The sequence below is a fragment of the Clostridium tetani genome (genome assembly GCF_900167265.1).
Classification (GTDB): Bacteria; Bacillota; Clostridia; order Clostridiales; family Clostridiaceae; genus Clostridium_G; species Clostridium_G tetani.
This window is the reverse complement of record NZ_FUWT01000008.1, coordinates 57672-115342: the sequence shown is the minus strand read 5'-3', so window position 1 is coordinate 115342 and position 57671 is coordinate 57672. Positions and strand designations below refer to the sequence as shown.

The following is a 57671-nucleotide window of genomic DNA, read 5'->3' as shown; positions in this document are numbered from 1 at the left end:
AAAGGATACGGCGGATAAAGGTGTAAATGTACCTTGTATAGCAGTAATTAATTTTGTACCTTCTTCAACACCTGCATAAACCATTCCAAGAGTTGCTACAACTGCTTCCTTTGCAACTATTCCAGTAAACAATCCAACTGATGCTTGCCAAGTTCCAAAACCAGCGGGTTTAAATAAAGGAGCTATAAATGAACCAATTTGACCTAATATGCTAGCCTCACTATTAGGTTCTACTCCATAAGGAAGTACACCTAAAACCCATAGTATAGTTACTACTGAGAAAATAATAGTTCCTGCTCTTTTTAGGAAAGCTCCAACTTTATCCCACATATTTAAAAGTACTCCCTTTAAGGTTGGAAGTCTATAAGGTGGAAGTTCCATAATAAAGTAAGAGCTTTCTCCTTTAAATAATGTTTTACTAAAAATTTTACCTATTATTAATGCAGTTATAATTCCTAAAACATAAAGTAAGAAGATTACTAGTACCCCGTTGTTTGGAAAAAATGCAGCTATAAATACTAAGTATATAGGTATTCTAGCACCACAAGACATAAAAGGATTTATTAAAATTGCGATCATTCTATCTTTTTTATTTTCTAAAGTTCTTGCAGCCATGATACCAGGAACGTTACAACCGAATCCAACTATCATAGATACAAAAGTTTTACCATGAAGACCTAAAGATCTCATTACTCTATCCATAACGTAAGCAGCTCTTGCCATATATCCTGTGTCTTCAAGTATTCCCATTAATAAATATAAGACCATAATTAAAGGAAGGAATTCAACAACAGCTCCCACACCACCAAATATACCATCACCTACAAAGGAAACTAGCCATTCAGGAGAATTTAAGCCAACTAAAAAGTCTGTGGTAGATTCCCCAAGGAATTCTATTGCTCCAGCTGCTAACTCACCAAGCATATCTTGTCCAATGGTAAAAGTTAATTGAAAAATTAAATACATAATTGCTGCAAATATTGGTATTCCAAGCCACTTATTAGTTACCCATTTATCAATTTTATCGGATAAAGTAACATTATTTATATTAGGACGAGAAACTGCCTGGGAAACAATTTTAGATATAAGTTCATATCTTTTATCTACTATAGTTAATTCATAGTCATCCTTTTTTTCAGCTAAAAGGTTTAATTCTTTTTTTAATATTTCAGAAGGGTTATTTTTATTTATAATATTTAATACGTATTCATCACCCTCTAAAATTTTAAGGCTTATCCAATTATAAGGAAGAGGAAGTTTGAACTTTTCTTCTTTTAAAATATTTGTAAGCTTTTCTTTTTTATCATCAAGTTCTTTCCCATAACTAATGGAAATTGGTTTAAAAGAATCTTCTTCTATGAATTTCATAGATTCTTTTATTAAATCAGAAATGCCCGTTTTCCTTTTAGCAACTATTGGTATAACAGGCACTCCAAGTTCTTTAGATAATTTGTTTGTATCTATTTTAATATTTTGTGATGTAGCTTCATCCATCATATTTAAGGCAACAACAACTTTAGCGCCCATCTCCATTAATTGACTAGTTAAATAAAGATTTCTCTCAATATTTGTTGCATCTACCACATTGATTACAACATCAGGGGTATCTCCTAAGATATAATTTCTCGCAACCAATTCATCTTCTGAATAGGCAGCAAAGCTATAAGTTCCAGGTAGATCTATAACCTTAAAACTTTTATCTTTAAATTTAAAAGTCCCTTCTTTTTTTTCAACAGTTACACCTGGCCAATTACCAACATGTTGGTTAGTACCAGTAAGAGCATTAAAAAGAGTAGTTTTACCACTATTAGGGTTACCTACTAATGCAAATGTGCTCATTCATATTCCTCCCTATCTTTTATTAATAAGTATTTTCTGTGCTAAACCTTTACTAATAGCAATACGGCTACCAGTTAGGGAAACTATTAAAGGACCAAAATCATTTTTAACAATTTCTATATTAGAACCCTTATTTATTCCCATTTCATAAAGTCTTTTAGTTATAGTGTCACTTCCTTCTATTATTTCAACAATACCTTTTTCACCTATGTTTAAAAAGGTTAGTGGAATACCTCCCATAAAAAAACTCCTTCCTTTATTAGCCGACTAATATACTTTCAGCTTCTTTTTGCCTAAGAGTAAGCTTGTACCCTCTCACCAAAATTTCTATAGGATCTCCTAATGGAGCTTTACCTGTTACTTTAACAGTTACACCAGGAATTAAGCCCATGTCCATTAGTCTACGTTTTGAAACATCATTAGAAATAGATAAAACTTTAACTGAATCTCCTATGGTAATATCTTTTAAATTTTTCATTATTGTACCTCCATACGTCTGATATTGATAATCGTTATCATTATAACGTATTTATTATAACATAAGTGAAGATAAAACAAAATACCATTTTAATTTATATTTAGCCAAAAATTAGAATTTAAGATATAAATTTAACTTTTATGTTAAAATACTTAAAAATGCTCTTTAAAACTAGTTAATTTGAAAATGATATTAAACTATTTAATAAAATATTTTGTATTGCATTATGAAATGTCCTTGTATTGACTTGAAAATGGATATAATGTAATATTACTAATAAATATATGAATACTTTAGTGAATTCAAAGGATGTGTTTATATGAAATTAGCAGAAGCATTAATATTAAGATCGGATTATCAAAGAAAGATAGAACAGATAAAAAATAGACTTATAAATAATGCAAAAGTTCAAGAGGGAGAAGAACCATCTGAAGAACCAGAAATTTTATTAAAAGAATTAGACGAAGTTATTGAAAATTTGACTGATTTAATTAAAAGAATAAATAAAACAAATTCAAAAACTAAATTCAATGAGGAAATGACCTTAGCTGATGCATTAGCAGAGAGAGAAAAACTTTGGGACAAAAGACTTATATTAAGTAATCTAGCTGAAGTAGCTGCTGTAAAACATGATAGATTTAGTAGATCAGAGGTTAAATATTTTAGCACAATAGATATAAAAGAAACTCAAAAAGAAGTGGACAGACTATCAAAGGAGTTTAGAATTTTAGATACAAAAATACAAGGATTAAACTGGACTGTAGATTTAATTAGTTAGTAGATAACAGTAAATAACTAATAATTAAGGTAGGTAACTTAAATTTGTAAAGGTGAGTACAAAAATTAAAACTTATGATTACTTATAGTGGTGGTATTAGGGCAGTGCTAGTGGTTCGATTCCACACATAACAAATTAAGCCCATAAATGTAACATGAGTACAAATAGAATGTAAATGTAACTACCATGTACTAATTTACAAGTTTTAGCCAGGGTGGGTTAGGGGAATTCATATAAAATAAAGGATGAATAAAGATAGCATGTATTATTAGTTAATAGTACATGCTATCACTTGTTATAAGAAGACAATGGATAAGTTGTTAAATACTATTAAATAATTCTTTGAATAATGATATAATCAAATAGATATTAATTGCAATTTCTATTAAAAAATAAAGAAAAGGGGATAATCATGGATTACAAGAAATATGGTGACAAATATCTTATAAGATTAGACAGAGGAGATGAAATAATAGAAAGTATTAAAGTTTTATGCAAAAAAGAAGATATAAAAGGAGCAAAGGTATCGGGTATAGGAGCTACAAATCAGGTAGTTATAGGTATATATGAACTTGAAAATAAGAAGTACAATGAAAAGCAGTTTAAAGGGGATTTTGAAATTACATCCTTAGTTGGTAATGTATCTACATATAAGGACAATTTAATACCACATTTACATATTAATTTAGGGGATAAAGATTTTAATGTAAAGGGAGGACACTTACAATCCGCTATAATAAGTGTTACAGGAGAAATTTTTTTAGAACCTATTGGAGCTACTTTAGAAAAAGAAATTGATGAAGATACGGGAATTAAAATATTAAACTTTTAATATAAAATTATAATTTTATAACTTAGGAGGAGTATAATGACAGAATATACATTAAAAATAAAATTATTAAAAGAAGATGCAAAATTACCTCAATATGCCCATGATAATGATGCGGGAATGGATTTATTTTCTACAGAGGATAAAATTATAAATCCAGGAAAGCATGCACTCATTTTAACGGGAATAAGTATAGAATTACCTGAAAATACAGAAGCACAAATAAGACCAAGAAGTGGCTTAGCTCTAAAAAATGGCGTTACTGTATTGAATACTCCAGGAACTATAGATGCAGGATATAGGGGAGAAATAGGAATTATATTGATTAACCATGGTGAGAAAAATTTTCAAGTGGAAAAGGGTATGAAAATTGCTCAAATGGTTATAAAGCCAATTGTTAAAGTTAATATTGAAGAAGTAAAAATGTTATCTGAAAGTCAAAGAGGCAAAGGTGGATTTGGCTCTACAGGAAAATAAAGCATATAAATATGAGAAGGTTATTTTATTTAATTTATATTTAGTTTTAGAATGTTAAGGGGGAGACAGTGGTGAAGTTGCGTAAAAATCTAAAATTGGCACAAAAATTAATTTTAAGTTATATATTAATAGCTTTATTAATTGCTATTGTAGGGTTTATTGGCGTATTTAATATGCAAAAAGTAAATAATAGCGGAGAAAGACTATATCATGAAGGTTTGTTGGGAATAAATAGTGTAAGAAATATAAAAGAAAATTTTTTAACCATAGGAGCTAATACGCTTCTTATGGCGTCCCAGGAAAACTTAGGGCGAGTATCTTATTTAGAAAATGATGTAAAAAAATTATTTAACCATAATAATGAGCTTTTTAACATATATGAAAAAACAATAATCACCAGGGAGAATAAAGGTATATATAACAGGTTGAGGAAATCTTCGAGTGACTATAGAAGTATTCATAATGAAATTATGAATGCAGTTAAGAAAAATGATTATAAAAAAGCTAAATTTCATGTAAATCAAATTTCTGAAGTTAGGGATATTATGTTTAGTCAGTTAAATGAATTAATAGATTTAAATATTAAAATGTCTAGGGAAGCTAAAGCAGTAAGTACTTCAACTTATGATAAATCTTTTAAAATAATTATAATGTCTATAGTTTTAGGTTTTATTTTATCTATTACTATGGGATGGGTTACATCTTCTAAAATAATAAAAAATATAAAAAAGACAGAGGATTTTGCAAAGGCTATTGGAAAAGGAGATTTAACAAAGGATATAGATATAAAAGCAGATGATGAAATAGGAGAGATTGCTAAATCTTTAAATAATGCAAAGGAGAATATAAGGACAATTATAAATGAAATAGAAATCAGTGCAAGGGATATAGGAGTTGGGAGTGAAGAACTATCGGCTATTACAGAAGAAGTTTATTCAAAGGTGGAAGCTGCAAATGAATCACTAACTGAAATAACTAAAGGTTCCCAAGATTTAAGTGCTACTGCAGAGGAGGTAAGTGCTTCTACAGAAGATATAGGATCAACTATTAGGGAGTTAGCTCAAAGGTCTGATAATTTTCATGAAACTGTAGAGAATATAAAAAACAGAGCGGTAGATATAAAGAATAAAGCTACAGAAGCAATTGAAAATAGTGAAATGATATACAATAAGCATGAAAAAGATTTAATTAAATCTATTGAAGAAGGTGAGATAGTAGAAGATATTAAGATCATGGCAGAATCTATAGGAAATATTGCAGAACAAACCAATTTACTTGCTTTAAATGCTGCAATTGAAGCAGCTAGAGCAGGAGAGCATGGAAGAGGGTTTGCTGTGGTTGCAGAAGAAGTTCGAAAGCTTGCAGAGGAGTCTACTAACGCTGTAGCAGAGATTCAAACTATGGTAAATAAAATACAAGGTGCTTTTTATAGTTTATCTGAAAATGGTAAAAGTATACTTGAATTTATGGAAACTAATGTTAAACCAACTTATGAATTATTAAAAGATACAGGGGAAAATTATGAAATAGATGCTGAAATGATAGAAGAAATAATGGAGTACATATCACTGTCTTCAAATCAAATATCAGCATCTATTGAACAAGTAAATGTAGCTATACGAAATGTTTCAGACACAGCAGAGGAATCGGCAGCAGGATCTAAAGAAATAATGGCAGGAGCTAATGAGACAGCTATAGCAATGGAAGAGGTATCAACTTCTACAGAAACACAATCTGAATTAGCAAGTAAACTTAATAATGTAATTAGTAAATTTAAAATATAATATTTATGTATTGAATAAAGAAAAGGTAAAGTATATTATAAAATGTGTAGTATTAAAATAGTAAAGTTTAAAAACTTTACTATTTTAATTTTATGGTAAAAACTATAAGGAGTAAGACTAGAATGATTGATTTTAAATTAATAACTTTTTTAACTGTAGTTAAAGTAGGAAGTTTTACAAGAGCTGCTAATGTATTAAATTTAACCCAACCAGCTATATCACAACATATAAAGTATATAGAAAATTACTATGGAGTAGAACTTTTTAAAAATAAAAACAAAAATATGGAATTAACAGAAGAGGGAAAAGTTTTATATAAATATGGAAGACAAGTGGAGAATATTAGCAATATAGTTCATATGAAATTAAAAAACTCTATAAATAAAAGATATGTAGTTGGAGCAACTTTGACCATAGGAGGATATGTAATTCCTTCAATAATAGGAAAATATAAGAAAGAACACAATGATATAGATGTTATATTAAAAGTTGAAAACACTGATACTGTAATAAAAATGCTCTATAAAGGAGAAATAGAACTTGGAGTTATAGAAGGAGGATTTAGTAAAGAAAAAATAGAGTATACTAAGTTTAAGGAGGATGAATTAGTATTAGTAGTGTCTCCAAATCATAAATTTGCTGATAAAAATTTTGTTAATATAGAAGAGATTTTACAAGATAAATTAATCTTAAGAGAAGATGGATCTGGTACAAGGCAAATTTTCGAAGAACATTTAATTGAAATGGGAATAAGAAAAGATGATTATAACATCTATATGGAAATAGGAAATATTTCAGCCATAGTATCTTTAGTAAAATCAAATTTGGGATGTACCATAATTTCTAGAGAAGCTGTGAAAGAAAATATCGAAGAGGGTTCTTTAAAAGAAGTTCAAATAGAAAACTTTAATATGAGAAGGGAATTTAACTTTATATATTTAAAAGATGGAAACGAAAGATTTATAAAAAGTTTTACAATGTTTTGTAAGGAAAATGATATATAAATATTTCTTATCCTGGTATTACAAATAGTAATTGGACAATATATACGTCATCTATTAATATTAACATTGATAACAAAATAACAATATTAATATTATTTTTGTAATATGGGGGGAATAAAAATGGCTATAAAATTAAGTGAAGAGGAATTTAAAGGACTAAAAGGACAAGGTTTTATACCTCAGAGGGGAAAAGAATACTTTGTTTGTAGAGTTATAACAAAAGATGGAAGTCTAAACAACAAAGAAATGAGCAAAGTATCAGAGATAGCTGAGAAATATGGGAGAGGATATTCAAGTTTTACTACTAGATTAACCGTTGAAATACCCTGGATAAAATATGAGGATATAGAAAAGGTTAAAGATGAATTAAAAGAAGTTGAACTATACTCAGGAGGCACAGGCAACCGAGTAAGACCAATAGTTGCCTGTAAAGGAACAGTTTGTACCTATGGGTTAATGGATACACAAAAGCTAGCAAGGGAAGTACATAAAAGATTTTATGAAGAATTCTATGATGTAGTACTACCTCATAAGTTTAAAATAGGTATAGGAGGATGTCCTAATAACTGTATAAAACCAGAATTAAATGATTTAGGTATTGTAGCTCAGAGAAAACCAAAAGTAGTTGAAGAAAATTGTGTGGGATGTAAAATTTGTTCTGTAGAAGAAGTCTGTAAAATTAAAGCTTGCAAAGCTGAAGATGGTAAAATAAAAATAGATTTTGATAAATGTAATAATTGCGGATTGTGTATAGATAAATGCCATTTTAATGGAGTGGAATTACACAAAGAAGGCGTAAAAGTATTTGTAGGAGGGAAGTGGGGTAAAAAACCTAAAATAGGAGAAGTCTTCTCAGATATTACAAGTATTGAAGAAGCAATGGAAATAACAAAAAAACTTATAATCTATTATAAAGAAAAAGGAAACCCTAAGGAAAGATTTGGAAGTCTTATAGAAAGAGTGGGATTAGATAAAATTAAAAAAGAAATATAAATTAGCTAAAATAAAGCTTTGGATGAATTCCAAGGCTTTATTTTTATTCAAAAAATTTGTTTATAATATTGATTTAAACTTATCAAAGTCTATTAGATTTAATAGCTTGTCTACAGATATAGCTATTATTATACCTATAAATGTATCTAAAATTCTATTAATAACATATTTATCTGAAGGCATACCTTTAAGATTTGTCATTATAGCAATAAAAACAATGCAACTAATAATTACAGAATTTTGCTGCTCAAATAAATTGCAAAGATATATAACTATAACAATTCCAATAGCACAAAAAATAGCGGAATGACTAAAGTATAAATAAAATACAATTCCTGTAAAAGCACCTATACAAGTACCTATAAGCCTATATTTACCTGCATTTTTAGTAGAGGAAGGACATTCTTTCATACAGGATATGGCTGCAATACAGGCGTAAAAAGGATATTGTCTATTAAATAAATCAAATAGAATAATACATAAGAAAACAGATAACGCTGTTTTTATATTTCTCAAACCTATTTTAGACATTTTACCACTCCTACTAAATTTAGAACTAATAATATTTTATCATATTAAAAGTGACTAGTATAGAAACACTTTAGTTAAATAAGCTTAAATAAATAATTTAACATAAAAAATATTATGTATACTAAATAAAATGTAAACTAAAAATAAAAAAACAAATTTAAAACAATACGATCAAATATAGACTGTAGAGAAAAAAGGAGCATTCTTTAAGTTTTTGCAAAATATGCTTGAATTTTTCATAAAACTAAAGGTATAATGAGTATAGTTAAGCAATTGTTAATGGAAGGATGAAGTTTATGGTAAAAAGTATGACGGGCTTTGGAAGGGCAACATTTGAAAATGAAAAAAGAAGTTTTGTAGTTGAAATTAAAAGTGTAAATCACAGATATTGTGACATAAACATAAAAATGCCCAGAAGCTTAATCCAGCTAGAACAAAAGATAAGAGCAATAATACAAAAATATGTAGGTAGAGGAAAAATAGACGTATTTATAAATCTTAATACATATGATAAGAGTAATGTGGAAACAATTTTTAATAAGGATTTAGCAGATGGATATGTAAAAAATCTAGAAGAAATAAAAAATAGATATGGTATATCAGAAGAAATTTCTATAGATTTAATTGCTAGATTTCCCGAGGTCATCACCATAGAACATAAAGAGCAAAATATTGATGAACTTTGGATGGAACTTTGCACTCCTTTAGAGGAAGGGGTTGTTTCTCTTGTAAAAATGAGAGAAATAGAAGGTTCTAAACTTAAAGAAAATATTTTAGAAAAATGTGAAACCATTAAAGAAATATGTAAAGAAGTCGAAATTATAGCTCCTAAGGTAGTAAAAATACACAAAGAAAAATTAAATTTAAGATTAGAAGAACTTTTAAAAGATGTTGAAATAGATGAAGAAAGATTATCTATGGAGGTGGCATTATTTGCAGATAGAAGCTGTATAGATGAAGAAGTAGTTAGACTTAAAAGCCACTTAATTCAAGTGAAAGATACTTTGGAATTAGAGGAACCCATAGGTAGAAAATTAGATTTTATAGTACAAGAAATGAATAGGGAAGTAAATACAATTGCTTCAAAAGCTAACAATTTAGATATTTCAAACTTTGTATTAACAATGAAAAATGAAATTGAAAAAATAAGAGAACAAATTCAAAATATTGAATAATAGGAGGAATTATATGGCTATTAAATTAATAAACATAGGATTTGGAAACATTGTTTCAGCAAATAGACTTATTGCAATAGTAAGTCCCGAATCAGCACCAATAAAGAGAATTATACAAGAAGCGAGGGACAGAGGAATGTTAATAGATGCTACATATGGAAGAAGAACAAGGGCTGTTATAATAACTGATAGTGACCACGTAATACTATCTGCAGTCCAACCAGAAACAGTGGCTCATAGACTATCATATAAAGAAGATATATTAGAAGAGGATGAAGACTAATGGAAAAAGGCTTGCTAATTGTAATCTCAGGACCTTCAGGCACAGGAAAAGGAACAGTTTGCAAAGAACTTTTGAGAAACAATAATTTTTGGTTTTCAGTTTCCTCAACTACTAGAGATCCAAGAGAAGGAGAAATCCAGGGTAAGAGTTATTACTTCATGTCTAAAGAAGAATTTGAAGACAAGATTAAAGAAAATGATTTTTTAGAATATGCTAAAGTATATGGTAACTATTATGGAACTCCTAAATCAAAAGTAATAGAAATGCTAGATAAAGGGAAAGATGTAATACTAGAAATAGACATACAAGGGGCTTTACAAGTAAAAGAAAATTATAAAGAAGGAATATTTATATTTATATTGCCACCTTCTATGGAGGAATTAAAAAATAGAATAATAAAAAGAGGAACAGAAACAGAAGAATCTCTTATGACCAGATTTAAATCAGCATATAAAGAAATTAACTATGTATCAAAATATAATTATGCTGTTGTAAATGATAAAGTACATGATGCAGTCGAAAAAATACAAAGTATTATTTCGGCTGAAAAATGCAGAGTGGACAGAATAAAAGACTCAATATTACTTTCTAAGGAGGGAATAATACATGAACAACTCTATGATTAATCCTGCTATAACGGATTTACTAAAAAAAGTAGATAATAGATATTCACTAGTAGTAGTAACATCCAAAAGAGCAAGGCAACTAGTAGATGGAGATGAAGCTCTTTTAGAATCAGATATAGTAAAACCTGTATCTTTAGCTATTGAAGAAGTTAATGATGGGCTTATATCCTATGAGACTATTAGGGAAGGAATAAAATAGATATGAATAAAAAAAACATAGTTATAGGTGTTACAGGAGGAATAGCAGTATATAAGGCTTTAGAAGTAATAAGCAAGCTAAAGAAAAAGAATTTTAATATAGATGTTATTATGACAAAATCCGCCTGTGAATTTGTAACTCCTTTAAGCTTTCAAAGCTTAAGTCAAAATATGGTTGTTACAGATATGTTTGATGAACCAAAACATTGGGAAATTCAGCACATATCACTGGCAAAAAAAGCAGATCTTATACTTATAGTGCCAGCTACAGCGAATATAATAGGAAAAGTTGCCAATGGAATAGCAGATGATATGCTATCTACTACTATAATGGCAACTAGAGCACCAGTGGTTTTTGCTAGTGCCATGAATACAAATATGTATACCAATCCAATAGTGCAACAAAATATAGAAAAATTAAAATCCTTTGGATATAGTTTTATAGAACCAACATCAGGTATGTTAGCCTGTGGTGATAGTGGTAAAGGAAAATTGGCTGATACAGAACTTATAGCAAATATAGCAGAAAGTATGCTTTATCCAAAAAAAGATTTAATAGGAAAGAAGGTTCTAGTAACAGCAGGACCTACAAAAGCTCCAATTGATCCCGTTAGATATGTTACAAACAAATCAACTGGGAAAATGGGTTATGAAATAGCTAAAGAAGCCAGAGATAGGGGAGCAGATGTAACTTTAATATCTGGAACTTCAAATTTGCAAGATCCTTTTGGAATTAATACCATTCATATTAATACAAATGAAGAAATGCTAAAAGAAGTATTAGATAATTTTCAAAAACAAGATATTGTAATAAAGGCAGCAGCCGTTGCAGACTATAAACCTAAGACCTTTTCTGATAAGAAAATAAAAAAGAAAGATGGAGAAGGTTTAAACTTAGAAATGGAAAAGGATACAGATATATTAAGAGAACTTGGCAGTATAAAGAAAAATCAAGTACTAGTTGGATTTGCGGCAGAAAGTAATGATTTAATTGAAAACGCCACAGAAAAGCTTAAGAAGAAAAATTTAGATTATATAGTTGCAAATGATATAACAGGTCATGGAATTGGATTTGCGTCTGATGATAATAAAGTAAATATACTGTGTAGAAATGGAAACAATATTTCATTAGACAAAATGAGTAAAAAAGAAGTAGCAAGAGAAATTTTTGATTTAATATTAAAAGAGAAATTCTAAAAAAGTGCAGGGCACTTTTTTAGTGAATTTAAAAGGGGCTAAAGTAAGCCTCTTTTGTTTAATGATAAAAAGGGTGATAAAGTGTATAGATATGCAGGTGTAGTTGTAAACAGTAATTCAATTCAATTGGATAGAATTTTTACTTATAAAATATCGGAAGAACTTGCACTAAAGATTAAAGTTGGAAATAGAGTGTTAGTTCCTTTTGGTATGGGTAATAAAAAAATAGATGCTTTTGTAATGAATTTATATGAAGACATAGAAAATAAAGAAAATATAAAAATAAAAGAAATAATTAAGATATATGAAAAATTTCCTGTATTATCTTACAAGGATATACGTATTGTAGAATATATGAGAAAACATTGTTTATCTACTTATATGGAAGGGATAAGGACTATATTACCCTCTATACTTTTTAAAGGAGTTAAAAAGAAAAAAGAAAATCTAATATATATAGGTAAATCTCTAGAGGGCAGGCATAATAAAGAACCATACATAAATATATACAATATAGTAAAAGAAAATAGTGGAAAGTTTAATAAAACTGCCTTAAGCAAAAAATTTGATTTATCTTTATCTTCCATAAACACATTGCTAAAATATGAATTTTTAACTCAAGAAGAAAAAGTTATAAATAGATATAATGATAAAATTTATAAAGGTTATGAAGAAAAAGTTTTAAATGATGAACAAAGAAGTGCTATAGAAAAAATAATGAATTCAGAAAAAAATATGTTTCTAATAAAAGGTGTTACTGGTAGTGGTAAAACGGAAATATATATGAATTTAGTAAAGGAAATGCTAAAAGAAGGTAAGGATTCTATTATATTAGTTCCAGAAATAGCTCTAACACCTCAAATGATAGAAAGATTTAAAGGAAGATTTGGAAAGGATATTACTCTTTTTCATAGTAGACTTTCTGATGGAGAAAAATATGATGAATGGGTAAGGGTTAAAAAAGGAGAAGTTAAAATTGCTATAGGACCGAGATCAGCAATTTTTTTACCTTTTAACAATTTAGGACTAATAGTAATAGATGAAGAACATGAAACTAGCTATAAATCTGATAGTGATCCTAAATATAATGCAAGGGACATAGGGAGAATAAAAAGTGAATTGTATAATTGTAAACTAGTACTGGGAACAGCTACCCCATCCATAGAAAGTTACTATGCCTCTAAAATAGGGGAACTAGAACTTATAGAACTTTTCAATAGAACCGATGGTGCAGCTATGCCAAAGATTGAAATTGTGGATATGAGAGAGGAATTAATAAGTAATAACAAATCTATTTTTAGTAAAAAACTTTTTGAAGATATAGAAGAAAGATTAAATAAAAAAGAACAAATAATATTATTCCTAAATAGAAGGGGTTTTTCCACATTTGTTTCCTGTAGGAAATGTGGTTATGTTTTTAAATGTAATAACTGTGATATAGCCCTTACTTATCATAATCGAAATTCTTTTTTGATATGTCATTATTGTGGTAAAAGAGAAAGGGTTTTAAAAACTTGTCCTAAATGTGGTAGTTCCTATGTAAAATATTTTGGAGCAGGAACAGAAAGAATAGAAAAAGAAGTGCACAAATATTTTCCTAAAGCAAGAACTTTAAGAATGGATTTTGATACCACAAGAAAGAAGAACTCTCATGAAAGAATATATGAAACCTTTAAAAATGGTAAGGCAGATATTTTAATAGGTACGCAAATGATAGCTAAAGGGTTAGATTTTGAAAATGTAACTTTAGTTGGAGTAATTGCAGCTGACCTATCTCTTAATATACCAGACTATAAAGCTACAGAAAGAACTTTCCAACTTATAACGCAAGTATCAGGAAGAGCAGGTAGAGGTAAGAAAGAAGGAAAAGTTATAGTTCAAACCTATAGTCCAGATAATTATAGCATAATATATTCTGCTAATAATGAATATGATAAATTTTATAAAGAAGAGGTAGAATACAGAAGATTAATGGACTATCCTCCTTTTACAGAAATTATGCTTATAAATTTAAGTAGTAAAAATGAGGATCTATTAATAAAAAGTATACAAAATGTTGGTATAATATTAAAAGATACTTTAAAAAATAATGATAAAATAAATGTACTAGGACCATGTCCTTGTGAAATATCTAAAATAAAAAATAATTATAGATGGCAGATAACCTTAAAGGGAATTATAAGCCATGAGTTAAAACATATTATAAAAAACAAAGTATATGAAAACTTAAAGGATGTATATAATGATATAAAAGTTAGCATAGATATAAATCCTACAAGCTTAATGTAAATTTATTTGGAGGTAGTTTAATATGGCAATAAGGAATTTAAGATTTTTAGGTGACGAATTATTAAGAAAGAAAAGTAGAAGAGTAGAGAAAATAGATGACAGAATTCAAGCATTATTAGATGATATGCTAGACACCATGTATGAGAACAATGGTGTAGGATTAGCAGCACCTCAGGTTGGAATATTAAAAAGAGTAGTAGTTATAGATATTGGAGAAGGACCTTTATTTTTAATAAATCCAGAAATTATAGAACAAGAGGGATCTTATATAGAGCAAGAAGGATGTTTAAGTGTTCCTGGTAGACAAGGGGAAGTAGAAAGACCTTATAGGGTAAAAGTCAAGGCACAAAATAGAGATGGAAAGGAAATAATAGTTGAAGGAGAGGAATTTTTAGCAAAGGCTCTATGCCATGAAATAGATCATTTAAATGGAGTTCTATTTGTAGATAAAATAATAGATGTGAAGGGGGAATAATTTGATGAAAATAGTATTTATGGGCACACCTGAATTTGCAGTACCATCTTTAGAAAGGCTTATTAAAGAATTTGGTGTTAAAGCTGTTTTCACTCAACCAGATAGACCTAAAGGAAGAGGTAAAAAACTCTCAATATCCCCTATAAAAGAAGTTGCACTAAGAGAAAATATAAAAATTTTACAACCACAAAAATTAAGAGATGATAGGGAAGCGATAGAATTTTTAAAAAAATTATCACCAGATTTTATTATAGTAGTAGCCTATGGACAAATTCTATCCAAGGAGATATTAGATATTCCTAAATATGGATGCATAAATTTACATGCATCATTATTACCTAAATACAGAGGAGCAGCTCCTATAAATTGGGCCATAATAAATGGAGAAAAATTTAGTGGTAATACAACTATGTTTATGGATGTAGGTTTAGATACAGGAGATATGCTATTAAAAGATGAATTTAAAATAGAAGATAATACTACAGCAGGAGAACTTCATAATAAATTAATGGAAAGTGGAGGAGAACTTTTAGTAAAAACTATAAATGGATTAGTAGAGGATAGTATAGAACCTGAAAAACAAAAGGACGAAGAGTCTTGCTATGCATCCATGTTAGATAAAAAAATGGCTAAAATTAATTGGAATTTAGAAAGTGAAGATATAAAAAATCTTATAAAGGGATTAAATCCATGGCCTTTAGCCTATACTTATTATAAGGGAACTATGATGAAAATATACGAAGCAGAAATAATAGATAAAAAAGAAGATTTTTCACCAGGTTTTATAATAGATGTATCAAAAGGAGGAATAAAAGTTGCTACTAAAGATGGAATATTATTATTGAAAAAAATACAGTTCCCATCTAAAAAACCTATGTATGTAGAAGAGTATATAAGAGGTAATAAAATAGAAAAAGGGATTATATTAGAGTAAAAAGGAGGGATATGTATGTTCTATTATGATAGTACTATGATAATTCTAATACCTGCACTTATAATATCTTTCATAGCTCAAATGAAAGTAAATAGTACTTTTGAGAAGTATTCAAGAGTTAGAAGTCAGGGTGGATATACTGGAGAACAAATAGCAAGAAGGCTCTTAGATAATAATGGACTCTTTGATATACCAGTTCAATTAGTTAATGGAAAACTTACAGATCACTATGATCCTGTAAATAGGGTAATGAGATTATCTTCTGATGTATATTATGGAACTTCTGTAGCGTCCATAGGAGTTGCAGCCCATGAAACAGGGCATGCCATTCAACATCAAGAAAACTATGCTCCCTTAAAAATTAGAAATGCCATAGTACCAGTAGCTAATTTAGGTTCTAATTTATCTTGGATACTATTTATTCTTGGATTTATATTGAAAATAACAGGTCTTGTTAAAACTGGAATAATACTATTTTCAACGGTGGTTTTATTTCAACTAATTACTTTACCTGTAGAGTTTGACGCTTCATCCAGAGCTATATCAATGCTAGAAGGAACAGGCACACTTTACGGTGAAGAGGTAAGAGGTGCAAAAAAGGTCTTAAGTGCTGCGGCTATGACCTATGTAGCAGCAACTCTAACGGCTATCTCTCAACTTTTAAGACTTATTGTTTTAAGTAGAAGAAATGATTAGTAAAAAAGCTGTATGGCACAAATACATGCCATACAACTTTCTTGTGTATAAATATAAAAAATAGGAGAAATTTATATATGGTAACAGATAGAAAAGTAGCTATAGAAGTGTTAGATGCAGTGTTTCTTAAAAATGCCTACTCTAATATAGCCCTAAATAATGCCTTAAATAAATACAAGCTAAATGAGAAGGATAAAGCTTTTATAACAGAATTGGTATATGGAACTATAAAATATAGGCACACCATAGATACTATATTAAATAGTTACATAAAAAAGGGAATAAAAAGTGTAGACAAATATGTTTTAAATATATTGAGAATAGGTATTTACCAACTAAGGTACCTTGATAAAGTTCCTAGTTTTGCAGCAGTAAATGAGTGTGTAGAACTAGGAAAAGTAAAGTCAAAAGGGACTGGTAAACTGATAAATGGAGTTTTAAGAAACTACATAAGAAATAAAGATCCTAAATACTATGATGAAAGTAATTTAGTAGAAAAATTATCCTTTGAATATTCCTATCCAAAGTGGATGATAGACTTATTTTTAAAACAATATGGTAGAGAAAAGATAGAAGAAATATTAAAAGGGTTAAATTCTATACCTTCAATTACAGTTAGGGTTAACAATATTAAAAGTGATTATGAAAGTGTATGGAATTCATTAGAAGATAATAATTACAATATAGAAGAAGGTTTGGTTTGTCCTGAAGCTATAAGAATAATTAAAGGAAGAGCCATAGAAAAAAATCCTCTTTTTAAAGAAGGACTTATAACAGTACAGGATGAAAGTGCTATGCTTGTGGCAGGAGCTATGGATTTAGAAGATAATATGAATGTAATGGATCTTTGTAGTGCTCCCGGGGGTAAAACTACACATATATCAGAAATAATGAATAATACTGGCAAGGTGTTAGCTTTTGATATACATGAAAACAAATTGGATCTAATTAAACAAAATAAAGAACGTTTAGGAGTTAAGAATATAGATCTTATACTAGGAGATGGAACTTTATATAATAAAAAGTATAGTGAATTTGCAAATAGAATTTTAATAGATGCTCCTTGTTCAGGGTTAGGTATTATTAGAAAAAAACCTGAAATAAAATATACTAAAAGTGCTAAGGATTTAAAATCTATAGTTCATATTCAAAGAAAAATATTAGAAAATGGGGCTAAGTATCTTAAAAAGAATGGAATACTCTTATATTCAACTTGTACATTAAATAAAAAAGAAAATATAGAAAATGTTAAATGGTTTTTAAAAGAGTTTCCTAACTTTAAAATTGAAAAAATCTTTTTAGGTAATTTAGACAATTTTATATATGATGAATATGGTACACTTACCATATTACCAAATGAATATATGGATGGATTTTATATAGCCAAATTTAAAAAACAGCGGTAGGTGTTTAATATGATAAATTTATTAGACTTAAGCTTAGAGGATTTAAAAAAGTGGATGATAGAAAATAAAGAAAAAGAATTTAGAGCAAAACAAGTATTAGACTGGGTATATAAAGGAGTTTATAATTTTGAAGCTATGAAAAATATACCTAAAGTTATTACAAATAAGCTTCAAGAAAATTTTTATCTTAGTGTTCCATCTGTAGTACAAAAATATGTATCTAAAGATGAAAGTACTGTTAAATTTCTTTTTAAATATAATGATGGAAATATAATAGAATCTGTGGTTATGAAGTATAAACATGGCAACACCATTTGTGTATCTACCCAAGTAGGATGTAAAATGGGATGTACTTTTTGTGCTTCTACCATAGGTGGAATTGTAAGAAGTTTATCTCATGGAGAAATTCTAGGGCAAGTATTAAAGGCACAGGAAGAAACAGGGGAAAGAATATCTAACATAGTTATGATGGGTAGTGGGGAACCACTAGACAATTATGACAATAGTTTAAACTTCATAAGAATGGTAAATGCTGAAAATGGTCTCAATATAGGGCAAAGACATATAACACTTTCAACTTGTGGTATAGTTCCTAAAATAAGGCAGCTAGCAGAAGAAAATTTACAAATAACTTTAGCAATATCATTACATGCACCTAATGATAATATAAGAAGAAAAACCATGCCTATTGCTTCCGTTTATTCTGTAGAAGAGCTAATAGAGGCATGCAACTACTATATAAACAAAACAAATAGAAGAATAACTTTTGAATACGCCTTAGTTAGTAATTTAAATGATAAGGAGGTACATGCAGAAGAGTTAGCTACTCTATTAAAGGGAATGCTTTGTCATGTGAATTTAATTCCAGTTAACAAAATAGATGAAAAAGATTTTAAAAGTTCTTCCACCAATAGGATTAAAAACTTTAGTAATATATTACTAAAAAGTGGCATACAAACTACTATAAGAAGAGAAATGGGCTCGGACATAAATGCAGCCTGTGGACAGCTTCGAAGAAGATATGTTAAAAATAATAGTAAAGAGGTGTAAATCTATGGTGGGTATGATAACAGATGTTGGGAATTTTAGAAAGATAAATGAAGATTATGTTGGATACTATATAGATGAGACAAAAGAAATATATATAGTTGCTGATGGCATGGGAGGACATAATGCAGGAGAAGTTGCTAGTGAATTGGCAGTTAATACTGTAATAGAGTACTTGAATAATATGGAAGATACAGAAGATATAGATTGGCAACTTACAAAAGCCATAAAGAAAGCTAATGAGAATATATTTAAGCTGGCATGTACAAAAAAGGAATATGAAGGTATGGGAACTACTATAACAGCGGCTTTTATAAAAAAAGAAAAAATAGTAGTTGCAAATGTAGGAGATAGTAGTTGTTATATTATTGACAAAGATGATAAAATACTTAAAGTAACTAAAGACCACTCATTAGTTCAACAATTAATTGATAATGGAAGTATAACAGAAGAAGAAGCTCTTATACATCCAAATAAAAATGTTATAACAAGAGCCTTAGGTACAAGTGACTTAGTTATAGTAGATACATTCTTATTAGATTTAAAAGAAATAAAAAAGGCAATACTTTGTACTGATGGACTAACAAATGATATTACACCAAAAGAAATGTATGATATAATAATAACCAATAATAACGAAAATGCTTGCAGAATTTTACTAGAATCCTGCAAAGAAAAAGGTGGGAAAGATAACATATCAGTCATTGTATTTGAAGGAGAGTGTAGTGATGATAGGCACATTGCTAGGAAATAGATATGAATTATTAGAAAAAGTTGGAGAAGGTGGAATGGCAGAGGTCTATAAAGCAAAATGCCATTTTCTTAACAGATATGTAGCAGTAAAGATTTTAAAAGAAGAGTTTTCTCAAGATGCTCAATTTGTAGAAAAATTTAAAAGAGAAGCTACAGCTGCAGCAAGTATATCAGATAATAATATAGTTAATATATATGATGTAGGATCTGAAGAAAATATAAACTACATTGTTATGGAGTATGTTCAAGGAGAAACCTTAAAGGATGTTATTAGGAAAAAAGGTAAGATACCTTATAAAGAAGCAGTTAAATTAGCAATTCAAATAGCTAAAGGACTAGAATGTGCTCATAGAAACAACATCATACATAGAGATATAAAGCCACATAATATTTTAGTAACAGCAGATAATTTAGTTAAAGTAACGGATTTTGGTATAGCAAAGGCTACTAATTCTGTTACAATAACAAATACTTCACAAATTATAGGATCTGTTCATTACTTTTCACCAGAACAAGCTAAGGGCGGTTTCATAGATTTTAGGACAGACATATATTCACTTGGAATTGTTTTATATGAAATGGTAACAGGACAGCTACCTTATAATGGAGAAACAGCAGTCTCTATTGCATTAAAACATATTCAAGGAGATTTTATACCTCCTAAAACTATAAATCCTTCTTTGTCGGAAAGTTTAAATAGTATAATTTTAAAGTGCATGGAAAAAGAACCCGTTAAAAGATATCAAAATGTAGGTGAACTTATAAATGACTTAAAAAAGATAGAAAATAATGAACAGGTAAATATAGAATCAACCAATATAGAAGATGATAGAACTAGAGTAATGAGTCCTATAAATGTAGATGATTTTAATGATGAACTAGAAGATGATGGACAATATTATGAAGAGGATAGGGGGAAACCCATATCTAGTAAAAATAAAAAGACTATAGTAACTATCACCGCGGTTATATTGGTTTTATGTGTAGGATTTTTATCAGGATACGTAATTTACAATAAGAGGCTTAATGGTAGCAAGAGAGTTACTGTTCCTAAAATAGTGGGATTACATAAAGACGAAGCTAAAAAAATTGTAGAAGCGCAAAATTTAGTTTTTCAAATAGTTTCTGTAGAGAATAGTGATAAACCAGAAGGAACTGTTTTAAAAGCCTCTCCTGAAGAAGGAGCACCTATAAAAGCTAAATCTGAAGTTAGAGTTGTAGTAAGTGGTGGTAAGGAAAAATTGAAAGTACCAGACCTTCATGATATAGATTTAGAGGTGGCTAAAGATATCTTAAATAGATATGATTTGAGACTAGGAAATGTATCCTCTGAATATAGCAATAATGTTTCCAGTAACTCAGTTATAAGGCAAAGTCCTGAAAAAGGTAGCGAAATTGAATTAAAGTCCAAGATAGATTTGGTTATAAGCAAAGGACCTGAAGTAAGATATTCTACAGTACCAAATCTTAATAGCAAAACTCTTGATGAGGTTAAAAATCTTCTGGAGAATGCTAAATTAAAATTAGGAAATCAAAGAATTGTTGAAACTTCTGATAAAAATTTAGATGGAAAAATATTTGCTCAAACTATAGAAGCAAATACTCAAGTAAAAGAAGGTACTTCGGTAAGTATAAGCTACTATGCATATAAAGAACCTGAAATAAAACCAGAAGAACCTACTGAAGAACCCACTGATGAAGAAGATGAAAATAAAAATATTACTGCACCTGAAGAGGATGGAAAAAAAGAAGATACAAAACAGGATAAAAATAAAAAAAGTCAATAAAAACATTTAGGAGGAATTATGCAAGGAATCATTACAAAGGGAATAGGTGGATTCTATTATATAAAAACTGAAGATGGATTATATGAATGTAAAGCAAGGGGTAAGTTCAGATTAGATGAACTTACCCCTATGGTTGGAGACAAAGTGGAAATAGAAATTGACAATAACTCTAAAGGTACCATAGAAAAGATATTTGAAAGAAAAAATAAATTAATTAGGCCTGCTGTATCTAATATATCACAGGCTATAATTGTATTTGCATTTAAAAACCCTAATATTAATTTAGATCTATTAAATAAATTTTTATTACAATGTGAGTATAACGAAATAAATGCTGTAGTAGCCTTTAATAAAGTAGATTTAGTAGAGAATCCAGAGAAAGAAGAAGTAGTAGATATAATAAAAAGTGCAGGTTATGAAGTTATATACTTAAATGCTAAAGAAGGTATGGGCATTGAAAAAATAAGGGAAAAACTAAAAGGGAATTTAAATGTACTATGTGGACCTTCTGGAGCAGGAAAATCAACTATAATAAATAAATTAGTAGGTAAAGATGTAATGGAGACAGGTCAAATAAGTGAAAAATTAAAAAGAGGTAAGCATACCACAAGACACAGTGAACTTATAGAAGTTGAAGATGGATTTTTAGTAGACACACCTGGCTTCTCCTCTTTAAGTATAGAGGATATAGAAAAGGAAGAAATTCAATTTTTATTTCCAGAGTTTATAAAATATATAAATGGATGTAAGTTTACTGGATGCCTACATTATAAAGAACCAAGTTGTGTAGTAAAAAATGCTTTAGAGCAAGGAAAAATACATAAGAAAAGATATGAATTTTATATACAAATAATAGAAGAAAAATTAAGGGGGAAAAATAACAAATGGTAAAAATAGCACCTTCAATATTATCAGCAGATTTCGCAAATTTAGGTAGGGACATAGAAGCCATAGAAAAATATGGTGCCCACGTTGTACATTTTGATGTAATGGATGGAAAATATGTTCCCAATATATCCTTTGGAGTGCCTATAATGAAAAGTATAAAGGGACTAACTAAATTACCCTTTGATGTACACCTTATGATAGAAGAGCCCTCAAAATACATAGAAGATTTTGCAAAAGCAGGAGCAGATATTATTACATTTCACTATGAAGCAGAGACACATTTAGATAGAACTATAAACTACATAAAATCCTTTGGAGTTAAAGCAGGAATCGCATTAAATCCTGGAACTCCTGTAAGTCTTATAAAAGATCTTATACCTTCCTTAGATATGGTACTTATAATGTCTGTTAATCCAGGTTTTGGAGGTCAAAAATATATATATTATGCTTCAGATAAAATAAGAGAACTTAAGAAATTAAAAGATGAACTAAATAAAGATTTAATAATAGAAGTAGATGGTGGAGTAGGTAAAGATAATATAAAAGATATAGCAAACTGTGGAGTAGATTTAGTTGTAGCAGGATCAGCAGTTTTTAAAGATGGTAAAATAGAGGAGAACTTAAAGGTTTTAAGAGAGGCTTTAAGATGAAAGCTTTAATAGTCTGTGGAGGAAAAGCACCAGAAAAAGAATTATTATTAGAGGAATTAAAAGATAGCGATATAATTATAGCAGCAGATAAAGGAGCAGAAGCTTTATATAAATGTAATATAAAACCTAATTTCATAGTAGGAGATTTTGATTCTATAGATGAAAATATTTTAAATTATTATAGAAAAAATAACATTAATTTAAATGCATTTCCAGTAGAAAAGGATTTTACTGATTCTGAGGCTGCAGTTATAAAGGCCATAAATATGGGAACTCATAAAATAGCTTTATTAGGATGTACTGGTAGCAGATTAGATCATGTTTTATCTAATATAAATCTTTTATATTATTCTTTAACTTCTAATATCCAATGTTATATAAGAGATGAGTTTAATTATATAAGAATGGTAGAGAAACCTACCTATATAAAAAAAGATAAATTTAAATATTTTTCATTGCTAAGTTTTAAAGAAGATGTAATAAATTTAACTATACATGGGGCTAAATATCCTTTAAATAACCATCATTTGAAGGTAGGATATCTTTCTGGATTAGGAGTATCAAATGAAATTAAAGAAAATGAAGCTTATATAGAATTTTCTTCTGGAATTCTTTTGATAATTCAGAGCAGAGATTAACAAACACCCTTTTTAAAATTGCACATATAATATAATAAAATCAATTTAAAGAGGGGCTTGATTTGTGGAAGAGTAGGCGTGGCAGAAAAAAATTAGGTATGATAGTTGGTTCAATTGGAATTGGTATAATAGCCACCTTTATCCTTCCTATTTGGGGATGGATTTTAGCGGTTGGTGGAGGGCTTATATATGCAGGTTGGTATCTGATTCAGCAAAATAAATAAGAGGTGAATAGATGAAAATAGTTGCCATTAAATTGCCGAAATGTATTTCTAGGATTATAAAGTCAATATTCAAAAAAAGTGTAAACAAAAAATGCAATTGACGACAATTGCATTTTTTGATTTATATTGCACGTTGAACCTTACCGGAACGTAAGCATCTTGTACATGCGTGTATAGTTTTAGGTGTTCCCTTAACTATAGCTTTAACTTTTTTAAGGTTTGGAGCCCAAGTTCTCTTAGATTGACGGTGAGAGTGACTATATTGAACTCCAGATGTAACGCCTTTACCACAAACTTCACATTTTCTTGACATTTTGAAAACACCTCCTTTATAAATTGGAAAACAAAGCTTCCCAATTAAAACCTATATCATTTTATCATATTACATATAATATATGCAAGTGTATAAATAGAATAAAAAATAATATTTGGCATATTTTCTTGAATAAAATTAATATTTAATATAAAATAGCTTTAAGGCTTATGTTTAAGGAGGTTTAATATGATAGGAAATATTAATAATGAATATGGATATATTAATTACTCTGAAGAGGTTTTAGGGAATATAGTAGGAGTTTCTACCATGGAATGCTATGGTGTTGTAGGAATGGCATCTAGAAATGCCAAAGATGGATTATGGGAGCTTTTAAAAGGAGAGAATTTAAGCAAAGGTGTAAAAATAAAAAATAAAGAAGGTAAATTATATATAGAGCTATATATAATTGTGGAGTATGGAACAAAAATTTCAGTAATAGCAAGTAATATAATACAAAAGATAAAATATAATGTTGAAAACTACACAGGCCTTAAAGTTTCCAACATAACAGTAAATGTTCAAGGTGTTAGAGTTTAAGGAGGTAGCTTGAAATGGAATACTTAAATATAGATGGGCATTGTTTTTATAATATGATGATAAACGCTAGTAATAAACTGGAAAGCCAAAAGGAATACATTAATTCATTAAATGTATTCCCTGTACCAGACGGAGATACTGGAACTAATATGTCCATGACTTTTAGAGCAGCAGTTATGGAAATAAAGGATAAAAAAGAAAAGCCTATAGGAGAAATTGCAAAGAGTCTTTCCAGAGGTGCGTTAATGGGTGCAAGAGGGAACTCAGGGGTAATTTTATCTCAAATACTTAGAGGTATTGCAAAGGGATTAGAGAATAAAGAAGTAGTTAATGGAGAGGAGTTAGCGGAATCCATAATAGAAGGCAGTAAATCTGCTTATAAAGCTGTTATGAGACCTACTGAAGGAACTATATTAACTATAATAAGAGCAGCAGGAGAAGCAGCAGATAAAAGTAGAAGAAAAAATGTATTAGAATTAATGAAGGATACTTGTGAACATAGTAGTGAGATATTAAGTAAAACTCCAGAAATGTTACCAGTTCTAAAAGAAGCTAAAGTAGTGGATGCTGGTGGTGCTGGATTATTAATTATTTTACAAGGTATGTACGAAGTATTAGAAAAAAATCTAAAGGATGTTTCCATATCTCATGAGGAAAAAAACAAGGTAACTTATGAAGCGGCTAAAAGTATAAAAGAAGAAGATATAAAGTTTGGATACTGTACAGAATTCTTCATAGTATCAAAGGATGCAGATGTAGATAAATTTAAAAAAGATTTAGAAACTCATGGAGATTCAATGATAGTAGTTGGATCTGATGATTTAGTAAAGGTTCATATTCACACAAATGATCCAGGAAAAGTTTTATCAAAAGCGATAAAATTAGGACCTTTGTCTAAAATAAAAATTGACAATATGAGAGAACAACATAGACATATATTAGAGGATGAAGATTTAAAAGATGTGTCAACAGTAGAAACTATAGAAAATAGTGAAAAGAAAGAATATGCATTTATATCAGTAGCTTTGGGAGAAGGAATCAGAGACATATTTAACGATTTAGGGGTAGACTTTATAATAGAAGGTGGTCAAACAATGAACCCTAGTACAGAAGATATAATTAAAGCTATAGATAAAATAAATGCAGAAAACATATTTATTCTTCCAAATAATAAAAATATAATTATGGCTGCAAAACAAGCAAAAGAATTATCAGATAAAAATATACATGTAATAGAAACTAAAACAATACCTCAAGGTGTAACAGCACTTACAATGTTTAATTTTGAAGGTAGTTTAGAGGATAATATAAATGCTATGGAAGAAGGTATAAAGGGAGTAAAAACAGGATCTGTAACCTACGCTGTAAGAGATACAGAAGTAGATGGTAAAGCAATAAAATCAGGGGATATAATTGGTATTAAAGAAGGAAACATAGAAGAAGTAGGTAATGATATTTATGAAGTTTGTGAAAAATTAATAAAAGATATGGTAACTGAAGATAGTGAACTTATTACTTTATTTTATGGAGAAGATTGCGATGAAGATAAAGTAAATGAATTCTTAGAAAAAATGGAAGAAACTTATGAAGATCTAGATGTTCAATGTTTTGAAGGAAAACAGCCATTATATTATTTCATTATCTCTGTTGAATAAAAAAAGCCATTTGGCTTTTTTTATTTAATTAGAAAAATAGGTGTGGAGTGATAACACATGGATATATATAATAGTGTAGGTGTATTAAAAGGAGTAGGACCTAAAACTTTAGAAAACTTAAATAAATGCGGTATATTTACAATAATAGATTTATTATTATATTTTCCAAGAGATTATAAAATTATAAAAACTTGTACTAGTTTAAAAGATGCTTTAGAGAAACAAGAAATAATTATAACTGCAGAAGTTTTAGAAATAAAAAGAGATGTACGAACTAGATCTGGTAAAGTGATATCCACAATAATATTACAAAATGAAGAAGAGAGAATAAAATGTAGGTGGTTTAATCAACCCTACATTAAAAATAGATTTCGAATAGGTAAGAAGTACACTCTTAATGGAAAATTAGATGTATACAAAGGAGAAAAATTAATTATAAATCCCAAAACAGTTGAGAAAAATGCTGAAGCAACTAATTGTACAAAAGAAATAGTAATACCTATATATCCTTTAAGAGAAGGTGTAAAGAATAATACTTTAGTAAAATTAATAAAAGATGTTCTAGATAAATTAATAATAGATGAAAATTTACCTACATGGATTATGAAAAAGTATAATTTTTGTTCTTTAGATGAAAGTATTAGAGCTATTCATAACCCAATTAGTGAATCTCAGTTAGAATTTGCTAAAAGAAGATTAAAGTTTCAGGAACTTTTTACTTATTCATTAAAAATAGCCCTATTAAAAGAAAGTAGAAAACAAAGTAATAAAGGTATATCCTTTAAAATATATAAAGAGGAAATAAATAAACTGCAAGATAAATTAAATTTTCAGCTTACTAAGGCACAAAAAATAGTACTAGAAGAAATTTTAAAGGATCAAAATAAAAATATTTCAATGAATAGATTAGTACAAGGGGATGTTGGATCAGGCAAAACTATACTTGCTATAATTACACTACTTAATGTGGCTATGAATGGATATCAAGGAGTTTTAATGGTACCAACAGAAATATTAGCACAACAACATTTTATAGAAATTAAAAATTTACTTTCAGAATTTAATATAAGAGTAGAACTTTTATGTGGAAGCACATCAAATAAGGAAAAAAGCAATATAAAGGCAGCACTAAAGGGTGGAGAAATAGACATAATAATAGGAACTCATGCTTTAATAGAAGATGATGTAGAATTTGAAAAATTGGGAATTGTAATAACGGATGAACAGCATAGATTTGGAGTTATGCAGAGAAATAAATTATTTACAAAGGGTGAAGGTGCAGATATATTAGTAATGACTGCAACACCAATACCAAGAACCTTGAGTCTATACTTATATGGAGATCTAGATATTTCTATAATAGACGAATTGCCTCCAGGCAGACAAAAGGTAGATACTTATTTTATAAATGAAAAAAAACGGGATAGGATATACTCCTTTGCGTTAAAAGAAATTAATGAAGGAAGACAGGTATATGTAGTTTGTCCTCTAGTAGAGGAAAATGATCAATTGGAGTTAACTTCTGTGGAGGAACTTTATAAGGATTTAAAAGAAAACTATTTTAATGAAATAGAAATGGAGATACTACATGGTAAAATGACTCCAAAAGAAAAAAATGATATTATGCTGAGATTTAAAAATAATGAAATAAAAATATTAATATCCACAACTGTAATAGAAGTAGGTATTAATGTCCCTAATGCTACTATTATGGTGGTAGAAGGAGCGGAGAGATTTGGATTGGCACAACTCCATCAGCTAAGAGGAAGAGTTGGAAGAGGTAGTGAGAAGTCCTACTGTATTCTAATGGGAAATATTAAAAATATGAACACAAGAAAAAGAATGGAAACCTTAGTAAAAAGTAATGATGGATTCTTTATTGCGGAACAGGATTTAAAAATAAGAGGTAGTGGAGAACTATTTGGATTTAGACAACATGGAGAAGAAAATTTAATTCTATCTAATCCTATAGAGGATATAGAAATACTTAAAATAGCCCATAATGAATCACAAGAACTATTAAAAAGTAATAAAAAAGAGGATTTAAAAATTCTTGGATATTTAGGCGAAAAGATAGATAAACACAAAGAATATATTTGTTTTAATTAAATGTAATTTTTTATAAAGACTTTGTGAAAAAATAATAAATATGATAAAATTATAACAAAAACTACATAGTTAATAGTCAGGAGGATAAAAATGAGAATAATAGCAGGTAGTGCAAGAGGCAGAAAAATTCTACCACCAGAAGGTATGAATACAAGGCCTACTCTTGATAGAGTCAAGGAAAATATCTTTAATATGATACAAGTACATGTTTATGGAGCAAAAACTTTAGACCTTTTTGCAGGTACGGGAAGTTTAGGATTAGAAGCTGTAAGTAGAGGAGCTTCTGAATGTTATCTCATAGATAGATTTCCTAAAACTTATAGTTTATTAGAAACTAATGTTAAAAATCTTGGATTTGAAGATAAATGTAAATGCCTTAACATGGATTCTTATGATGCCTTAACTTTTCTAAAAGAAAAGGGAGAGGAATTTGATTTGATATTTATTGACCCTCCATACTTAAAGGATATGGTGCCTTCAGCTATAGAGAAAATAGATGAATATAACCTTTTAAAAGAGGATGGTATTATATCTATAAAAATTGATTCAAAAGAGGAAATATTTGAGGGTAGTGAGCATATTAAACTAGTAAGAATTAAAAGATATGGAAATACCACAGTATGCTTTTATAGACATAAGGAGGATTAAAATGAATATTGCAGTGTATCCAGGAAGTTTTGATCCTATAACTAATGGACATTTAGACATAATTAAAAGAGCTTCCCAAGTTTTTGATAAAGTAGTAGTAGGAATTTTAGTAAATCCAGATAAAAAAGGATTATTTTCTATAGAGGAAAGAGAAAAATTAATATCAAGAGTAGTAAAGGATATGCCTAATGTTGAAGTTAGAAGTTTTAGTGGACTTTTAGTGGATTTTATGAAGGAAGAAAATATTAAGGTCATTATAAAGGGGTTAAGGGCTATGTCAGATTTTGAATATGAATTTCAAATGGCTCTTATGAATAAAAAGTTAAATCCAGATATAGAAACCTTATTTATGATGACTTGTGCTCAATACTCTTATTTAAGTTCTTCATCAATAAAGCAAGTTGCTATGTTTGGAGGATGCATAAAAGGGCTTGTACCTGATGAAATAATAGAGGATATATGTAAGAAGTCAAATAATAAATAGGAGGTGCTTTAATGGATGTAATAAAGCTCTTAGAATATCTACAAGATATCATAGAAACTTCTTCTAAGGTTCCTATGACAGGAAGGGTAGTTGTAGATAGAAAGGAGATATTAGATGTTATAGACAGAATAATGAATGAACTTCCAGCTGAAATAAAGAAAGCACAATTTATATGCGATAGGAAAGAAAAAATAATAGAAGAGGGAGAAAGAGAAAGGGATAGGCTTCAAAAGGAAAGCTTAGAAATGTTTCGTGAAAGAGTAAATGAACATAATATAACAAAGGAAGCTGAAATTGTAGCTAGAGACATAATAAGTTCTGCTGAAGCAGATGCTAAGTCTATTAGATTAGGAGCACGAGACTATACTCATGACGTAATTTCTTCTTTAGAAAAAGATGTGTTACGCTATAGAGAGAAATTAATGGACAACATAAAAGAGGAAATGGAAAAATTTGTCCATTCCCTTGAAAATGATTTTAAAGATACAACAAAAATTCTACAAAACAATTTAAAAGAATTAGAACAAATGAATAAGTAATTACTTCACTCTTATTTCTTTATAGTTAAATACTACAAAAGGTAACAGGAGTAAAATAATTATAATAAAAACTAATTTATTTTCAATTATTGTAGGGTTGTTAAATATAAAAGCAGAGCTCTTTCTATAAAGATATTTATAAAGTAATAGTGAGTATATACTGCAAAATATGCCTTGAATTAGTTTATATCCAACGTAGTATTTTGAGGAAAATTTCAATCTACTCATAAAAGAATTACACTGCCATATTATACATATACCGCTAAAACCTAATAAAAATCCTAAAACTAATATTTTTATATCTAAAGATATAGAGGCGTGGGAAATTAAATTACATCCATTAGTAATTTCTAGAATTCCAAGAATAAACCCCTGAGTTAATTCATTAGGGAGTTTAAATAAATTATATAGTAAATTTGAAATAGCATTAAATATAATGCTATTTTTTATTATTTCATTGAGTATAAAAAATAAAGTTACAAAGCCCCCGACTAAAGTGGAAGTTTTTATAGCATTTTCTATGGAGCTTTTTAAAGTAGTTCCCATATCAAAAGGAGAATTTTTTTTATTAAAAGAATAATCTTTAATATTAGCTTTATTAGGTATTATAAGCCCCATAGTAAAGCAAGATAAGTAACTTGCTATTAAAAAAATGTATCCTAAAGTTTTATCTTTAAGCATGGATGCACCTAAAGTACCTACTATAAAAAGTGGGCTTGCACTTGAAGCTATGTTTAAAAGTCGTCTACAGGTATAAAAATCTATAAGACCTTCTTCATATAAATCACAAGAATATTTTGCTCCTAAAGGATAGCCACATAAGGCGCTTACAACCAAAGGAAAACTGCATTGTTTAGGCAATTTAAGTGGATGACATAGTATCTTACCAAGTAGTTTGGAGTATATGCTCACTCCGTTTGAATACAATATTAAATTTGATATAACTAAAAAAGGGAAAAGTGAAGGAAATACTTTATAAAAAAATAAACTTATTCCCTGCAAACAACTATCAATACATTTTAATGGATTTAAAATAAAAAATAATATGAGTAAAGTACACATAAAAGTTAAAACATAAGATAAATCTTTAATATAATGGATTAATGCAATTGATAGTAAAATCATAATAAAATATATTACAAAAACCAAAATTAACCTCTTTAATAGATTGCTATATTACAATGTATATGGAGAGTTTTTGAAATTATTCTTTTAGATTAACTTTGGTAAACAACTAACAAAGAATAGTGCCAGAGTACTTGATGGTGTTTCATGTTATAATATGAAAGATAATGTACACTATTTTTTACTTAACTGCTTATTATGATATTTTGAAAGAGTAAGTATAGCTACTATAGAACCTATTAATGCAAAAAGCATGTCCCATTGAGTATCCCATATATCTCCTTGAGTTCCTAAAAAGGCTTCCGCAGCTGTCCCTGTAAATTTTGCTACTGCAAATTCAATTAATTCATAGGATGCGCTAATAGCTAAACATATACAAACAATTATAAATTCCAACCATTTCTTTTTAGTTACAATATTATTTCTTATCAAGATTTCCCTTGCAATTATAGCAGGTATAAAACCTTGAGAAAAATGACCTAATCTATCATAATAATTTCTATTTAAATTAAAAACATCTCTTATTACATTAAATAAAGGCATTTGAGCATAGGTATAATGCCCACCTACTATTAAGATAAGAGCATGAACCCAAATTAAAATATAAACTAAATTAGTAAATTTAAATTTACAATAAATAATGATTAATACAAATCCACCTATTATTGCAGGAAGAACTTCTAAAATCCAAGTAAACTTATCAAAAGGATTAATACCCGACCATATTAAAATTATTAGTATACTATTTATTAAAAATAAGTGTAGAGTTTTATCTTTCATATATTAGTTTTCTCCTTTAAATTTATTAGTTAATTATAAAATTGGGACGGTTAATGCAATTTTATCATAAAAGTGGTAAAATCACATTAACCGTCCCTCCAATTTATTCATTTTAAAACTGGTTTTTTTAAGAAGTCATCTAAGGGATTTACTTTTTTATTTAAAAGACTGTAGCATTTAGTGGCATTTATATCTAAATTAAGAGTACTATCTATTTTTTTAGGTATTTTATTTATAATTGGTATATTAGAACTTTTTTTAATAAGTTTTAATATATCCTGTCCTTTTCTATTAAAACCTAGTATTCTAGCATAGGGACAAGGTTTTCTCCTCAGCTCATCACTATTAATCATATCCATTCCAATGAAATAATGACATAGTATTCTCTTTATTCTAGTGTAGGTATATCGTTTTGTCTTTATCATGTCCATGGCTTCTTTTAAGGTATTACATGTGTCTAAAGCTCTATATATTCTATTGTGAATACCCTCTGAAACATCGGGAAGATTTTCTATAGAGCCAGTATTAGAAAAATATTTATGTTTTATATAAGTAAACATATCCTCTTCAAAAGGAAATTTACATTGTTCATTTTGAAAATTTTTAAGCATATTTAATACGGTTTCAGGTACTGATTTTACTAAGTTATCTAAATTTTCATTATTTCCTATATATTCTCTTATAGCAGTAGCGCTTGACAAATTATCCCTTAAATGCAAACAATTATAATGAGAACCTTGACGTTTTACAGTAAAAGGCTTAATATTACTATTAATTTTAAATAAATTTTTGCAGTATTCTAGAGCGAGTATGTTATTTGATAAACATAAAACATTGTTAAAATCAAAACTATTTTTTCCTTTTCTCATAAAGTTTATTAGTGCTTTTTCACGAGCATTTGGAAAAGATATACCTTTATCTATAAAATTTTTTAAATCTTCTTTAAAACTTAAAGGTTCTTCCTGTAAAATCTTTGAAGTTTTTAATATTATATCTATATTGCCAAGTTCACTCCCAAAACATAAGTTATTTACTATGTTTATACCATCTAAAAGAGATGTAGCTCCGTAAGCGAAAAATTCAGCTGAGGAGGTGCTATATATAGTAGGTAGTTCCAAAACTAAATCCACTCCGTTTAAAAGGGCTAATTTTGCTCTAGTCCACTTATCCAATAGAGCGGGGCTTCCTCTCTGAACAAAATGTCCACTCATTACTGCAACTATTCCATCACAATCAGTTATTTCTTTAGTTTTATTTAAATGATATAAATGTCCATTGTGAAAGGGATTATATTCTACTATTACACCAGTTATATTCAAAAAATATTCCTCCTTAGGATAAATAATTGTTTAAAATTCTTTTAATAGTCAAAAATATTATACAATATATTAATTAACATATAAACATTGATATTATTTTAACATTTTTATGAACTGATATATCCCATAAATGTATATTTTATTAAACTATATAACCTATATGTTATAAAAATAGCAATCTATTTTAAAAACACCACTTGAAACTTATATAGAAAAAGTCTTATATTAATATATGGGTATAATATGACCCACAAACAAATCACTAATGTGAAATGTGAAGGGAGATAATACGTACATGAAATTAATGGAAGAAATTTGGGCTAAAGCAAAAGCTAATAAAAAGAAAATTGTTTTACCTGAAGGTGAAGAAGAAAGAAATATTGAGGCTTGTAGTAAGATAATAGAAAACGCGATAGCAGATGTAGTTCTAGTAGGAAATCCTGAAAGGATTAAAGAAATAGCAAATAAATTAGGAGTAAATGTGGATGGGGCAGAAATAGTGGACCCTGAAACTTCAGATAAGACAGCAGATTATGCTAAAGCACTTTATGAACTTAGAAAACATAAGGGAGTAACTATTGAAAAAGCAGAAAAAATAATTAGAGATCCATTATACTTTGGAACAATGATGGTTCAGAAAAATGATGTTGATGGCATGGTATCTGGTGCAATACACACTACAGGAGACCTTTTAAGACCAGGACTTCAAATAGTTAAGACAGCACCAGGAACATCAGTAGTATCTAGTTCTTTTATAATGATGGTTCCAGGTTCTAAATTTGGAAATGAAGGACTTTTACTATTTGCAGATTGTGCAGTAAATCCAAATCCAACAGCAGAAGATTTAGCATCAATTGCTATATCAACAGCAGAAACAGCTAAAAATTTATGTGGATTAGATCCTAAAGTAGCATTATTATCCTTCTCAACTCAAGGAAGTGCTAGCCACGATTTAGTAGATAAAGTTGTAACTGCAACTAAACTTGCAAAAGAAAAAAGACCGGATTTAGCAATAGACGGAGAATTACAATTAGATGCGGCTATAGTTAAAAGTGTTGCAGATTTAAAAGCACCAAATAGCGAAGTTGCAGGGAAAGCAAATGTTTTAGTGTTCCCTGATTTACAAGCAGGAAATATAGGATATAAATTAGTTCAAAGATTTGCTAATGCAGAGGCTATAGGACCTATAACTCAAGGTTTTGCTAAGCCAATAAACGATTTATCAAGAGGTTGTACTTCAGATGACATAGTAAACGTAGTAGCTGTTACTGCAGTGCAAGCTCAAAACCAATAAAAGGTAGTTAACCATTAAAATATATTAAGGTTCAAACTGAAAGGAGATTTTAAATTGAAAATTTTAGTAATAAATTGTGGCAGTTCATCTCTTAAATATCAATTTATAAACATGACCAACGAAGACGTTTTAGCTAAAGGACTTGTAGAAAGAATAGGGATGGAAGGTTCTATTTTAACTCATAAAGTTAATGATGAAAAATATGTAATACAAGAACCTATGAAGGATCATAAAGATGCTATAAAATTGGTTTTAGACGCTTTAACTGATAAGGAACATGGTGTTATAGAGGATATGTCCGAAATATCCTCAGTTGGACACAGAGTGGTTCATGGAGGAGAAAAATATGCAAATTCTGTATTAATAGACGAAGATGTAATGAAATCTTTAGAAGAATGCATAAAACTTGCTCCATTACACAATCCACCAAATATTATAGGTATAAATGCATGTAAAGCTTTAATGCCAAATACTCCAATGGTTGCAGTATTTGATACAGCTTTCCATCAAACTATACCAGAATATGCTTATATATATCCATTACCATATGAACTATATAAAAAATATGGAATAAGAAAATATGGATTCCACGGAACATCACATAGATATGTATCTAAAAGAGTAGCAGAGTTGATGGGTAAAGACATAAAAGACTTAAAAATAATAACTTGTCATCTTGGAAATGGTGCAAGTATTTGTGCTGTTAATGAAGGAAAATCCGTTGAAACTAGCATGGGCTTTACACCACTTGAAGGAATAGCTATGGGAACAAGATCAGGAAGTATAGATCCAGCGATATTACCATTTTTAATGAAAGAATTAAACTTAAATTTAGATGATTTAAATAATCTTTTAAATAAAAAATCTGGTGTATATGGAATATCTGGAGTTAGTAGTGACTTTAGAGATATAGAAGAAGCGGCTGAAGAAGGAAATGATAGAGCTAAACTTGCATTAGATGTTTTCCATTACAAGGTTAGAAGATTTATAGGTTCTTATGCTGCAGCTATGGGTGGAGTAGATTGTGTTGTATTTACAGCAGGACTTGGAGAAAACTCTGCAGAAAGTAGAGAAGAAATATGCAAAAACTTAGAATTCTTAGGAATAAAAATAAATGAAAAGAAGAATAATGAAGGAAGAGGATTTGCCAAAGTTATAAGTGAAGACAACTCAAAAGTAAAGGTTTTTGTAATACCAACAGACGAAGAACTTATGATAGCAAGAGATACTAATGAAATTGTTAGTAATCTTAAATAGGAAAATTTAAATAAATCTTGACTTTTAATTCCTGTCTTTATATAATAAATTGTGGCTAAGCATTGAGGTGAGTTTTATGAAAATAGATGTATCAAAGCTATTAAAAAAAGAAATAGCTAAAGAGGACATTGATGTAACCATTGAATCAACACAGTTTGAACATGGTGGTGAAATTATTAGGTTTTTAGCACCTATCCATTTTAAGGGTAGCGTAACTAGTGTTGAAAATACATTAGTACTTGAAGGGCTTTTTGATACAAAAATTGAGTTAAGCTGTTCAAGATGTTTAGAGAACATAAAAAAAGACGTGGAGGTAAAAGTTAGAGAAACTTTTACTGCAAATGAAGCTGATAAAGATGGATTTGACATCTTTATAGAAGATAATATTATTGATATAATGGAAATCATAGAAAATAATATTATAACAATTTTGCCAGTGAAAAAACTTTGTAAAGAAGATTGTAAGGGTTTATGTCCTAAATGTGGAACAAATCTCAATTATAACAAATGTAATTGTGACAAAGATGATAATATTGATCCAAGGATGGCAAAATTAAAAGATTTCTTTGCATCTAACTAAGGAGGTGTTTGTAGTGGCAAATCCAAAGAGAAAAACTTCAAAAGCTAGAAGAGATTCAAGAAGAGCTCAGAATTATAAGATGAGTGCTCCTGGAATAGTAGAATGTCCTCAATGCCATGAAATGAAGCTTGCTCACAGAGTTTGTAAGAGCTGTGGACATTATAAAGGAAAAGAAGTTGTAGCTAGCGAAGCTTAATAAATCCCAACAATAACATTCTACTAATTTTGGTAAAATGTAAGATTGTTAAAGAATAAAAAGAAAGTCTTTAGACTTTCTTTTATTTTTTATGTACAAACATGATTTGTAATCAATGTAGTCGTATAGAAATAATATTTATGATACAATTTATATTAGTTAATAGATAATAGTGAATAGTTTAGGTGAGATTTTTATATAATTAAAAACTTTTCGTAATGATAATAGAGAAAAGTTACCCAAGTTGTTCATTATTCATTATAAGGTGCCATGAACTTTAGGAAGGGGAGTGAAAGTATGAAAATAGCTGTAGACGGCATGGGAGGGGATTTTGCACCTAAGGAAGTAGTTGCTGGTTGTGTAGATGCCCTTAATGAAAACAAAGATTTACATATAGTAATAACGGGTAAAGAAGAATTAATAAAAAAAGAATTAGAAGGACATAACTATGATGAAGATAGAATAGAAGTTTTAGATGCTAGGGAAGTTATATCTACAAATGATTCACCAGTTATGGCAATAAGAAGAAAAAAAGATTCTAGTTTGAACAAAGGTTTACAATTAGTAAAAGAAAAGAAAGTTGAAGGTATAATCTCTGCTGGAAGTACTGGGGCTTTTATGGCAGGTTCTTTATTTATAGTAGGTAGAATAAAGGGTATAGATAGACCTGCACTAGCTCCGATAATGCCAGGTAAAAATGCTCCTTTTATGGTTATAGATGTAGGGGCAAATGCAGAGTGTAAGCCTCAAAATTTATTACAATTTGCATTAATGGGCAAAATATATTTTGAGAAAATATTAAATGTAAAAAATCCTACAATAGGTTTAGTTAATATTGGTGTAGAAGAAGAAAAAGGCACAGAATTAACAAAAGAAGCATATAAATTATTAAAGAACTCTGGTTTAAATTTTATAGGTAATGTGGAGCCTAGAGATATACCAACAGGTGATGTAAATATATTGGTATGTGACGGCTTTACAGGGAATACGATTTTAAAAACCTATGAAGGAGTAGCTCAGAATATATTTGAAATTTTAAAAGCTGAAATAATGAGCAGTTTCCAAGGGAAAATAGGAGGAGCTTTATTAAAGCCTTCTTTTAAAAATATAAAAAAGAAATTTAACTATAAAGAATACGGTGGTGCGGCTTTCATTGGCGTAGAAGGTATTTGTGTAAAAGCTCATGGGTCATCAGATAGAAAAGCTTTTAAAAATGCTATAAAACAATGTATAAATTTCCATAAAGGTAATATTATTAATAATATAAAAGAAGAACTCGTTAATATAGAAACTTTACACTAAATAAAAATTTTGCTTCATAAAATTTTTATGTTGTAAATTCTTGACGGTAACAGCAATATGTAATATTATCTAATTATAAGTTTGTAGGGAGGTGAAATATATGATACTTGATAAGGTTAAAGACATAATTTCAGAACAATTAGGTATAGATCCAGAAGAAATAAAAATGGAATCTTCATTTGTAGACGATTTAGGAGCTGACTCTTTAGATGTAGTAGAGTTAATTATGGCCCTAGAAACTGAATTCGACTTAGAAATAGCCGACGAAGATGCTGAAAAGGTAGCTACTGTGGGAGATGTTGTGGAATACTTAAGAAATCATGTTGAAGATTAAAATATAAGTCCCGTAGATAAACGGGGCTTTAAATTTATTTTAAGAAAATCTAAGTTTATTGTTGAATTTGTTAATCCTAGCAAATTGAATAATAAACTTCTTTATTTAAAAGGAGTTTTAGAATTATGAATAAATACATGGATTTGAAAGATCTTCAAAATAAAATAGAAATAAAATTTGAAAATATAAAGTTATTACATATAGCTCTAACTCATAGTTCATATGCAAATGAAAAAAAGAGAATACAATACAATGAAAGACTAGAATTTTTGGGTGATTCTGTACTACAATTAGTTATAACGGAATATTTATTTATGAACTATAAGGATAAATCAGAAGGAGAGCTTTCAAAAAAAAGGGCTTTAATCGTATGTGAGAATTCCTTATTTAGTATAGCTAAAAATTTGGAATTAGGAGAATATATAAAGATGAGCAAAGGAGAAGAACTAACAGGTGGTAGAGAAAGAATCTCTATTTTAGCAGATGCTGTAGAGGCATTAATCGCTTCTATATATTTAGACAAAGGTATTGATGTAGTTCGAGAGTTTATATTAAAAAATTTTTATAATATAGTTGAAAAGGCCATGAAGGATGAGATAATACTTGATTATAAAACTAAACTACAGGAAATAATTCAAAAAGATGGAGACATACAAATAAATTATATTCTCATAAAACATGAAGGACCACCCCATAGAAGAAAATTTTATACAGAAGTAAAAATAAAAGATAATGTATTAGGTTATGGTATAGGATACAGCAAAAAAGAATCAGAACAAAATGCTGCTAAAAAAGCCATAGAAAATATGGAGGTTAATAAAGAATATGAGTAAAAAACATTATATAATTCCTATTTTCGTTCCTCATGAAGGATGCGTTCATAACTGTGTGTTTTGTAATCAGAACTCAATAACGGGAATAAGTGAAGTAATAGATGACAAATACACAAAAGATACTATAGAAACCTATTTACAGACTATAAATAAAACTCAAGAAACTATAATAGAAGTATCTTTTTTTGGAGGAAGTTTTACTGCAATAGATATAAATAAGCAAAAAAGGCTTTTGAAGGTGGCAAAGGAATATAAGGAAAAGGGACTTATAGATTTTATAAGATTATCAACAAGACCGGATTATATAGATGATGCTATATTAACTAATCTAAAGGATTACAAAGTAGATATTATAGAACTAGGAGTTCAATCTCTTGATGAAGAGGTATTAAAAAAATCCGCAAGAGGACATAGTGAAAAGGATGTAAAAGAGGCTTCCAAGCTAATACATGAATATGGATTTACTCTAGGTCATCAAGTGATGTTAGGGCTACCTGGAGATAGTTTTGAAAAGGATATAAAAACAGCCTTAAAGGTTATAGAGATGAAGCCTAAAATATGTAGAATATATCCAGCCCTTGTAATTAAGAATACTCCTATGGAGAAAATGTATAAAGAAGGAGTTTATCAGCCTTATACATTAGAGGAAGCAGTGGAAATTAGTAAAGAGTTATACAATATATTCACTGAAAATAATATAGAGGTAATAAGAATAGGATTACAACCTACAGAAGAGATAAATGAAGGTGGTGAACTAGTAGCGGGACCTTTTCATCCGGCTTTTAGAGAATTGGTGGAAGGTAAGCTTATAAATGAAAGAATTTTAGACTATTTACAGGACAAAAATTATGAGAAAGTAGAAATAGAGATAAATCCTAAAACCATATCAAAATTATATTCAAATAAAAAAGAATTTTTTTATGACACATTAAATAAATTAAAATTAAATAACATTAAAGTAATACAAAATTCTTCTCTAGGGGAAAAATTAATAGGTATTAAGTATGACGAAATTTATAATATTTTAGCGATACATAAAAAAATCTAAAAAGAGTATAAAGAAGGATATTTGACTAATATATAGAATAATTAATAAAGGATGTAAATGAATATATGTAAATTATAAGATCAAATTAATTATTTATGGTGGTATGGGAGGAATTATTTATGGAAATACTAAAAGTGTCAGCCAAATCAGAACCAAAATCAGTAGCAGGAGCACTAGCTGCGGCTATAAAAGAAAAGAATATTGCAGAAGTTCAAGCAGTAGGAGCAGGAGCTGTGAATCAAGCAATAAAAGCTATTGCCATAACTAGGGGATTTGTAGCACCAAATGGAGTAGATTTAGTAGTTATTCCAGCTTTTTCAGAAGTAAGTATAGAGGGGGAAGAAAGAACTGCAATTAAATTTATTGTAGAACCGAGATAGGAATTAAAAATTATTATTTAAACAAAAGGTTCATTTCAAAAATTTGAAATGAACCTTTTTTAGTGAATAGTGAATAACTAAATAAAAATTGTGCATTGCTAAAATTGAGTTTATAATATAAACTATATTGTTGTTGATACTTATTTAAGAGGTGAAATTATTATGAAAAAGAAACAAAGAGATAAAATGAAAAAATATATGGTATATTTTTTACTTATATCTTTTTTGGTTAGTATATTGCCTATGATTTTTACTAGATAGGGAGTTGTAGATATGTTTTTAAAATCACTTGAGATAAGAGGTTTTAAATCTTTTGCTAATAAAACAGAAATAAATTTTCAAAAAGGTATTACTGCTATAGTTGGACCAAATGGTAGTGGTAAAAGTAATATATCTGACGCAATAAGATGGGTACTAGGAGAACAGAGTATAAAAAATTTAAGGGGAGGAAAAATGGAAGATGTAATTTTTGCTGGAACTCAATTTAGAAAGCCAGTAGGACTTGCAAAGGTTTCATTAACCTTAGATAATAGTAAATCTGAGTTACCCTTGGATTATTCAGAAATAATGGTTTCAAGAATTATTTATAGATCTGGCGAGAGTGAGTATTTAATAAATAATAATAAATGTAGGTTGAAAGATATTCAAGAGTTGTTTATGGACACTGGTATAGGAAAAGAAGGATATTCTATAATAGGACAAGGTAAAATAGATGCTATATTAAGTGGAAAGCCAGAAGAAAGAAGAAGTCTTTTAGAAGAGGCGGCGGGTATAGTAAAATTTAAAAAGAGAAAAGAAGAAGCAGAAAGAAAGCTTGAAAAAACAGAAGAGAATATCATAAGAATACAGGATATAACGTCAACTTATATGGAGAGACTTGGACCTTTAGAAAAAGAAAGTAAAAAAGCTAAAGAATTTTTAAACCTAAGTAATAATTTAAAAGAAAAAGAAATAAATATAATTTTGTACTCTATAGAAGAGTTAAACAGTAAAGTTGGACAACTTGATGAAAAAATAAAAGAAGTACAAGGTGAAATATCTAATTTGGAACTAAAAAAGAATGATTATAAAGAAAATCTAAAGAAATTAGGATTACAAATAGATAATTTAGAAGAAAGAATACAGGATAATAAAAAAGGATATTATAATAAAAAAGAAGAACATTCCAATTTGAAAAATGAAATATATATATTAAAAGAAAGAATAGATAATTTAAATAAATTCATAGAAAATGTATCTGATGAAATAAAAAAGGATAATATAAAGTTAGAAGAGATTTATAAATTTAAAAAAATAGGAGAAGAGCGATTCTCTAAAAATAAAAAATTGTTGGAAGAGTTATTAGTAGATTTTATAGAAAAAGAAGGACACATAGAAAACCTAAATAAGGAATTTAAAAACAAGGAGTTAGAATTAAAAAAGTGTAAAGAAGATCATATACAATATTTAAGTGAAATATCTAATTTAAAAAACAAAATGAGTCTAGTAGAGAATAATATAAAATCTACAAAAGATAAATTGATAAATCTTAAGGAAAATTATGAAAGTTGTATGAACTCTATAAAAATAAATATTACAACTTTAGAGGCTTTAAAAGATAAGGTAGAGGTAAGAAATATTACAAAAGAGAATCACCAAAATAAAATAAAAGAAAATAAAAAAGAAATAAGTAAGATAAACTCTATCTTAAATAGGAAAAACAAAGAAGTAAAAGATTTAAATATAAACTTTAATAAATTAATGGGTAACTATCAGTTTTTAAGCAATCTAGAAAGAGAATATGAAGGATACAATAAATCTGTTAAAAATCTAATGAAAGCTATACAAAGAGGCCATATTAAAAATGCTTTAAATAATTCCTTTGTAGTAGGAGAAGTTATAAATGTAAAAAAAGAATACGAACTATGTATGGAGATAGCTCTTGGAGGAGCCATATCAAATATAATAACTAGAGATGAGAATATAGCAAAAGAACTTATAAATTATTTAAAGATAAATAAATTAGGTAGAGCTACATTTTTGCCTTTAAATATTATTAAGGGAAATTCTATAGAATTATCCAAGGATATAAAAAATACTTCAGGTTATATAGGTATTGCCTGTGAACTTATTAATTACAAAGAGGAATTTTCACAAATTATAAAACATATTTTAGGAAGAACCATAATATGTGAAGACATGGACAAAGCTTTGAATATAGCTAAAAAGTTAAATTATAGATACAAAATAGTTACCCTTGCAGGAGAAATTATTAATGCAGGAGGAGCCTTAACAGGGGGAAGTGTTTATCAAGGCAAAAACTCTAATGTAATAGGTAGAAAAAGAGAAATAAAAGAGCTGCAAAGAGAAATAAAAGAAATAGAAAATAAAATAAAGTTAGAAACAGATGTAATAGAAAAAGATAAAAATAAATTGAGTTCTTTAGAAGAAAATTGTTTGAATTTAAAGGACGAAATATATTTTGAAGATATAGAAATAACTAAATTAACTGAAAAACTATACAGCATAGAAAAAGAAAATCTAAAACTAAAAGATAGAATGAAAATATTAAAAAATGAAAAAGAAACTCTTAATAAGGAATTAGAGGACTATGGAAAAGATGAAGAAGAGAATAAAGGTAATTTACTTTATTTAGAAAAAACGCAAAATGATAATGAAAAGAAAATACATATATTAGAAAATGAATTAAAAGACAAAGAAGAAAGCCTAAATAAATTAAAGGAAGGTCTAACTTTAAAGAGGATAGAAAAAGCTCAAATAGAAGAAGTCATATCAAACGATTTAAAAGAATTGGAAAGAACAGATACGGATGTAGAAAATTTAAAAAATAGTTTAGCAGGTAAATATGAAAGACTTAAAGCTTCTAAGATTAAATTACAAGAATACATAGAAAATTTAGATTCAAATAAAGGTTTAACTGAGGAAGTGGAAAAAAAATTAACTTTAATAGAGGAAACATTTAAGGAAGAAGAGATACAATTATTAAAACTTAAAGAAGACAAAAATAAGATACAAGGTGAAGAGGAAAATATAATAGATATAAAGGGGAAAAAAGAAGAGGTTTTCCATAAATATGATATAAGTATGACAAAGCTTCAAACTCAAAGAGAAAATTTATATAATAAGATTATGGAATATGAGGTAAATTCCTATGAAGAGGCATTAGAGTATAAAAAACCCATAGATAATTTGAATGATTATAGAAATTATATAAAAAATATTAAGACAGAAATAAATAAATTGGGTACAGTAAATGTTGGGGCCATACAAGAATATGAAAATACTAAAGAAAAATATGATTTTATGAGCTCTCAAAAAGAAGATCTTATTAATGCAAAGGATGAAATAACGCAGTTAATAGATGGAATGACTAATAAGATGAAAATTATATTTAAAGAAAACTTTCAAAAACTGAGAGAAAACTTTGATGAAACCTTTAAGGAGTTATTTAAGGGCGGGACTGCAGATTTACTTTTAAGTTCAGAAGACGAATTAAATGGAGCTATAGATATTACAGTTCAGCCACCAGGTAAAAAGCTTCAAAATATAAATCTTATGTCTGGAGGAGAAAAAGTATTATCAGCTATAGCTTTATTGTTTGCTATATTAAAGATGAAGCCTACACCTTTTTGCATATTAGATGAAATAGAAGCGGCATTAGATGATGCTAATGTAGTAAGATATGCAGAATTTTTAAAGTCATTTTCAAATAATATACAGTTTATAATAATAACTCATAGAAAAGGAAGTATGGAAGTTAGTAATGCTTTATATGGTATAACTATGGAAGAAAAAGGTGTATCAAAAGTTGTTTCTGTAGATTTAAAAAATTAGCGTAGTAAATAAGGAGGCAGTTTTAATGTTCGGAGGTTTTTTTGGAAAATTAAAAGAAGGATTAACGAAAACAAAGGATAATTTTACAGGTAAAATAAGTTCAATGCTTAATTTATATGTAAATATAGACGAGGATCTATTTGAGGAATTAGAAGAAATTCTTATTACATCAGATATAGGTGTGGAAACATCCTTAGATATAATAGATAATTTAAGAGAAAAAATAAAGGAAAAAAAAATAAAAGATCCAAAAGAAGTTATACCTTGTTTAAAAGAGGTTATTATTGACATGCTAGGAGATGAAGAGAATTCTATAATTCCAGAAAAAACACCAGAAATAATTTTAGTAATTGGTGTAAATGGAGTAGGAAAGACAACTTCTATAGGAAAAATGTCTCATAAATTAAAAAATAATGGATTTAAAGTTTTAATGGCTGCTGGAGATACCTTTAGAGCTGCTGCTATAGAACAGTTAGAAGTATGGAGTCAAAGAGCAGGTGTTGATATAATAAGGCAACAAGAGGGTTCAGATCCTGCAGCAGTTGTATTTGACAGTATACAGGCGGCTAAAGCAAGAAAAACAGATGTATTGATATGTGATACAGCAGGTAGACTTCATAATAAGAAAAATTTAATGGATGAACTTTCAAAAATAAATAGAATAGTTGAAAGAGAATACAGTGAAGCAAATAAAAAAACATATTTAGTTTTAGATGCCACCACAGGACAAAACGCACTTCAACAAGCAAAGCAGTTTACCCAGGTTTGTAATGTAGATGGAATAATATTGACCAAATTAGATGGTACTGCTAAGGGAGGAATAGTAATATCCATAAAGCATCAACTAAATATTCCTGTGAAATTAATAGGAGTTGGAGAAGGAATAGATGATCTTCAAAATTTCAATTCAAGAGAATTTGTAGAAGCCTTATTCTAATGAACAATTTAGGAGGATTTTCTTCCGTTTTACTCCAGAAAATCTTAATTTTGATTGAAGGCTCGTTTAGCTTCGCTAAACATTAAGGTTTTATAAAATTAAAATTTTTTTGTAATGATAATGGAGAAAAAAATATCAATAATCATTCATTATTAATTAAAAAAGGAGTCTGTTAAGTAAAAATACTTGACAGCTCTTTTTTTTTTTGATAATATATATTTTGTTCACTTAAAGGAGTAGGTTTCATGGAAGAAAAAATAGAAATGTCAATGTTACTAGACTTTTATGGAATTTTACTTACAGATAAACAAAAAAGCATTATGAACTTATACTGTAATGAAGATTTTTCTTTAGCAGAAATATCTGAACACACTAAAACCAGTAGGCAGGCAGTTCATGATATAATAAAAAGATGTGGTAAACTTCTTAAAAGCTATGAAGAAAAATTAAAACTTATGGGTAAACATATAGAGAAGATAAAAGCTAAAAAAAATATGTTAAATAAACTAGACTATTTAAAAGAAAACTGTAAGGAAGAAGAACTACAGAAGTTAATAGAAGAATTAAAAAATGAATTAAATAATAGTTTAGGAGGTTAGATATGGCATTTGATGGGTTAGCCTCTAAATTGCAGGAAACCTTTAAGAAACTTAGAGGTAAGGGAAAGCTTTCCGAAAAAGATATAAAAGAGGCTATGAGAGAAGTTAGATTGGCTCTTTTAGAAGCAGATGTTAACTATAAAATAGTTAAAGACTTTGTTAAAAGTGTAAGTGAAAAGTGTAATGGTAAAGAGGTTTTAGAAAGTCTTACTCCAGGGCAACAAGTAGTTAAAATCGTAAACGACGAATTAATAGAACTTATGGGGAGTAAGGAAAGTGAAATAAACTTTGAAGCCAATAAACCTACAGTAATAATGTTAGTTGGTCTTCAAGGGGCAGGTAAAACTACCATGGCAGGTAAACTTGCTTTGCAACTTAGAAAAAAGAACAAGAAACCTTTATTAGTAGCTTGCGACATATATAGACCTGCGGCAATAAAGCAATTACAGGTTGTAGGAAGTCAAATTGATGTTCCAGTATTTACACTGGGAGATAAAACAAATCCTGTAGATATATCTAAAGCTGCAATAAAACATGCAAAGGAAAACAATTTAAATACTATAATTATAGATACAGCAGGACGACTTCATATTGATGAAAATCTAATGGATGAATTAAAATCTATTAAAGAAAACATAGAGCCTAATGAAGTTTTGCTAGTAGTGGATTCTATGACAGGACAGGATGCTATAAATGTAGCTGAAAGCTTTAATGAAAAGTTAAATATAAGTGGAGTTATCCTAACAAAACTTGATGGTGATACCAGAGGTGGTGCTGCATTATCAATTAAAGCAATGACAGGAAAGCCTATAAAGTTTATAGGTATTGGAGAAAAAATGAATGACCTAGAAGTGTTCTATCCTGAAAGGATGGCATCAAGAATTCTAGGCATGGGAGATGTACTAAGCCTTATTGAAAAAGCTGAACAAGAAATTGATAAAGATGAAGCTGAAAAAATAGGTAGTAGAATAATGAACCAAGAGTTCAACTTAGAAGATTTCCTTTCTGCAATGCAGCAAATGAAAAAATTAGGACCACTAAATAAATTAGTGGAAATGCTACCAGGTGCCAATAGTAAAGAACTTAAAGGTATTGACTTTGATAAAGGTGAAAAAGATCTTAAAAGAATAGAATCAATTATAAGTTCTATGACAATAAAAGAAAGAAAAAACCCTTCATTAGTAAGTGGTTCTCCTACTAGAAAAAAAAGAATTGCTAATGGTTCTGGTACCACAGTTCAGCAGGTAAACAAAATTTTAAAAGACTTTGAAAACATGAGAAAAATGATGAAGCAAATGAATGGAATACAAAAAGGATTTAAGAAAAAGAAAGGTCTTTTTGGAAAGTTTCCATTTTAATATAATAATTAATTCTATTTAAAGGAGGTGAAAAGTAAAATGGCAGTAAAGATAAGATTAAGAAGAATGGGTGCTAAAAAAGCTCCTTTCTACAGAGTAATTGTAGCTGATTCTAGATCTCCAAGAAACGGAAGATTTATAGAAGAAATAGGATACTATAATCCAACAACTGAACCAGTTACAGTTAAAATAGACGAAGAAAAAGCAATCAATTGGGTGAAAAATGGTGCTCAACCTACAGATGTAGTTAAAAAGCTTTTTGTAAGAACTGGTATCAATGAAAAGCTTGTTAAGTAATACGGGGGTGTAGTGCATGAAAGAGTTAGTAGAAATTATAGCAAAAGCCTTAGTGGATAACCCTGATATGGTTCAAGTTAATGAAATTGCTGGAGAGCAATCTATAATACTTGAATTAAAAGTTGCTCAAGAAGATATGGGAAAAGTAATAGGAAAACAGGGAAGAATAGCAAAAGCTATTAGAACTGTAGTTAAAGCAGCAGCAATTAAAGAAAATAAAAGAGTTGTTGTAGAAATAATATAATTATTTAGAAGAGAGTTAGGGTGTAAACCTAGCTCTTTTTTGAAAAGAGGTAAATTTATGGAACAATTTCTTAAAATAGGTCTTATTATAAATACCCACGGATTAAAAGGAGAACTAAAAGTAAACCCACAAACTGATAATATAGATAGATTCAAAAAGTTAAAAAGGGTTTACATAGCTGGAGAAGAAAAACAAGTAGAAGGATGTAAATTTTTAAATGATAAGGTAGTTTTAAAAATACAAGGTATAGATGGTATTGAAATTGCTAATAAATACAGAAATAAATATATAGAAGTTAAAAGAGAAGATGCAGTAGAGCTTCCAGAAGGTAGATACTATGTTGCAGATATTATAGGCTGTAAAGTATTAGACGAAGATGGAAACTACCTTGGTAAAGTAAAAGAGGTTATACATACTAAAAATAATGATGTATACTGGGTAGAAGGAAAAAAAGAATTATTAATTCCTGTTCTAAAGACTATTGTGGTTAAAATAGATATAGAAAATGAAGAAATAATAATAAAACCTGTAAAAACATGGCTTTTAGAATAGACATATTAACCCTTTTTCCTGATATGTTTAATATATTTAACCACAGTATTATGGGGAAAGCTTTAGAAAAGGATATAATTAATATAAATACCATAAATATAAGAGATTTTACAGAAGATAAACATAAAAAAGTAGATGACTACCCCTATGGTGGCGGAGCAGGAATGGTAATGTCACTTCAACCTATAGTCGATTCCTTAAAGAGGGTAAAAGAAAGCAATAGGGGAAAGGTTATATTTTTAGGACCAAGAGGAAAAACTTTTAGTCATGAAATGGCTAAGGAATTATCTAAAGAAGAAGAACTGATATTTTTATGTGGACACTATGAAGGAATAGATGAAAGATGCTATGATTACATAGATTTAGAGATTTCTCTGGGAGATTTTATCCTTACTGGAGGAGAAATGGCCTGTATACCTATAGTAGATAGTATATGCAGATTGATACCAGGTGTTTTGGGAAAAAATGAAAGTTTTATGGAAGAATCTTTTTATGAAGGGCTTTTAGAATATCCTCATTATACTAGACCAGAGAATTTTAAGGGAAAAGAGGTTCCTAAAATATTGTTATCTGGTCACCATGAAAATATCAGAAAATGGAGAAAGTCTAAATCCCTAAAAATAACAAAGAAAAGAAGACCAGATTTATTTAAAAAGTATAATCTTACAAAAGAAGATGAGAAACTTCTATCTAGTGAAGAATAAAAGTTTATGTTGAAAAATACATATACATATGATAAAATTATTTTCGTGCTAGTACGGGCGGTCCTCTGTTTATTGTAAGTAAATAAAGTATGAACGTCAAATAATGATTAGGAGGGAATGCACAATGTTAGATGTAATAAAAGCTATAGAAGCAGAACAAATTAGAACTGATTTACCAGCTTTTAAAGTAGGAGATACTGTAAAAGTACATGTTAAGATCAAAGAAGGAACAAGAGAAAGAATACAAGTATTTGAAGGTACTGTAATTAAAAGACAAAATGGTGGATTAAGAGAAACATTTACAGTTAGAAGACTTGCTTATGGAGTAGGTGTAGAAAGAACTTTCCCAGTTAACGCTCCTACAGTATCAAAGATTGAAATTGTAAGAAAAGGTAAAGTAAGAAGAGCTAAACTATTCTACTTAAGAGATAGAGTAGGTAAAGCTGCAAAAGTAAAAGAACGTAGATATTAAGAAAATGGGGCTTTGAAGAGTCCCTTTTTTTGCATATTAGGATGGTGATATATAATGGTAAAGGAATTAATTGAATTAGGAAAATCTATTTTAATAGCAATTATTGCTGCTTTTTTTATAATTACATTTATATTTGAAACAGTAAGTGTAGATGGTCATTCTATGTATCCCACTTTAAATAACAGGGATAGACTAATAGTTGAGAAGGTAACTTATTATTTTAGAGAACCCAAGAAGGGAGATATAGTAGTTATAAAATATCCTAAAAATCCAAAAGAAAAATTTATAAAAAGAGTTATAGCTACAGGTGGAGATAGAGTTAGAGTAGAGGACAATAAAGTTTATGTAAATGATGAACCTAAAGATGAAAATTATATTTTTGAACAAAATATGGAAGATTTTCATGAAGTGAAAATACCAGAAGGAACTATCTTTGTAATGGGTGATAACAGAAATAATAGTTTAGACAGTAGAGATGAAAGAGTGGGCTTTGTAAAGCTAAATATGGTAGTAGGAAAAGCTACATTAAGAATATATCCTTTTAAAAAGTGGGGTATGTTATCTGCTATAACAAATTAACTTCGGAAAGGAAGATTAACATGGATATAAACTGGTTTCCTGGTCATATGGCTAAAACTAGAAGAGAGTTAAAAGAAAATTTAAAAATGGTAGACGCAATTATAGAAATAAGGGATGCCAGAATAGTAAAATCTAGTGCCAATCCAGAAATAGAAAATATATGTGGAAACAAGCCTAGAATTATATTATTAAATAAAAGTGATCTAGGAGAAGAAAAGGTAACTAATGAATGGATAAAAGCTTTATCAGGAGAAAACACAAAGGTAATAGCAATAAATAGTCTTAAAGATTCTGGAATGAAGAAGATAAAGAATGCTATAGATGACCTTTTAAAAGAAAAAACTGAAAAATTAAAAGCTAAGGGTTTAAAGAATATAGTAAATAGAGTTATGGTAGTAGGTATTCCTAATGTTGGAAAATCTACTTTTATAAATAGAATGGCTAAAAGTAGTATAGCGAAGACTGGAGATAGACCAGGAGTTACTAAAAGTAGACAATGGATAAAAACAAAGATAGGTGTAGAACTTATGGATACTCCAGGTATACTTTGGCCTAAATTTGAAGATGAAAAGGTAGGATTAAACCTAGCCTTTACAGGTGCCATAAAAGATGAAATCATGGATATAGAAACCCTTGCATTAAATCTTATAGAAAGATTATCAGAGGACTATGGTGAAAATTTAAAAGAGAGATATAAATTAGATAAATTAGAGGAGATCCCTTTAGATAATATGGAGAATATAGCAAAAAAAAGAGGAGCTATATTAGGGAGAGGAGAAATAGATTATAATAGAGTAGCTATAATGATTTTAGATGAGTTTAGAGGTGGAAAACTGGGAAGGATATCTCTGGAAAAACCAGAATAGGTAAGGGAGATAATATGGAGAAAGAAATTTATAAAATGGACTTTAATGATATGACTTTTAAAGATATAAAAGATATTGTAGATGGAATGAAGAAAGTTGAAAATATAGAATGTTTAATATATATAAATGATATTCTAATGAAAGATAAAAGAAAAACAGTGCAAAATTTAAGTCAGAGCATTAATAAATTTATATGTAGAAGAGAAGAAGAAATAGTAAGATTAAAAAAAATGTATGATTTTGATAAAAAATTTGCTAATAATGTTCTAATTGCAGGAGTAGATGAGGTAGGAAGAGGACCATTAGCAGGACCAATCGTTGCAGCAGCTGTAATTTTAGATTTAAACTATAAAAACCATAATGATTTGTTTTATGGTTTGAAAGATTCCAAAAAGCTTAGAGCAAAGGAAAGGGAGAATTTATCTCATATAATAAAGGATAAAGCTCTATACTATAATATATTTGAGTTAGACAATCATATGATAGACACTAGTGGAATTGCTTGGTGCAATAATGAAGTTTTAAAAAAATCTACACTGGGTTTAGAGGTGACTCCTGGAATTGTAATATCTGATGGATTTAGCATAAAAAATATAAATATAAAAAATGAATACATAATAAAAGGAGATGCTAAAAGTGCAAGTATTGCAGCAGCATCTATTATAGCAAAAGTATATAGAGATAAAAAAATGGAGGAGTACTCTAAAATATATCCTCATTACGGATTTGAAAAAAATTCTGGTTATGGAACAGATGAACACACAAAGGCATTAAAAAAATACGGACCTTGCCCTATCCATAGAATGAGTTTTTTATCTAATTATATTTAATAGCTGGAGCTAAAAATTTTAGAGTTGAAATGCATCTTTAATTAATCTAATAGAATAGTCATCATTATAATTATTAAAGATAATTTCAATTACATCAAATCTAAAGTAAAATCTATTAAGCTTTTTTTTTAGAATATATAATTGGGCAGTTTTATATATCTTATATTGCTTTGCAAAATTAACTGATTCTCCAGGAGAACCATACAGATTTCCATATCTAGATTTTACTTCTAGAAAACTTATAATATCACCATCTTTTCCTATTATATCTATTTCTCCTACTCTGCATGAAAAATTTCTGTCTAGAATAATGTATCCATTTTGTATTAGATAGTTTTCTGCAACAGCCTCACCAATATTTCCTATTTGTTTATTATAGGAATTCATAAGTATTCCCCTTTCTTTTAAAACAATTGTCCTATAATATGAATAAAAGATTTCCTGACCAAAGGAAGAAAATCTACCTTAGTTATTCATTAATAAAAGTGTTCCACATTTTTATTATATTATACTATAATTTCAAGAAAATACCTATTGAAAAATTAATAAATATATTTTTAAAAGAAGTTTGAAAGACTTCTTTTTTTATTATAAAAAAAATTTTTTTGTCAACAATGATAAGGAGGTGAAGAAAAATATGGTAGTAAAAATAAATACAGCAACTTTTACAGGCATTGAAGGTATACCTATTAATGTAGAAGTGGATATTAATAGAGGGTTACCTAATTTTAACATAGTTGGAATGGCGGATACTTCTATTAAAGAATCAAAGGATAGGGTTAGAAGTGCCATAATAAATTCAGGATTTGAATTTCCGCTTGGAAAAATTACTGTTAATTTAGCTCCAGCAGATATAAAAAAAGAAGGAGCTCTTTTTGATTTACCTATAGCAATAGGTATACTATGTGCAACGGAACAAATAAAAATAGAAGATATTAAAGAGTATGTATTTTTAGGAGAATTATCTTTAGTAGGAGAGTTAAAAAAAGTAAAAGGAGCGTTGCCTATAGTTGTATCTGGTATAAAAAAAGAAATTAGCAATTATGTTATACCTATTGAAAATAAAAATGAATGTTCAATGATAGATAAAGCTAATATATATCCCTTTAATAATTTAATAGAAGTTATTAATTTCCTTCAATTTAAAGATGTATATCCTTATAAAACTAATTTTGAAAAGAGTAAAAAAAATGAAGAGAGGATTGATTTTCTTGATGTAATAGGTCAGGAAAGTGCTAAAAGAGCCCTAGAAGTTGCAGCAGCTGGAAACCATAATGTAATTTTATATGGTCCCCCAGGCACGGGAAAGACAATGCTTGCACAAAGAGTTACTACTATATTGCCAGAAATAACTTACGAAGAGTCTTTAGAATGTACAAAAATATATAGTGTAGCTGGATATTTAGATGAAGAACATGGGTTTATAAATGAAAGACCTTTTAGAGAGATACATAATACTTCAACAAAAATTGCATTAATAGGTGGAGGGAGAAAGCTACTTCCAGGGGAAATATCCCTAGCTCATAATGGAGTCTTATTTTTAGATGAAATATTAGAGTTCAATAAAGGTACATTAGAGTCTTTAAGGCAACCTATAGAAAATAGAAAAATAAAAATAACAAGAAGCACGGGAACTGTAGAATATCCATGTAATTGTATGTTGATTGCTTCATTAAACCCTTGTCCTTGTTCTAAAGATATATGTGTATGCACTCCCTACGAAAAAGAAAAATATATAAATAAATTATCTAGAGCTTTTTTAGATAGGATAGATATTTACACTTCTTTATCAAAAATACAATATAGCAAGATAAAAGAAGGGCAAAGAGGAGAAAGTTCAAAAGTTGTAAGACAGCGAATAAATAGTGCACGGGAAATTCAAAGACGGAGATTTAAAAAAGAAAATATTTTAACCAATGGAGAAATGAATATAAATAATATTATGAAATATTGTAAGCTAGATAAAAATTCTGTTAAATTTATGGAAAAAGTTTATAAAAAATTTAATTTTAGCACTAGAGTTTACTCTAGAATATTAAAAGTATCTAGAACCATTGCAGATTTAGATGAAAGAGAAAATATAATAGAAGAAGACTTAATTGAAGCTCTTCAGTATAGAAGGTTTTTAGAAAATATAGTATAAAAGAGGTGTATATATTATGGAGTTTGATATATGGTATTCATTAGTAAGATTCTCTAATAGAGATAAACTAAGTCTTTTAAAAAAATTTAAAAGCACTGAAAATATTTGGAGGAATGTTTGTAATAATAAGTTAGAAGTAGACCAAGATAAAAATATAATAAAATTAAGACATATTTTAAAGAAATATTGGGATGAAAATAGAATTAAAGAAATAAAAAATATATTAACATCAAAAAATATAGAAATAATAAATTATTATAGTGAAAATTACCCTAAAAATTTAAAGCCCTTTGAAGATGCTCCCTCTATACTATATTATAGAGGGGATATAGAAAAAATAAATTCAAATAAAAATTTAGCTATAGTTGGATCTAGAGACTACAGTTATTATGGAGAAAATGTAACTAGTATTATTTCTAGAGAAATGGCAAAAAATAATATTAATATAATAAGTGGTATGGCTAAAGGGATAGATGCCTTTGCCCATAAATATTCACTACAAGCAAAAGGTTACACTTGTGCTGTATTGGGTTCAGGAATAGATGTTATATATCCTTATATAAACAAGAATATATACTATAAATTATTAGAAGAAGGAAGTGTAATATCAGAATTTCTTCCAGGTATAAAACCCTATCCATATAACTTTCCTCTAAGAAATAGAATAATAAGTGGATTAAGCGATGCTGTAATTATAATAGAAGCTTCAGAAAAAAGTGGCTCTTTAATAACTGCTTCTTGTGCTCTAGAACAAGGCAAAGATGTTATGGCAGTACCTGGATCTATATTTTCTAAAAAAAGCATAGGAACAAATAAACTTATTAAAGACGGAGCATATCCTTTTACAACTATTGAAGACATTTATAATCTATTAAATATAAATTATAAAGAAAAAATTGAGATAGAAAAAAATAACTTGAATAAAATAGAAAATGAAATTTATACTGTAATAGAAGATACGCCAATTCATATAGATGATATAGTAAGAGTAACTAAAGTTGACATAAAGAGGTTATATGAGGTATTATTTGAATTGCAATTTAAAAATCATATAACTTGCCTTTCTGGCAATTATTATGTTAGAATTTCAAATAGCATTTAAAATAATAGGAAATTTAGGGGGTGAAACTCTGATAATATAAATATCAGAGATGATTATGGGACAAAAACTTATCATTGTGGAATCACCAGCAAAAGCAAAAACCATTGGAAAATACCTAGATAAAACTTATCATGTTGAAGCATCTATGGGACATATAAGAGATCTTCCAAAGAGTCAATTGGGAGTTGATATAGATAATAATTATGAACCCAAATATATAACTATTAGAGGAAAAGGAGAGCTTTTAACTAAAATAAAAAAACATGCTAAAAAATGCGATGAAATTTATTTGGCTACAGACCCTGATAGAGAGGGAGAAGCTATTTCTTGGCATTTATCTCAGGCACTAAAATTAGAGGATAATAAAAAATGTAGAATAGTATTTAATGAAATAACTAAAAGTGCAGTAAAAAATGCTATAAAGGAACCTAGAGAAATTGACATAGATTTAGTAAATGCTCAGCAAGCTAGAAGGGTATTGGATAGACTAGTAGGATATAAAATTAGCCCAATTCTATGGAGAAAAGTAAGATGGGGTTTAAGCGCAGGTAGAGTTCAATCTGTTGCATTAAAGATGATATGTGACAGAGAAAAAGAAATAGAAGAGTTTATTCCTAAAGAATATTGGACTATTGAATGTAAACTAAATAAAGATAGAAAAGATTTTTTAGTTAAACTAATATCAAAGGATAATAAAAAAATTGAAATAAATACAGAAGAAGAAAGTAATAATATAATCAAAGAGCTTAAACAAGGTCAATTTACGGTAGATAAGATAAAAAAGACCAACAAAAATAAAAATCCACTACCTCCATTTATAACAAGTACTCTACAGCAAGATGCTTATAGAAAATTAAATTTTTCAACAAAGAAGACCATGTCTGTAGCTCAGCAACTTTATGAAGGAATTGATATAAAAGGACATGGAACCGTAGGTCTTATAACTTATATGAGAACAGATTCTGTTAGAATATCTAAAGAGGCACAAAATAAGGCTAGACAATTTTTAGAAAATGTATATGGAAAAGAATATATACCAGAAAAGCCTAGAGATTATAAAGGTAAAAAAAATATTCAAGATGCCCATGAGGCAATAAGACCTACAAATATAGAAATAACACCTAAAATTGCTTTAGAAAATTTAAATTCAGATCAATATAAATTATATTCTTTAATCTGGAATAGATTTATGGCAAGTCAAATGGCAGCTTGTGTAATGGAAGTTAATTCTGTAGATGTAAAAAATAGTGAATATATTTTCAGAGCTACAGGTTCAATTGTTAAATTCGATGGTTTCATGATAATTTATGAATATTTAAATGAAGACGAAAAAGAAAATATAAATATTCCTAAGTTAGAAAAAGGAGAACTTCTTAAAGAAAAATCTATAGATAGCAAACAGCACTTTACACAACCACCAGGAAGATTTTCAGAAGCATCTTTAGTTAAAGTGTTGGAAGACAATGGAATAGGAAGACCAAGTACTTATGCTCCAATTATATCTACCTTATTAGAAAGAACCTATATAGAAAGGGAAAATAGAACTTTAAAATCTACAGAATTGGGAGTTATAGTAAATAATATTATGGTAGAATACTTTAAACCAGTAGTTGATGCTGAATTTACAGCAGAAATGGAAAATAAACTAGATAGTATTGAAGAAGGGAATGAAAATTGGAAGAATACAGTAGATGAATTTTATAGTCCATTAAAAGAACTTATAGAAACTGCAGAAAAAGAAGTGGAAAAGGTCACTTTAGAGGAAAAGGTTACAGACGTAAAATGCGAAAAATGTGGTAATAACATGGTGGTTAAGCATGGAAGATTTGGTGATTTCTTAGCTTGTCCAGGATATCCAGAATGTAAGAATACTAAACCTATAGTTCACCAACTAGATGTAAAATGTCCTAAATGCCATGGAGAAATAGTATTAAAAAAGAGCAAGAAAGGAAGAAAATTTTACGGGTGTAGCAATTATCCAAAATGTGATTTTGTAAGTTGGTTTGAACCAGTAGAAAGAAAATGTGATGTTTGTGGTAACTATATGGTAAAAAGATATACTAAAGCTAAAGGGGATTACATTGAGTGTTCAAATAAAGAATGTAAACACAAAATTATGCCAGAAAAAAAGCAGGAATAGGTATAAGTTTAAAAAAATCTTAAAAAAACAGTAGAAATGTTGAAATTTCACAATTTATATGATATTATAAATATTATTAAAAGGGGAATAATTCTAAAAATTAGGAAAATTTAAAAAAACTGAAATGTATGGTGTTATCTCGTTAACACGTTTAATCATTAATAAAATGTGGTTAGCATATAGTGGTTATACATAGATAGTAATAAAATTAAGAAGAGAAATTGCCCTATTAACAATAGATAAATAGAGGAGGAGTTACAAATGTCATCATTATTAGAGAAGACAAGACAACTAAACAA

63 protein-coding genes (2 of these 63 cut by a window edge) are annotated in these 57671 nt (G+C 28.6%); 54 read left to right on the top strand and 9 right to left on the bottom strand.

Features of this window, described 5'->3' with window-relative positions; genetic code table 11:
* The 3 genes in view from feoB to B5D21_RS07755 are tightly spaced (at most 19 nt apart) and all read right to left on the bottom strand, a layout consistent with a single transcriptional unit that may run on beyond the window.
* Window positions 1-1839 carry the 5' portion of a ferrous iron transport protein B gene (feoB, locus tag B5D21_RS07765; RefSeq protein WP_011099438.1) on the bottom strand. Its footprint begins 168 nt before the window's first position, so the window shows 1839 of its 2007 coding nt (coding positions 1-1839); its start codon is at window positions 1837-1839; its stop codon lies beyond the left edge, outside the window.
* Window positions 1840-1851: 12 nt separating this feature from the next.
* On the bottom strand, window positions 1852-2079 hold the full coding sequence (locus tag B5D21_RS07760; RefSeq protein ID WP_023438085.1) for a FeoA family protein: 228 nt from the start codon (window positions 2077-2079) through the stop codon (window positions 1852-1854).
* Between the two features lie 19 nt (window positions 2080-2098).
* On the bottom strand, window positions 2099-2317 hold the full coding sequence (locus tag B5D21_RS07755) for a FeoA family protein (protein ID WP_035109940.1): 219 nt from the start codon (window positions 2315-2317) through the stop codon (window positions 2099-2101).
* Window positions 2318-2636: 319 nt separating this feature from the next.
* On the opposite strand from B5D21_RS07755, the gene B5D21_RS07750 reads away from it, so the two are divergent.
* The 6 genes from B5D21_RS07750 (at window position 2637) to B5D21_RS07725 (ending at window position 8182) form a co-directional block, all read left to right on the top strand.
* On the top strand, window positions 2637-3095 hold the full coding sequence (locus tag B5D21_RS07750; protein ID WP_011099439.1) for a DIP1984 family protein: 459 nt from the start codon (window positions 2637-2639) through the stop codon (window positions 3093-3095).
* 412 nt (window positions 3096-3507) lie between these two features.
* Window positions 3508-3927: a PPC domain-containing DNA-binding protein gene (locus B5D21_RS07745; protein ID WP_035109938.1), complete on the top strand. Its 420-nt coding sequence runs from the start codon at window positions 3508-3510 to the stop codon at window positions 3925-3927.
* 36 nt (window positions 3928-3963) lie between these two features.
* The gene (gene dut / locus B5D21_RS07740; protein WP_011099441.1) at window positions 3964-4401 is read left to right on the top strand and encodes a dUTP diphosphatase; all 438 of its coding nucleotides are present in this window, start codon (window positions 3964-3966) and stop codon (window positions 4399-4401) included.
* Between the two features lie 71 nt (window positions 4402-4472).
* Window positions 4473-6185 carry a methyl-accepting chemotaxis protein gene (locus B5D21_RS07735; RefSeq protein ID WP_035109935.1) on the top strand — a complete coding sequence of 571 codons (1713 nt, stop codon included), beginning with the start codon at window positions 4473-4475 and terminating at the stop codon, window positions 6183-6185.
* Between the two features lie 122 nt (window positions 6186-6307).
* Window positions 6308-7189: a LysR family transcriptional regulator gene (locus tag B5D21_RS07730; protein ID WP_035124893.1), complete on the top strand. Its 882-nt coding sequence runs from the start codon at window positions 6308-6310 to the stop codon at window positions 7187-7189.
* A 120-nt stretch (window positions 7190-7309) separates the two neighbouring features.
* A complete protein-coding gene (locus B5D21_RS07725; protein ID WP_035109931.1) occupies window positions 7310-8182 on the top strand; it encodes a (4Fe-4S)-binding protein in 873 nt (290 codons plus the stop codon).
* A 60-nt stretch (window positions 8183-8242) separates the two neighbouring features.
* Here B5D21_RS07725 and B5D21_RS07720 read toward each other — a convergent pair whose 3' ends face one another.
* Window positions 8243-8713, bottom strand: coding sequence for an FUSC family protein (locus B5D21_RS07720; protein WP_011099445.1), 471 nt, complete (start codon window positions 8711-8713; stop codon window positions 8243-8245).
* Between the two features lie 296 nt (window positions 8714-9009).
* Here B5D21_RS07720 and B5D21_RS07715 point away from each other — a divergent pair, with 296 nt between their 5' ends.
* From B5D21_RS07715 to B5D21_RS14060, 17 genes are all read left to right on the top strand, one after another.
* On the top strand, window positions 9010-9888 hold the full coding sequence (locus B5D21_RS07715) for a YicC/YloC family endoribonuclease (protein ID WP_011099446.1): 879 nt from the start codon (window positions 9010-9012) through the stop codon (window positions 9886-9888).
* Between the two features lie 13 nt (window positions 9889-9901).
* Complete coding sequence (gene remA, locus B5D21_RS07710; RefSeq protein WP_023438094.1) at window positions 9902-10171, top strand: extracellular matrix/biofilm regulator RemA; 270 nt, start codon at window positions 9902-9904, stop codon at window positions 10169-10171.
* Complete coding sequence (gene gmk, locus B5D21_RS07705) at window positions 10171-10797, top strand: guanylate kinase (protein WP_011099447.1); 627 nt, start codon at window positions 10171-10173, stop codon at window positions 10795-10797. The genes remA and gmk overlap by 1 nt, the downstream gene beginning before the upstream one ends.
* On the top strand, window positions 10778-10996 hold the full coding sequence (gene rpoZ, locus B5D21_RS07700) for a DNA-directed RNA polymerase subunit omega (RefSeq protein WP_023438096.1): 219 nt from the start codon (window positions 10778-10780) through the stop codon (window positions 10994-10996). Before gmk ends, rpoZ begins: the two co-directional genes overlap by 20 nt.
* A gap of 2 nt (window positions 10997-10998) precedes the next feature.
* Entirely contained in the window at window positions 10999-12192 is a 1194-nt protein-coding gene (gene coaBC, locus B5D21_RS07695) for a bifunctional phosphopantothenoylcysteine decarboxylase/phosphopantothenate--cysteine ligase CoaBC (RefSeq protein WP_011099448.1), read from the top strand.
* 81 nt (window positions 12193-12273) lie between these two features.
* Entirely contained in the window at window positions 12274-14481 is a 2208-nt protein-coding gene (gene priA / locus B5D21_RS07690) for a primosomal protein N' (protein ID WP_035124947.1), read from the top strand.
* Between the two features lie 22 nt (window positions 14482-14503).
* On the top strand, window positions 14504-14956 hold the full coding sequence (gene def, locus B5D21_RS07685) for a peptide deformylase (RefSeq protein ID WP_011099450.1): 453 nt from the start codon (window positions 14504-14506) through the stop codon (window positions 14954-14956).
* Window positions 14957-14960: 4 nt separating this feature from the next.
* Window positions 14961-15890 carry a methionyl-tRNA formyltransferase gene (gene fmt, locus B5D21_RS07680; RefSeq protein WP_035124891.1) on the top strand — a complete coding sequence of 310 codons (930 nt, stop codon included), beginning with the start codon at window positions 14961-14963 and terminating at the stop codon, window positions 15888-15890.
* Window positions 15891-15905: 15 nt separating this feature from the next.
* Entirely contained in the window at window positions 15906-16586 is a 681-nt protein-coding gene (locus B5D21_RS07675; RefSeq protein WP_011099452.1) for a zinc metallopeptidase, read from the top strand.
* A gap of 77 nt (window positions 16587-16663) precedes the next feature.
* Entirely contained in the window at window positions 16664-17992 is a 1329-nt protein-coding gene (rsmB, locus tag B5D21_RS07670; protein ID WP_035109925.1) for a 16S rRNA (cytosine(967)-C(5))-methyltransferase RsmB, read from the top strand.
* Window positions 17993-18001: 9 nt separating this feature from the next.
* Window positions 18002-19042 (top strand): dual-specificity RNA methyltransferase RlmN, encoded by a 1041-nt coding sequence (rlmN, locus tag B5D21_RS07665; RefSeq protein WP_035109923.1) that lies wholly within the window; start codon window positions 18002-18004, stop codon window positions 19040-19042.
* Window positions 19014-19793: a Stp1/IreP family PP2C-type Ser/Thr phosphatase gene (locus B5D21_RS07660; protein ID WP_414647448.1), complete on the top strand. Its 780-nt coding sequence runs from the start codon at window positions 19014-19016 to the stop codon at window positions 19791-19793. The genes rlmN and B5D21_RS07660 overlap by 29 nt, the downstream gene beginning before the upstream one ends.
* Entirely contained in the window at window positions 19768-21579 is a 1812-nt protein-coding gene (gene pknB / locus B5D21_RS07655; protein ID WP_046655454.1) for a Stk1 family PASTA domain-containing Ser/Thr kinase, read from the top strand. The genes B5D21_RS07660 and pknB overlap by 26 nt, the downstream gene beginning before the upstream one ends.
* A gap of 18 nt (window positions 21580-21597) precedes the next feature.
* Complete coding sequence (gene rsgA / locus B5D21_RS07650; protein WP_011099457.1) at window positions 21598-22470, top strand: ribosome small subunit-dependent GTPase A; 873 nt, start codon at window positions 21598-21600, stop codon at window positions 22468-22470.
* Window positions 22464-23117 carry a ribulose-phosphate 3-epimerase gene (gene rpe, locus B5D21_RS07645; RefSeq protein WP_011099458.1) on the top strand — a complete coding sequence of 218 codons (654 nt, stop codon included), beginning with the start codon at window positions 22464-22466 and terminating at the stop codon, window positions 23115-23117. Before rsgA ends, rpe begins: the two co-directional genes overlap by 7 nt.
* Window positions 23114-23755, top strand: a complete 642-nt coding sequence (locus tag B5D21_RS07640) for a thiamine diphosphokinase (RefSeq protein ID WP_011099459.1) — start codon at window positions 23114-23116, stop codon at window positions 23753-23755. Before rpe ends, B5D21_RS07640 begins: the two co-directional genes overlap by 4 nt.
* Window positions 23756-23817: 62 nt before the next feature.
* Window positions 23818-23979 carry a hypothetical protein gene (locus tag B5D21_RS14060; RefSeq protein ID WP_155274219.1) on the top strand — a complete coding sequence of 54 codons (162 nt, stop codon included), beginning with the start codon at window positions 23818-23820 and terminating at the stop codon, window positions 23977-23979.
* Between the two features lie 121 nt (window positions 23980-24100).
* Here the strand turns inward: B5D21_RS14060 and rpmB are convergent, their stop codons facing one another.
* Window positions 24101-24292, bottom strand: coding sequence for a 50S ribosomal protein L28 (gene rpmB, locus B5D21_RS07635; protein WP_023438111.1), 192 nt, complete (start codon window positions 24290-24292; stop codon window positions 24101-24103).
* A gap of 189 nt (window positions 24293-24481) precedes the next feature.
* Between rpmB and B5D21_RS07630 the strand changes: the two genes are divergently transcribed.
* The 6 genes from B5D21_RS07630 (at window position 24482) to B5D21_RS07605 (ending at window position 30267) form a co-directional block, all read left to right on the top strand.
* On the top strand, window positions 24482-24832 hold the full coding sequence (locus tag B5D21_RS07630; protein WP_011099460.1) for an Asp23/Gls24 family envelope stress response protein: 351 nt from the start codon (window positions 24482-24484) through the stop codon (window positions 24830-24832).
* A gap of 14 nt (window positions 24833-24846) precedes the next feature.
* A complete protein-coding gene (locus B5D21_RS07625) occupies window positions 24847-26487 on the top strand; it encodes a DAK2 domain-containing protein (protein ID WP_011099461.1) in 1641 nt (546 codons plus the stop codon).
* A 57-nt stretch (window positions 26488-26544) separates the two neighbouring features.
* Complete coding sequence (gene recG, locus B5D21_RS07620) at window positions 26545-28596, top strand: ATP-dependent DNA helicase RecG (protein ID WP_011099462.1); 2052 nt, start codon at window positions 26545-26547, stop codon at window positions 28594-28596.
* 90 nt (window positions 28597-28686) lie between these two features.
* Window positions 28687-29244 carry a 16S rRNA (guanine(966)-N(2))-methyltransferase RsmD gene (gene rsmD / locus B5D21_RS07615; RefSeq protein ID WP_011099463.1) on the top strand — a complete coding sequence of 186 codons (558 nt, stop codon included), beginning with the start codon at window positions 28687-28689 and terminating at the stop codon, window positions 29242-29244.
* A gap of 1 nt (window position 29245) precedes the next feature.
* Complete coding sequence (gene coaD / locus B5D21_RS07610; RefSeq protein ID WP_035124889.1) at window positions 29246-29728, top strand: pantetheine-phosphate adenylyltransferase; 483 nt, start codon at window positions 29246-29248, stop codon at window positions 29726-29728.
* An 11-nt stretch (window positions 29729-29739) separates the two neighbouring features.
* Entirely contained in the window at window positions 29740-30267 is a 528-nt protein-coding gene (locus B5D21_RS07605) for a hypothetical protein (protein ID WP_011099465.1), read from the top strand.
* Here B5D21_RS07605 and ylbJ read toward each other — a convergent pair whose 3' ends face one another.
* The 3 genes from ylbJ to B5D21_RS07590 form a co-directional block, all read right to left on the bottom strand.
* Window positions 30268-31392, bottom strand: coding sequence for a sporulation integral membrane protein YlbJ (gene ylbJ / locus B5D21_RS07600; protein ID WP_035124943.1), 1125 nt, complete (start codon window positions 31390-31392; stop codon window positions 30268-30270).
* A gap of 174 nt (window positions 31393-31566) precedes the next feature.
* Complete coding sequence (locus tag B5D21_RS07595; RefSeq protein WP_011099467.1) at window positions 31567-32172, bottom strand: DUF2238 domain-containing protein; 606 nt, start codon at window positions 32170-32172, stop codon at window positions 31567-31569.
* A 107-nt stretch (window positions 32173-32279) separates the two neighbouring features.
* A complete protein-coding gene (locus B5D21_RS07590) occupies window positions 32280-33491 on the bottom strand; it encodes a nucleotidyltransferase (protein WP_011099468.1) in 1212 nt (403 codons plus the stop codon).
* 295 nt (window positions 33492-33786) lie between these two features.
* Here B5D21_RS07590 and pta point away from each other — a divergent pair, with 295 nt between their 5' ends.
* The 21 genes from pta to B5D21_RS07485 all read left to right on the top strand — a co-directional run bounded on the left by pta (window position 33787) and on the right by B5D21_RS07485 (window position 51987).
* On the top strand, window positions 33787-34785 hold the full coding sequence (gene pta, locus B5D21_RS07585; RefSeq protein WP_035109908.1) for a phosphate acetyltransferase: 999 nt from the start codon (window positions 33787-33789) through the stop codon (window positions 34783-34785).
* Between the two features lie 54 nt (window positions 34786-34839).
* Window positions 34840-36042: an acetate kinase gene (locus B5D21_RS07580; protein WP_011099470.1), complete on the top strand. Its 1203-nt coding sequence runs from the start codon at window positions 34840-34842 to the stop codon at window positions 36040-36042.
* Between the two features lie 76 nt (window positions 36043-36118).
* Window positions 36119-36622 carry a YceD family protein gene (locus B5D21_RS07575; RefSeq protein ID WP_023438124.1) on the top strand — a complete coding sequence of 168 codons (504 nt, stop codon included), beginning with the start codon at window positions 36119-36121 and terminating at the stop codon, window positions 36620-36622.
* 13 nt (window positions 36623-36635) lie between these two features.
* Window positions 36636-36818: a 50S ribosomal protein L32 gene (gene rpmF / locus B5D21_RS07570; protein ID WP_023438125.1), complete on the top strand. Its 183-nt coding sequence runs from the start codon at window positions 36636-36638 to the stop codon at window positions 36816-36818.
* Window positions 36819-37115: 297 nt separating this feature from the next.
* A complete protein-coding gene (gene plsX / locus B5D21_RS07565) occupies window positions 37116-38120 on the top strand; it encodes a phosphate acyltransferase PlsX (RefSeq protein WP_035109906.1) in 1005 nt (334 codons plus the stop codon).
* A 100-nt stretch (window positions 38121-38220) separates the two neighbouring features.
* Complete coding sequence (gene acpP, locus B5D21_RS07560; protein ID WP_023438128.1) at window positions 38221-38454, top strand: acyl carrier protein; 234 nt, start codon at window positions 38221-38223, stop codon at window positions 38452-38454.
* A 125-nt stretch (window positions 38455-38579) separates the two neighbouring features.
* Window positions 38580-39287 carry a ribonuclease III gene (rnc, locus tag B5D21_RS07555; protein WP_011099473.1) on the top strand — a complete coding sequence of 236 codons (708 nt, stop codon included), beginning with the start codon at window positions 38580-38582 and terminating at the stop codon, window positions 39285-39287.
* Window positions 39280-40335 carry an elongator complex protein 3 gene (locus tag B5D21_RS07550; protein ID WP_011099474.1) on the top strand — a complete coding sequence of 352 codons (1056 nt, stop codon included), beginning with the start codon at window positions 39280-39282 and terminating at the stop codon, window positions 40333-40335. Before rnc ends, B5D21_RS07550 begins: the two co-directional genes overlap by 8 nt.
* Window positions 40336-40454: 119 nt before the next feature.
* On the top strand, window positions 40455-40715 hold the full coding sequence (locus B5D21_RS07545) for a stage V sporulation protein S (protein WP_023438131.1): 261 nt from the start codon (window positions 40455-40457) through the stop codon (window positions 40713-40715).
* Between the two features lie 273 nt (window positions 40716-40988).
* Window positions 40989-44549: a chromosome segregation protein SMC gene (smc, locus tag B5D21_RS07540; RefSeq protein WP_011099475.1), complete on the top strand. Its 3561-nt coding sequence runs from the start codon at window positions 40989-40991 to the stop codon at window positions 44547-44549.
* A 25-nt stretch (window positions 44550-44574) separates the two neighbouring features.
* Window positions 44575-45486, top strand: coding sequence for a signal recognition particle-docking protein FtsY (ftsY, locus tag B5D21_RS07535; RefSeq protein WP_011099476.1), 912 nt, complete (start codon window positions 44575-44577; stop codon window positions 45484-45486).
* Window positions 45487-45731: 245 nt separating this feature from the next.
* Window positions 45732-46085, top strand: a complete 354-nt coding sequence (locus B5D21_RS07530) for a putative DNA-binding protein (RefSeq protein WP_011099477.1) — start codon at window positions 45732-45734, stop codon at window positions 46083-46085.
* A 2-nt stretch (window positions 46086-46087) separates the two neighbouring features.
* Window positions 46088-47443 carry a signal recognition particle protein gene (ffh, locus tag B5D21_RS07525; RefSeq protein WP_011099478.1) on the top strand — a complete coding sequence of 452 codons (1356 nt, stop codon included), beginning with the start codon at window positions 46088-46090 and terminating at the stop codon, window positions 47441-47443.
* Window positions 47444-47482: 39 nt separating this feature from the next.
* Window positions 47483-47740: a 30S ribosomal protein S16 gene (gene rpsP, locus B5D21_RS07520; RefSeq protein ID WP_023438135.1), complete on the top strand. Its 258-nt coding sequence runs from the start codon at window positions 47483-47485 to the stop codon at window positions 47738-47740.
* A gap of 16 nt (window positions 47741-47756) precedes the next feature.
* Window positions 47757-47984: a KH domain-containing protein gene (locus tag B5D21_RS07515; protein WP_023438136.1), complete on the top strand. Its 228-nt coding sequence runs from the start codon at window positions 47757-47759 to the stop codon at window positions 47982-47984.
* A gap of 57 nt (window positions 47985-48041) precedes the next feature.
* A complete protein-coding gene (gene rimM, locus B5D21_RS07510; RefSeq protein ID WP_035124887.1) occupies window positions 48042-48536 on the top strand; it encodes a ribosome maturation factor RimM in 495 nt (164 codons plus the stop codon).
* A complete protein-coding gene (trmD, locus tag B5D21_RS07505) occupies window positions 48521-49240 on the top strand; it encodes a tRNA (guanosine(37)-N1)-methyltransferase TrmD (protein ID WP_011099480.1) in 720 nt (239 codons plus the stop codon). The genes rimM and trmD overlap by 16 nt, the downstream gene beginning before the upstream one ends.
* 124 nt (window positions 49241-49364) lie before the next feature.
* Complete coding sequence (gene rplS / locus B5D21_RS07500; protein ID WP_035109897.1) at window positions 49365-49712, top strand: 50S ribosomal protein L19; 348 nt, start codon at window positions 49365-49367, stop codon at window positions 49710-49712.
* A gap of 54 nt (window positions 49713-49766) precedes the next feature.
* Window positions 49767-50291, top strand: a complete 525-nt coding sequence (gene lepB, locus B5D21_RS07495; protein ID WP_011099482.1) for a signal peptidase I — start codon at window positions 49767-49769, stop codon at window positions 50289-50291.
* Window positions 50292-50311: 20 nt separating this feature from the next.
* Complete coding sequence (ylqF, locus tag B5D21_RS07490; RefSeq protein WP_035109896.1) at window positions 50312-51157, top strand: ribosome biogenesis GTPase YlqF; 846 nt, start codon at window positions 50312-50314, stop codon at window positions 51155-51157.
* A 50-nt stretch (window positions 51158-51207) separates the two neighbouring features.
* Complete coding sequence (locus B5D21_RS07485; protein WP_035110433.1) at window positions 51208-51987, top strand: ribonuclease HII; 780 nt, start codon at window positions 51208-51210, stop codon at window positions 51985-51987.
* Window positions 51988-52005: 18 nt separating this feature from the next.
* Here B5D21_RS07485 and B5D21_RS07480 read toward each other — a convergent pair whose 3' ends face one another.
* On the bottom strand, window positions 52006-52374 hold the full coding sequence (locus B5D21_RS07480) for a YraN family protein (protein WP_011099485.1): 369 nt from the start codon (window positions 52372-52374) through the stop codon (window positions 52006-52008).
* Window positions 52375-52624: 250 nt separating this feature from the next.
* Here B5D21_RS07480 and B5D21_RS07475 point away from each other — a divergent pair, with 250 nt between their 5' ends.
* The 4 genes from B5D21_RS07475 to codY all read left to right on the top strand — a co-directional run.
* A complete protein-coding gene (locus tag B5D21_RS07475; RefSeq protein ID WP_035124884.1) occupies window positions 52625-54130 on the top strand; it encodes a YifB family Mg chelatase-like AAA ATPase in 1506 nt (501 codons plus the stop codon).
* A 13-nt stretch (window positions 54131-54143) separates the two neighbouring features.
* Entirely contained in the window at window positions 54144-55232 is a 1089-nt protein-coding gene (gene dprA / locus B5D21_RS07470; RefSeq protein ID WP_128993673.1) for a DNA-processing protein DprA, read from the top strand.
* A gap of 55 nt (window positions 55233-55287) precedes the next feature.
* A complete protein-coding gene (topA, locus tag B5D21_RS07465; protein ID WP_035109892.1) occupies window positions 55288-57372 on the top strand; it encodes a type I DNA topoisomerase in 2085 nt (694 codons plus the stop codon).
* A 261-nt stretch (window positions 57373-57633) separates the two neighbouring features.
* Window positions 57634-57671, top strand: partial view of a GTP-sensing pleiotropic transcriptional regulator CodY gene (gene codY / locus B5D21_RS07460; RefSeq protein WP_011099489.1) — the 5' portion only. The gene runs 739 nt beyond the window's last position; the window shows 38 of its 777 coding nt (coding positions 1-38); its start codon is at window positions 57634-57636; its stop codon lies off the right edge, out of view.

Excerpts from the sequence above, each read along its gene's own strand:
- B5D21_RS07760 (WP_023438085.1), bottom strand. The coding sequence starts at position 2,079 with ATGGGAGGTATTCCACTAACCTTTTTAAACATAGGTGAAAAAGGTATT.
- fmt (WP_035124891.1), top strand. The coding sequence starts at position 14,961 with ATGAAAATAGTATTTATGGGCACACCTGAATTTGCAGTACCATCTTTA.
- B5D21_RS07550 (WP_011099474.1), top strand. The coding sequence starts at position 39,280 with ATGAGTAAAAAACATTATATAATTCCTATTTTCGTTCCTCATGAAGGA.
- rsgA (WP_011099457.1), top strand. The coding sequence starts at position 21,598 with ATGCAAGGAATCATTACAAAGGGAATAGGTGGATTCTATTATATAAAA.
- smc (WP_011099475.1), top strand. The coding sequence starts at position 40,989 with ATGTTTTTAAAATCACTTGAGATAAGAGGTTTTAAATCTTTTGCTAAT.
- B5D21_RS07720 (WP_011099445.1), bottom strand. The coding sequence starts at position 8,713 with ATGTCTAAAATAGGTTTGAGAAATATAAAAACAGCGTTATCTGTTTTC.
- remA (WP_023438094.1), top strand. The coding sequence starts at position 9,902 with ATGGCTATTAAATTAATAAACATAGGATTTGGAAACATTGTTTCAGCA.
- B5D21_RS07750 (WP_011099439.1), top strand. The coding sequence starts at position 2,637 with ATGAAATTAGCAGAAGCATTAATATTAAGATCGGATTATCAAAGAAAG.
- rimM (WP_035124887.1), top strand. The coding sequence starts at position 48,042 with ATGGAACAATTTCTTAAAATAGGTCTTATTATAAATACCCACGGATTA.
- ffh (WP_011099478.1), top strand. The coding sequence starts at position 46,088 with ATGGCATTTGATGGGTTAGCCTCTAAATTGCAGGAAACCTTTAAGAAA.
- recG (WP_011099462.1), top strand. The coding sequence starts at position 26,545 with ATGGATATATATAATAGTGTAGGTGTATTAAAAGGAGTAGGACCTAAA.
- coaBC (WP_011099448.1), top strand. The coding sequence starts at position 10,999 with ATGAATAAAAAAAACATAGTTATAGGTGTTACAGGAGGAATAGCAGTA.
- B5D21_RS07515 (WP_023438136.1), top strand. The coding sequence starts at position 47,757 with ATGAAAGAGTTAGTAGAAATTATAGCAAAAGCCTTAGTGGATAACCCT.
- acpP (WP_023438128.1), top strand. The coding sequence starts at position 38,221 with ATGATACTTGATAAGGTTAAAGACATAATTTCAGAACAATTAGGTATA.
- plsX (WP_035109906.1), top strand. The coding sequence starts at position 37,116 with ATGAAAATAGCTGTAGACGGCATGGGAGGGGATTTTGCACCTAAGGAA.
- rsmD (WP_011099463.1), top strand. The coding sequence starts at position 28,687 with ATGAGAATAATAGCAGGTAGTGCAAGAGGCAGAAAAATTCTACCACCA.
- B5D21_RS07630 (WP_011099460.1), top strand. The coding sequence starts at position 24,482 with ATGATAGGAAATATTAATAATGAATATGGATATATTAATTACTCTGAA.
- B5D21_RS07725 (WP_035109931.1), top strand. The coding sequence starts at position 7,310 with ATGGCTATAAAATTAAGTGAAGAGGAATTTAAAGGACTAAAAGGACAA.
- trmD (WP_011099480.1), top strand. The coding sequence starts at position 48,521 with ATGGCTTTTAGAATAGACATATTAACCCTTTTTCCTGATATGTTTAAT.
- B5D21_RS07715 (WP_011099446.1), top strand. The coding sequence starts at position 9,010 with ATGGTAAAAAGTATGACGGGCTTTGGAAGGGCAACATTTGAAAATGAA.
- rplS (WP_035109897.1), top strand. The coding sequence starts at position 49,365 with ATGTTAGATGTAATAAAAGCTATAGAAGCAGAACAAATTAGAACTGAT.
- gmk (WP_011099447.1), top strand. The coding sequence starts at position 10,171 with ATGGAAAAAGGCTTGCTAATTGTAATCTCAGGACCTTCAGGCACAGGA.
- rlmN (WP_035109923.1), top strand. The coding sequence starts at position 18,002 with ATGATAAATTTATTAGACTTAAGCTTAGAGGATTTAAAAAAGTGGATG.
- B5D21_RS07530 (WP_011099477.1), top strand. The coding sequence starts at position 45,732 with ATGGAAGAAAAAATAGAAATGTCAATGTTACTAGACTTTTATGGAATT.
- rpe (WP_011099458.1), top strand. The coding sequence starts at position 22,464 with ATGGTAAAAATAGCACCTTCAATATTATCAGCAGATTTCGCAAATTTA.
- rpmB (WP_023438111.1), bottom strand. The coding sequence starts at position 24,292 with ATGTCAAGAAAATGTGAAGTTTGTGGTAAAGGCGTTACATCTGGAGTT.
- rpsP (WP_023438135.1), top strand. The coding sequence starts at position 47,483 with ATGGCAGTAAAGATAAGATTAAGAAGAATGGGTGCTAAAAAAGCTCCT.
- pta (WP_035109908.1), top strand. The coding sequence starts at position 33,787 with ATGAAATTAATGGAAGAAATTTGGGCTAAAGCAAAAGCTAATAAAAAG.
- B5D21_RS07485 (WP_035110433.1), top strand. The coding sequence starts at position 51,208 with ATGACTTTTAAAGATATAAAAGATATTGTAGATGGAATGAAGAAAGTT.
- B5D21_RS07675 (WP_011099452.1), top strand. The coding sequence starts at position 15,906 with ATGTTCTATTATGATAGTACTATGATAATTCTAATACCTGCACTTATA.
- def (WP_011099450.1), top strand. The coding sequence starts at position 14,504 with ATGGCAATAAGGAATTTAAGATTTTTAGGTGACGAATTATTAAGAAAG.
- B5D21_RS07595 (WP_011099467.1), bottom strand. The coding sequence starts at position 32,172 with ATGAAAGATAAAACTCTACACTTATTTTTAATAAATAGTATACTAATA.
- dut (WP_011099441.1), top strand. The coding sequence starts at position 3,964 with ATGACAGAATATACATTAAAAATAAAATTATTAAAAGAAGATGCAAAA.
- rnc (WP_011099473.1), top strand. The coding sequence starts at position 38,580 with ATGAATAAATACATGGATTTGAAAGATCTTCAAAATAAAATAGAAATA.
- pknB (WP_046655454.1), top strand. The coding sequence starts at position 19,768 with ATGATAGGCACATTGCTAGGAAATAGATATGAATTATTAGAAAAAGTT.
- B5D21_RS07660 (WP_414647448.1), top strand. The coding sequence starts at position 19,014 with ATGTTAAAAATAATAGTAAAGAGGTGTAAATCTATGGTGGGTATGATA.
- B5D21_RS07480 (WP_011099485.1), bottom strand. The coding sequence starts at position 52,374 with ATGAATTCCTATAATAAACAAATAGGAAATATTGGTGAGGCTGTTGCA.
- rsmB (WP_035109925.1), top strand. The coding sequence starts at position 16,664 with ATGGTAACAGATAGAAAAGTAGCTATAGAAGTGTTAGATGCAGTGTTT.
- ylbJ (WP_035124943.1), bottom strand. The coding sequence starts at position 31,392 with ATGATTTTACTATCAATTGCATTAATCCATTATATTAAAGATTTATCT.
- B5D21_RS07755 (WP_035109940.1), bottom strand. The coding sequence starts at position 2,317 with ATGAAAAATTTAAAAGATATTACCATAGGAGATTCAGTTAAAGTTTTA.
- lepB (WP_011099482.1), top strand. The coding sequence starts at position 49,767 with ATGGTAAAGGAATTAATTGAATTAGGAAAATCTATTTTAATAGCAATT.
- B5D21_RS07475 (WP_035124884.1), top strand. The coding sequence starts at position 52,625 with ATGGTAGTAAAAATAAATACAGCAACTTTTACAGGCATTGAAGGTATA.
- B5D21_RS07625 (WP_011099461.1), top strand. The coding sequence starts at position 24,847 with ATGGAATACTTAAATATAGATGGGCATTGTTTTTATAATATGATGATA.
- B5D21_RS07605 (WP_011099465.1), top strand. The coding sequence starts at position 29,740 with ATGGATGTAATAAAGCTCTTAGAATATCTACAAGATATCATAGAAACT.
- coaD (WP_035124889.1), top strand. The coding sequence starts at position 29,246 with ATGAATATTGCAGTGTATCCAGGAAGTTTTGATCCTATAACTAATGGA.
- rpoZ (WP_023438096.1), top strand. The coding sequence starts at position 10,778 with ATGAACAACTCTATGATTAATCCTGCTATAACGGATTTACTAAAAAAA.
- B5D21_RS07545 (WP_023438131.1), top strand. The coding sequence starts at position 40,455 with ATGGAAATACTAAAAGTGTCAGCCAAATCAGAACCAAAATCAGTAGCA.
- B5D21_RS07730 (WP_035124893.1), top strand. The coding sequence starts at position 6,308 with ATGATTGATTTTAAATTAATAACTTTTTTAACTGTAGTTAAAGTAGGA.
- ftsY (WP_011099476.1), top strand. The coding sequence starts at position 44,575 with ATGTTCGGAGGTTTTTTTGGAAAATTAAAAGAAGGATTAACGAAAACA.
- B5D21_RS07575 (WP_023438124.1), top strand. The coding sequence starts at position 36,119 with ATGAAAATAGATGTATCAAAGCTATTAAAAAAAGAAATAGCTAAAGAG.
- B5D21_RS07640 (WP_011099459.1), top strand. The coding sequence starts at position 23,114 with ATGAAAGCTTTAATAGTCTGTGGAGGAAAAGCACCAGAAAAAGAATTA.
- ylqF (WP_035109896.1), top strand. The coding sequence starts at position 50,312 with ATGGATATAAACTGGTTTCCTGGTCATATGGCTAAAACTAGAAGAGAG.
- B5D21_RS07745 (WP_035109938.1), top strand. The coding sequence starts at position 3,508 with ATGGATTACAAGAAATATGGTGACAAATATCTTATAAGATTAGACAGA.
- topA (WP_035109892.1), top strand. The coding sequence starts at position 55,288 with ATGGGACAAAAACTTATCATTGTGGAATCACCAGCAAAAGCAAAAACC.